Below are 55,434 nucleotides of genomic sequence, written 5' to 3'. Positions count from 1 at the left end.
AGTGAAGGATCGCTCTTTCAAACGGAACAAACAGACAAAAGCTAACAAATTCACGAAGACCAAGCGGCGGGGGCTATAACCGCTTAACCTGACAACATTGGGGGTCTCCCCCCGATCACCCCAAAAAGTTCTTTTTCATAAATAAAAGGCAGCCGCAGCCGCCTCTTTTTCCTTGATCATTCGATTATCGTTACCGCTCAACCGCTACGTTCAGCTTGGACAGCGCACCGGAAGCGGCTTGCTGTTCGGCCTCTTTCTTGGAACGGCCGGCTCCCGTGCCGAGCAGTTCCTCGTCCATATACACCTCTGCGATGAATTCCCGCTCGTGCGCTGGTCCGCGCTCATCTACGATCCGGTATTCCAGAGAGCCCAGGTTATGGTGCTGGGTATGCTCTTGAAGCTGCGTTTTGTAGTCGATGACCAGCAATTTGCCGACATTCGATATTTTGGCAAAAACGTGCTTCTTGAGGAAGTTTTTCACGCTGTCAAGCCCTTGATCCAGGTACAAAGCCCCGATGAAAGACTCGAACACGTCGGCGAGCAGCGCCGGGCGGGATCGGCCGCCGGTCAGCTCCTCCCCTTTGCCCAGCAGGACGAAGGCGCCGAAGTCGAGATTCTCGGCAAACGTGACGAGCGAAGGCTCGCATACGATCGAAGCCCGCAGCTTCGTCAACTCGCCTTCCGAACGTCCCGGATATGTATCGTATAAAAATTCCGAAACAGTCAGTTCCAGAACGGCATCTCCCAAAAACTCCAGGCGCTCGTTATCCTTATGTCCGGCGATCCGGTGCTCGTTGACGTACGAAGAATGCGTGAAAGCCTGCCTCAACAGCTCCGGCCTCCGAAACCTGATGCCGATTCGATTTTGCAGTTCTTTAACATCCCGGTTCATTGCTTTGTTCACCGCCCAGAGAGAATGATATGTGCATTATCTTTCTTCGCAGGAAGGCAATTTATGCTTCAAACCTTTTCAGAATGATCGTCGCATTGTGTCCCCCGAAGCCAAACGAATTCGACATCGCGATGTCCACTTTCGTTGTCCGGGCTACGTTCGGCACATAGTCAAGGTCGCATTCCGGGTCTTGATTGTCGATATTGATCGTCGGCGCAATCGTGTTATTCGCGATCGTCAAGCCGCATATAACGGCTTCTACGCCGCCCGCAGCCCCGAGCAGATGGCCTGTCATCGATTTGGTCGAGCTGACGGCCACTTTGTATGCGTGCTCGCCGAGCGCTTTTTTAATTGCGGTCGTTTCGGATTTGTCGCCTACCGGCGTCGAAGTTCCGTGCGCATTGATGTAGGAGATCGCTTCCGGCGCGATGCCCGCATCTTTGATCGCTTTGGCCATGCAGCGGGCGGCTCCGTCCGGATCCGGATCGGTCATATGGTAAGCGTCCCCGCTCATGCCGTATCCGATCACTTCCGCATAGATGCGCGCTCCGCGCTTTTGCGCGTGCTCCAGCGATTCGATGATAAGAACGCCTGCGCCTTCGCCCATCACGAACCCGTCACGATCCGTATCGAACGGACGGCTCGCCTTTTGCGGCTCCTCGTTGCGTGTCGACATGGCGCGCAGCGCGCAGAAACCGGCTACGCCGATCGGCGTAATGGTCGCTTCGGCGCCGCCGCAGATCATCACGTCCGCGTCGCCGCGCTGAATCATTTTAAAGGAGTCGCCGATCGAGTGCGTGCCCGTTGCACAAGCCGTAACGGCCGTGCTGTTCGGTCCTTTGGCGCCGGTGATCATCGAGATTTGGCCGGAGGCCATATTCGCGATCATCATCGGAATAAAGAACGGGCTGACGCGTTTCGGACCTTTTTCAAGCAAAGTGCGGTGCTGCTCTTCCCAAGTGTTCAAACCGCCGATTCCCGAGCCTACGGAGACTCCCACGCGTTCGGGGTCGGTATCTTCTTTCACGTTCAGGTTAGCGTCTTTAAGCGCGTTGATCGAACCCGCAACGGCAAACTGCACGAAACGGTCCATGCGGCGGGCTTCTTTGCGATCCACATACTGCTCGATATCAAAGTCTTTGACCTCGGCAGCGATGCGGGTAGAGTATTCGCTTACATCGAAATTTTCGATCATGCTCACTCCGGACTTGCCCGACGTCAAATTCGCCCAAAACGTTTCCAAATCTTGACCAAGGGCCGTAACTACGCCCATACCAGTAATAACGACTCTGTTCATTGCACTACCACCTCTATATAAGAAAGCATTGTTTGTTAGTGAAGATGGAGAGAAGTCCCGTCTTGCTAAGAAAACGGGACTTGTAAGATTTTACGTATGAGATTTTATGTAATTCACAACTTCTCCTACAGTAGTAATCTTCTCGGCATCTTCGTCGGAAATTTCCAAATCGAATTCATCTTCTAGTTCCATTACCAATTCTACTACATCGAGAGAATCAGCACCTAAATCTTCTTTGAAAGATGCTTCGAGGGTGACTTCAGCCTCATCTACCCCTAGACGATCGACTACAATTCGTTTCACACGATCCAATACGTCGGACATCCGGTTCACCTCCTCCTTGGTATTATACGAGAAACTTGGACAGATTGCCAGTAGGCAATTTTGCAGTTCCCGTGGGGGCCTGTTTTACATGTACATGCCGCCGTCCACATGCAGGGTTTGGCCCGTCATGTAGGAAGCGTCGTCGGAAGCCAGGAAGCGCACGGCTTTGGCGATTTCTTCCGGCTGCCCCAGACGCGCCAGCGGGATTTGCGCGAGCATGCTCTCGCGCAGCTCGGCGGACAGCTTGTCGGTCATATCGGTCTCGATAAAGCCCGGCGCCACCGCGTTGACGGTAATGCCGCGGGAGGAAAGCTCTCTCGCCGTCGCTTTGGTGAGGCCGATGACTCCCGCTTTGGCCGCCACATAGTTAGCTTGCCCCGGATTGCCGAGCACGCCAACTACGGAAGATATATTGATGATCCGACCGGAACGCTGCTTCATCATCGGGCGCGTCACTGCCTTGATGCAGTTGAAGACGCCTTTGAGATTGGTAGCGATAACCTGATCGAATTCTTCTTCCTTCATTCTCATGATTAAATTGTCTCTCGTTATCCCGGCATTATTCACCAGGATGTCGATTTTGCCAAAAGCCTCCAGCGTTTGCTTGATCAAATCCTCGGCTTCCTGGCTGCCGCTCACATCGGCGCGAAGCTTGACGGCTTTGCGCCCCATCGCTTCGATCAAGGCAACGACTTCCTGCGCCGCCTGCTCGCTGCCGGCATAATTGACGGCCACATCTGCGCCCGATTCGGCCAAATGCAGAGCGATCGCACGGCCGATCCCTCTTGAAGCGCCCGTAACAAGCGCAACTTTACCCGTTAGCATATGTAATGCTGACCTCCTTCGTTCTGACGCATGAACTTGACTTTCCGCTTACACGTGAACTTCCTGCACATATTTCTCCAGCGCTTCCAGGCTGCCGATCGATACGGCTTTCACGCTGCGGTCCACCTTCTTGATCAGTCCGGCGAGCACTGTCCCCGAGCCGAGCTCAATGAACGTATCGACGCCTTGGCCGATCAGATATTGGACCGTATCCTCCCATAGAACCGGGGAGTATACCTGCTCTGCGAGCAGCCCGCGGATTTCATCGGGCTGCACGGCCGGCCGCGCCGTGACGTTGGCCACGACAGGCACGGCCGCTTTGCTCATCGGCACGCGCGCGAGCACCTCGGCGAGGCGCTCGGACGCCGGCTTCATGAGCGAAGAGTGGAAGGGCCCGCTCACCTCAAGCGGTATGACGCGCTTCGCGCCGGCTTCCTTGCCGCGCTCCGCGACCGCGGCGACGCCTTCCCTGCTGCCCGAGACGACGATCTGTCCCGGGCAGTTCACATTGGCGAGCTCCACGACGGAGCCGCCGCCGCTGATGGCCGTGCACAGCTCCGCCAGCGCTTCGCGCTCGGCTCCCAGCACGGCCGCCATTGCGCCCAGGCCGCCGGGGACGGCCTGCTCCATGAACTCGCCGCGGGCCCGCACGGTGCGAACCGCGTCTTCGAACGCGAGCACGCCTGCGGCGACGAGCGCGCTGTATTCGCCGAGACTATGTCCTGCGACATAGTCGGGGTTCACGCCCGCAGCCTTGAACGCTTCCAGACAAGCGATGCTTGTTGTCAGCAGCGCAGGCTGCGTGTGGTACGTGATCTTCAGTTCCTGCTCCGGCCCTTGAAAAATCAGGTCCGATAGCTTGAAGCCAAGCGCTTCGTCCGCCCGGTCAAAATATGTCTTCGCGGCCGCATGGTTCTGATACAAATCGCTGCCCATGCCCACGGCTTGAGAGCCTTGTCCCGGAAAAACAAACGCTATTTTACCCATATAAAAAGGTTCCTCGCTCTCAATCAATATCGGCCCAATGCCAAACCTTCTACCAGACCAGCGCGGATGCGCCCCAGGTCAAACCTCCGCCGAAGCCGACGAGGATCAGGCGGTCTCCTTCTTTTGCTCTGCCCTGCTCCGCGGCTTCCGCGAGCGCCACCGGAATGGAGGCGGCCGACATATTGCCGTATTTGTCCAGGTTGATCATACATTTGTCTTCGCTGAGTTCAAGCTTGCTCAGCGAAGACTGGATGATGCGCATGTTCGCCTGATGCGGCACGAGCAGATCGATGTCGCTCTTGTCCCATCCCGCTTTGCGCAGCGCTTCGTCGGCGGCGTTGCCCATAATCCGCACGGCAAATTTAAACACTTCCGCGCCGGCCATGTAAATGTAATGCAGACGCTCGTCCAGCGACTCCTTGGAAGCCGGGCGCCGCGATCCGCCTCCGGCGATTTTCAGAAGCTCGCCTCCGGAACCGTCGGCTCCCAATTCGAACGATTTGAAGCCTCTTCCCTCCGGCACTTCGCCGATCACGACCGCCCCGGCTCCGTCGCCGAACAAGATGCACGTATTGCGGTCCGTATAATCCGTAATTCTCGACAGGCAGTCCGCTCCGATGATGAGCGCATATTTGTACGCGCCTGTGGCGATGAAATTGGACGCATTCGCCAATCCGTATATAAAGCCCGAACATGCGGCGGACAGATCGAATGCCGCCGCTTTTTTAGCGCGGAGCCGTTCCTGCAGCACGCAGGCGGTCGAAGGAAACGCCATGTCCGGCGTAATCGTCGCCACGATAATTAAATCGAGCTGGTCGGGGGTAATGCCCGCATTGTTCAGGGCGATGAGCGAAGCCTCGTACGCCAGATCGGACGTAGCTTGTGCGGCATCGGCGATTCTTCTCTCGCGGATTCCCGTTCTGGTGACAATCCATTCATCGTTCGTTTCGACCATCGTCTCCAGCTCTTGATTCGTCAATATCCGATCCGGCACATATTTCCCCGCGCCGAGCACTCCAACCGGTATTAAATTCATGTCGTTCCTCTCACTTCCCGTGACTGATTTCCGTTGATATGGCCCCTACCAGATCGTTTTGCAGCGCCACTCTCGCCTGGCGGACCGCATTTTTGATCGCATTGGCGTCGGACGAGCCGTGGCATTTGAGCACCAAGCCCTGGATGCCGAGCAGCGGGCCGGCGCCGTGCTCTTTATAATCGAATTGCTTTCTGAATTTCATAATGCCGGGTTTTAAAATAGCCGCCGCCAGCTTGGAATACCACGTCCGCGTAAATTCCGTCCTCAGCACCGAGAAAAATACCGATGCGGCGCCTTCCAGCGACTTCAGCATAATATTGCCGGCGAAGCCGTCGCAGACCAGCACGTCGCATTCGGCCCTGAGCACGTCGCGCGACTCCACGTTGCCGACAAAATGAATCGGGGCCTGCTCCAGCAGCGGATAAGCCGCTTTCGTCAACTCGTTGCCTTTCATCGCTTCCGTGCCGACATTGAGCAGCCCGACCCGCGGTTTCGCAATGCCATGGACCTTGTTGCGGTAAATGCTGCCCATGATGGCGTATTGGGACAAATGCTCGGCCGTAGCGTCCATATTGGCGCCGAGATCGAGTGCCAGCAGGCCTTTGCCGTTAATGGTCGGAATCATCGGGGCAAGCGCCGGGCGCTCGATTCCGGCAATTCTGCCGATGATGAGCAGCCCTGTCGTCATGAGCGCCCCTGTATTGCCTGCGGATATCATCGCATCCGCTTCTTTTTCCCGGACCATCCGTCCGGCTACGACCATGGAGGAATCCTTTTTCCGCCGCACCGCCTTTACGGGCTCGTCGTCCGCTTCGATGATTTCCTCCGCGTGCCTGATCGTTACGTTGGCCGGCTTCTCTTGCAAAAACGCTTCTATGGCTGCGGTATTGCCGACCAGAATGATTTCTGCGTCACTCCATTCTTTTGCCGCTTCCAGCGCACCTTCCACTACGTCCTTGGGGGCATTGTCGCCGCCCATGGCGTCAATCGCTATCCGCATGCAGCTTGTCCTCCTCTTGAGATGCTTGATTGTTAGGCTGTTCTTTTTTCGAATGAAAGATGACAAAATTGCCCTGAAATACGGCCTCTTCCCCTACGTAGGAAATGACTTCGACCCGGGCCTTCCCTCTGGAAACCGATCTGACATACGCTTTCGCGATACATTTCTCTCCAAGTTTAACCGGACGGAGAAACCGGATGTCCGCCGATGCGGTCAGCGCGATCGGATCGTTGATGACGGCAACCGCAAGCGAGTTGGCTTGGGAAAAAATGTGATGCCCCCTGGCAATTTTCGTTCTGGAAAAAATGTGTTCCTCTTTAATTTCAAATATCGAGATACCGCTTTGATCCAGCTGAATATCGATAACTTCGCCAATGACTTCGTCCAGAGATAGCGAACGCACCTGATCGTACGTCTTTACGGCCATGTGCTTCATCCGTTCCCGCAGTTCGGGAATGCCCAGCTCCAACCGGTCCAATCGGACGGTCTGAATGCTGACCTGAAATTTGCGCATCAGCTCTTCGTCGGTCATAAAAGGGTTCGCTTCGATCTCTTGCAGCAGCTGTTGCTGCCTTTGCCGTTTAGGAAGGCGTTCGATGACGAGCACCACCTTATCATTTGAGAGTTGCATTATAGCTCATCTTATTACCAGATACTAAATTGTAGTATATTAAATTTAAGAACAAAAAGAAAGCAAAAAAAATAGCACCTCACACGAAGATGAAGTACTATATTGGCTTGCTTATGCTTTTACGATCTCTCTTCCTTTGTAAGAACCACAAGTTTTGCAAACGCGGTGCGCCAGCTTGAGCTCTCCGCATTGGTCGCATTTTACCATTCCTGGAACTTCCAATTTAAAGTGAGTACGGCGCTTATCGCGACGAGTTTTGGACGTTCTTCTTTGAGGTACTGCCATATTCCCACCTCCTTAAGAGAATTTCATTCCGCTATTCTTTGTTGAAAAAGTCCGCGAGACCTGCAAGCCTTGGATCTGTTGTGTCCTGCTTGCAGCCGCAATCGTGCAGATTGCGGTTCCCTCCGCACACGGGGCAGAGACCTTTACACGCTTCGTCACAAAGTGGTATGTAAGGTAAACCGACCACTACATTTTCGACCACGTAAGGCTCCAAATCGATTTTATCTTCAGTTACCAGATGAATATCCTCGTTATCGTCGGCGTCTTCATCCAGCTTCTGCGTGAAAACTTCCCGGAAAGGAAGCTCGATTGTTTGCTTGACGTGCGATAAGCATCGTGAACAGCTTAACTCCAAATCCATCGTTAACGTACCGTTAACTTTAGCCGCCCCTCCTTCATGCACTGCATGAAGATCGACATGCACGGGACTGTAGCGAAGGATATCTTGCCGGCCTTGAAAAGCCGCGGCCAGATTCATATCTTCCGTTAAATGAACCGGTTGTCCTTTGAGAGCAAGATCTTTCAAGTAAATCTGCATGATTATCACCCCAAACAAACAAAGATTATTATATCCAGTATATTCGTCATTTGTCAACCAATCGGCGCACAATTTCTTTGCGGGCCGATGTTATTTGGCCGGCAAGTCGTTCAAAAACTTCAAGGCATCGTCCATCGTGGCAATTTCGACTACCTTCATTTTGGAATGAATTTGTTTGGCTCTTTCCACCGCATCGGTATAGTTTTGAATCTTGGTGCCGTCCTTAAAGGTCACGTCTTTCGGCGCGAAAAAATATTCCGCCCCCTGCTTGTCGGCAGCAATAATTTTGTGCTGAATGCCGCCGATCGGCCCCACAGTGCCGTCGGCATCGATCGTCCCCGTCCCGGCGATGCGGTGGCCCTTGGTAATGTCGCCTTGGACAAGCTGGTTATAAATTTCGAGCGAGAACATCAGACCGGCGGAGGGACCGCCGATTTCCCCGGCTTTAATCGTAACCTGCTGCTGTGCGTTGTCCGCTTTTACGGACTGCATATCGGCCGGCACTACGCCGATGCCGGCCCGCTGCTCTTGGCCTGACCCTTCCTGCTTGGGCAGCAGTCCGAGCGCGAGCGTCTGCTTCTGTTCGACCTGGTTTCTTTTAAATGTGATGTCGATTGTCTCGCCGGCTTTTTTTCCCTTCAGCGTGTCCAGTAAATCCTGAGCCGCCTTGATGTCCGTATCGCCTGCTTTCAGCAGCACATCGCCCGCTTTCAGCACTTTTTCACCGGACAAGCCGGGAAGCGTCTGAAGCACCATCACGCCTTCGTGGCTGATATGATAAGGGACGCCCGCTTTCATGTAAGCCGCTTGCATGGCGCTGGCCTGCGAGGTCAGCATGACGTATTCCTGCCGCTGCGTGTATTCCTGCTCGGACTCCCCATTGCGGTAAACGCTCGATTTGGGCTGAATCTCTTCATAACGGTTGAGCAATGCGACCACATAATTCACTACGTTGGCGTCCGCGACCCGCACGGTCGTCAGCATGAGCGTCCCTTTCTCGGGATCCGCGCCCTTTGCGACGGTCACCATCGGTCTGATATTCTCAGCCGTTCCGGGCATAAAAATAAAATACGGCAGCGAAACGAAGAAAAGAAGATAAATAATCACAACACCCACCAGAATGGAAACCAGGTAACGTCTGATTCCCCCGCTTCCCGGGTGACGGTAAGAATTGTTAGACCATGTACGGATGCCGTTTTCTTCCTTGTCGTCCATACTGCTTTCCCTCCGTTTGATGATGTCGTTCAGGCCTTCCGTTGCGGACGGCATTCGCAATGCTTGGTCTAAAGCTGCCGCTTGGCGCGTACACATGTAGCATATTTAAAGGACGAGGTGATTCCATGCAGCGTTTGAACAGACGAACCGGCAGCAGGCTTACCACGGCGCTGCTCGGAGCCTTGGCTGCGGTCGTCGTCATATCGATCATTTTATTCCCGGATCAGGCTTTTCAATCCTCGCTCGCCGGGCTTTCCATTTGGTGGAAGCTGGTATTTCCGGCGCTTATGCCCTTTTTTATTATGACGGAACTGCTGATCGGGTTCGGCGTCATTCAAGGAATCGGCACCTTGCTCACCCCGCTGATGCGGCTGCTCTTTCGCCTTCCCGGAGTGAGCGGCTGGGCGCTGGCATCGGGTCTCATAGTAGGTTTTCCTGCCGGTGCCAAAATTACCGCAGCGCTGCGGGAAAAAAATTTGCTTTCCCGTTCCGAAGCGGAGCGTCTGAACGCCTTGTCCCACCTCTGCAGCCCGCTTTTTCTAATAACGGTCGTCGGCGTCGGCTTCCTTCACAGCGCCAGACTAGGGTTCCTTCTCGCTGTCATCCATTACTTGTCGGCAATCCTTGCAGGGCTGCTGTGGCGAAACCGCGGCGGACACAAGCAGACGCAGGAGAGCCCGCCCCTCTCCGAAGAGCACAAGCAGCCCTCGATGCATAACGGGGCTTCCATCTGGAAACGTTCGGCGCAGAGCATGCGCGAAGCCTATTTGCACGATGGGCGCGCCTTCGGCAAGCTGCTCGGCGATTCGGTCACTTCCTCCGTCCAGGCGCTCATGCTGATCGGCGGGTACATGATGATTTTCTCCGTATTGATCAACGTCATCACCATTACGCACCTAATAGAAGGCGTGCGCTTCGTTATTGGCGCCGCCGCGGCTATCGCCAAGCTCGATACGGATATTGCTCCGCAATGGATCAAAGCCTTGTTTGAAATTCATCTTGGCGCTTACGCCTTCAGCCAGACGCAACCGCTAGCGCTCCCGTGGCAAATGGCCTTGCTCAGCGCGTTTTTGGGCTGGGGAGGATTGTCGGCCCATGCGCAGGCAGCCGGATTTCATCAGAAAACCGACGTGCGCTACTTCCCCTTTTTCCTGGCCCGCTCCTTGCACGGCACACTTGCGTTCGTACTGACGTTTGCGCTGTGGAAGCCGCTTCAGCCGCTGCTGGAACAAGCCGAGCCCAGCTTTCTATGGCTGAATGCAGCCCCGGCCGCCAGCTTTGCAAGCCCTTTCCCTTTCGCAGGCGAACGGATATGGGCGCTGTGGGCAGCGGTGTCCGCGCAGCTGATTGTCCTGCTGGGGGCGATGTTGCTGCTTTCGCTGTCCATCCGCACATGGCAAAACATGAATTCCCGCTGACATACGGCGGGTTTCGTTCATATCGCCGGAAATTTAATCTTCAACGCTTCTTCCACCTCCGGCGGAACCAAATCTCCGACCGGACCGTTGAATCTGGCGATCTCTTTGACGATACTGGAGCTTAAATACGAATATTTCGGCTTGGACGTCATGAAAAACGTTTCGACATCTTCATTTAATTTGTGGTTGGTCGAAGCCATTTGCAGCTCGTATTCAAAATCGGATACCGCTCTGAGCCCTCTGACGATGAGGTTCACATCTTTTTGTTTCATATAATTGATCAAAAGATCGCGGAAGCCGTCCACTTCCACATTCGGCAAATCTCTCGTTACCGTTTTGATAAGGTCCATCCGTTCTTCGATCGGAAACAGCGGATTTTTGGACGTGTTATTCAGCACCGCTACGATCAGTTTGTCGAACACTTTCGCCGCTCTATGTATAATATCAAGATGACCGTAAGTAACGGGATCGAAACTGCCCGGATACACCGCTACCGTAATGCCGTGTTCTTGCCTCTTCATGATGCTCATCTCTCCTTCATTTGTCTACGAGGTCCGGCTGTATATCGTCACAGCCGTATCGCCGTATTCCGCCCGGCGCTGCTGCTCCATGCCGCCTATCGTCTCGGCCAGCACATCCTCCGCATCATGTTCGACCACGATAGCCGCCTGCGATGCCAGCAGCCCCTGATCTTCCATCGCCGTGATCAGTTCGGCAATCGCCTTCATTTTGTAAGGCGGATCGAGAAAAACCAATTCAAACTGCCGTTCTCTTTTCGCCAGCGCCTTCAGCGCGCGGACCGCATCGTTGCGGAATACTTCCGCCTGCTCCTTCAGTCCGGCCGCCTGCAAATTGTGAAGCACCGTATCGACGCTTTTTTTCTCCACATCAATAAAAACCGCTCTGCTCATGCCGCGGCTTAAAGCTTCGATTCCCAAACCTCCCGTACCTGCAAACAGATCGAGCACCTGCCCGCCGTCAAAGTAAGGCCCGATCATGCTGAAGATCGCTTCCTTCACCTTGTCCGTCGTGGGCCTCGTGCTCATACCCGGTACGGCCTTTAGCGCCCTGCCTTTGGCGCTGCCTGAAATGACTCTCATGCTCTCGTAGTTCCCCTTCTTGCCGGTTCATTTATGTTGCTATCGTACCACAACCTTCGGGCGGAAACAAAAAATTTGTCTGCATCATGTATAAATTTTCTTGAAAACGGTCATCCTTGAATTATCGACATCTGAGAATGTCGTAGACAACCGCGGAGAAGACTTACGTTTCCCCATAAGCTCTTCGTCCGGTTTCTCCTCTCCCATGAGGCGGTCATGCAAATGACCGCCGTTTATATTTTTCCGGATACGAAAAAACGCCTCCTCCACTTGCAAGAAGTGGGTTCGGAGGCGTTTTTCGATATCGGCTCGCCGCCGATACCTGGTGTTGAGGAGCTTAAACTGCTACGCTGCCGAAAACCTTACCAACAAAATGCTGTAGTAATAATAACCAACAGGATGAAGAGCACCAAAATTTCTACCGCTCTGTTTCTACGAATTCCATCTCCAACTGCAACTGCCATATTCAAGCACTCCTTTCATGATAAATTCTTGTATTACACTGTTATTCTATGTAAATCGCGTTTTTTTGCTTGGACAAGAGCGTGAATTGTCATATAAAAAAATACCCGCCTTTTGGCGGGAAAAAACATATATTTAAAGGGGGGTCTGAGACTAAATATACGCTCTGAATCTTAAAATAAGCTGAATCTATTTTTAACATTTTATAAATATTCGGCAGTTTCAATAGAAATGCCCGCGTCATTCCTGCGGCAGCCCGGACGCGATTCGAAGCTGATTGGCCAGCCAATGCAGGTAATCTTTTTGCTGCTGGTCGCTCGTTGCATGCCAAGCCGGAGAAATCCAGGTATTAATGACAGTCTGAGCTACGCCGGCATCCAGCGAAGCCGTTTGTTGAATAGCCATGCCTACTTTCCACCCCCCTGCATTTCCGTTGGATTCGTTCAAATCGACTGCAACTCCGTTGACGGTAACGTCATTTTGATATTGATAAATGCTGATTGAATCGAACTTCTGGCTGTAGCTCCATGCATAAGTTTGCATAAGCTTCGCTGTGACTCCGCGATCGCTCATCGCTTTAACGACCGAGTAAGAGCCGTATACCCCCAGTTCATAGCCGGTAATTCGCGCATCTGCCGCCCTCATATACGCCTCGATAGCGTCGAAGTCGGTGGAAGGAGCATCGTAATCGACCGCAAAATAGATCGTTGACCCGGTCGGCTGCTTGGCTTCCTGCGCGTACTGCAAGGCGAGCTTTCCATCCTCGGTGCCTGCCGCCGCTCCTTCGCGGGCCCGATTCCCGTAACGCTCGAAAAAAGAAACGATATAAAGGCCCGCATTCGTAATTTGCTGCGCCTCTTCCGGAGACAGCCGTTTCCATGAACCGGATTCCGCCAAATAACGGCCTGCGAACGTATAGCCCTGGCCGGCAAACATCGGAGCCGTAGTCGAAGTCAAAGGCGTTGCACAATCAAATCCTTTTCCCATCATTTTCACCTCCCCTTCATTCACATTATTCAGCGTTGGACAAACCCGAAGCGGACGGTTGCCCGGCAAGCGCAAAGCCGCCTATTCGCCGAAAACGCCCCATGAAATGGAAAATACCCATTCCCTAACGCTTCTCATTGTGATATTATGGGTCACAGAACATACGTTTGCCAAAATCCGGAGTTCTATCATGAAGGCGTTCGCCTGTTAAGCAGTCAGTCAGAAAAGGAAGGCGATCATTTGCGGGATCATAACATTTTCGAACAATTAAGAAACAAATATGCAGACGAAGACCGGGCTAAACTTCTGATGCTGCAATTGCGGACCATTATGGAGCAAAAGAAGAAAAGAAAATGGTACCATAAATTTACAACCCAAGCAAAAACCAGACCGAAGAGCTGGCACGATGACTAGGAGGCTTTAAATGCGGCCATGCAAAAAAGCCCCGCCACTTGATTCCAGCTATTGCGGCTTTGCGGCGTTTCTCTGCTTGATCGTTCCGACGATCAGCAGAAGCAGAGGCAGACCGAGCATATTGACGGGCAGCACGAACGGAACCCAATAATTGTTCAAATAATTGCCGGTCGCTTCGGAAATATTTTGGGGAAATAACGAAAAGATCATGACAACCGGGGCAATAAACCAAATCATCATCTTCCAATTTTTCACCTGTAAAAATTGTGCCGTTCCGTAGCTGGTTACAAACATATAAATGGACAATTTAATGAATACGCTCGCTATCCAAATGATCACTGCTATCGCGTCCAAATTTTCTATAAATCCAAAAATAGATATTTTTTTGGTCATTTCGAAAAAAGGATACCACATTTTGGATGTGAGATTGACGCCTACCGTCATAATGACCATGATCATCGATAACAGCGTACAGAGCCATGCTACTACCACACCCCAAATGACGTAGGGCGCTCCCTTGTGCGGAGAAAAGAGAAACGTTGAGAGCATAACGAATTCAACCGCATGTCCAAGATAAGATGCAGGCGGCAGCGCCCCCTTGAAGATGGCCATAAGCCCGCTGTCTGCATAAAACGGCCTCAGATTCTTGAAATAAATGTTGGGAATGCTTGTAGCGAGAACCAGCAATACCATGATAATAATCAGGGGACCTAAAATTTCACTGCAGCGTCCGATCCCGTCGATCCCCCCGGAATAGGTCACATACACGGTAAGCAGGATCATAATGATAACAATGATTATTGTCGGCGTTTCATGAAAGAGCAAAATCCGCAGCAGATCGCTGAATTGGCGCAGGACGATGGGAATGATGGTATACCACTGGACAAGATAAATAACGATGACGATCTTGCCGATCCATTTTCCCATAGTCGTTTGACTGAATTGTACGAAGGTCTGATCCGGATGAAGACGCACAAGCTTGGTTGTAATTACTGCAGCCAATAATGCGATGCTTCCGGCGATAAGAACAGACAGCCATGCATCTTGCTTCGCTGCTTGCTGACTGGGCGTAAACGTCATCAATAAAGTCATTCCCAACTCCATGATAGTGATCATCCAGAAAACTTGAAGGCCGGTTATTTTCATCCTTGACAACCCTCTTCTCACGATTCATTATTCTATTTCTTCAGGTTCGCAGGCGCCTGAGTTCTGCCGACGCGCTCAATTGCGACCTGAACCTCGATGTGAACCGGAACCTGCGGATAGATTTCGTTCCAGCGGCTCTTGTTGTTTTTCCAATAAGCGGCATGACGGATATGGATTTCTTCGCCTAAACCGAAAATATCCGATTTCAATTGTTTCTGTACGCGATTGAATGTGCTGACGATTTGTTTTTTCAGATCATCGGATATTTTGCTTTCGATACGTTTTAAATTTTCGGCCTTGCTCAAATCCAGCCTGGTATCGTTCTCCAATACTCTTCCTTTCACCTTAAAAATAGCCGTTACTTCCGGCATGTTGTCTTTAACCTTCGTGCTTATAGCCGTACGGCCCTTCAAGACAATCATGTCGGCTGTTCCCTTAAAATCTTTGTCCGGCGGCTCAACCTGTGCGGTTATATTGACGTTCTTAAGCTCTCCTCTCCACCACTGCAATGCCCTTACTTCTTCTTCCGTCAAAAATCCGGCCAACTGATTATCGCGGTACACGGCCGCTTCGTTAATCACGAATGGAGCATCCGCATTCTTACTGTCACTCAGCCGGATCGCTCCTGTAACCGGTGATCTCCCAAATGAAGACATGGCGTTCAGAAACTCGTCTACTTTCAGGGACAGGCTGATGCGGCTGGATTGCATTTTTCTGATGGCGGTACCGGGGATGGTTTCCAGCAAATATGGAGCCTTCAAAATGTCCTTGGCGGACGTTCCATGCGCGGTCAATAAATAAACGGAATACCGGCTGTCGGGCGAACGCAAAAATATATCCATGATCTGGTCCAGCCTGTGTCTGGCGTATTTTTCACCTATAATCGTAACCGACCTGTGGCCTAAAGAGATTTTCCGGGACAATCGCTGCTGCAGCTTGGCAAGCACATCCGAACCGTCCTTCCCCATCTCCGAGACGACCAGAACAGACTTTTTGTTTTTCCCCCCGCTCCCCATCAAGCCGGTCGGAGCTGAAGGCACGGCAATCTGAAAAGTAAACTCTACTTGCCCGTTCTCGACAAGATCCATGCCGCTGGCTACGACAAGCGCAAGATCATTAAGTTCGGTCCTGTCCCAACAGCCTGTAAATAAAGTGAGACAAAGGAAAAGGACCGCCGCTTGACACCATTTCATTCGAATCATTGTTTCTCCAACTCCTGTTTTGGTCGAACGCGATGCTGGCGCTTGTGCAGAACCCACCAAGGGGCTCTGCCCATAACATCCCATATTCCGGATGGATGGAATGGAGCAACCGGGGTCATATAGGGAACCCCGAAGGAACGCAGATTCACAAGATGAATCAGCAGCGCAATCATGACTGCCATAAAACCGTACAAGCCGAACATGCCAGCAAACAGCATAAGGGGAAAACGTAAAATGCGAATCGCTTGACTCATATTCGTGTTGGGAATCAAAAATGAAGCTATTCCCGTCAAAGACACGATCATGACGATCGGAGTGGACACGATTCCTGCCTGAACGGCAGCTTGTCCAATGACGAGCACGCCCACAATACTAATGGTCTGGCCGACAGGACGAGGAAGGCGTATTCCCGCCTCGCGGATGGCCTCGAAAGTTATTTCCATCAGCAGCGTTTCCATGAACGTCGGAAAAGGGACAGGTTCTCTTGCGGCAGCAAGACTTAAAGCCAGGCTTGTCGGAATCATTTCCTGATGAAAGGTCATAACGGCAATAAAAAGCGATGGCAAGGTCAAGGATAAAAAACCAAAGAGGTACCGCAGCCATCGAACAAATGTAGAAAAAATGAAGCTTGTATAATAATCTTCAGCCGATTGAAATCCATGCCAAAAAGTAACCGGCACGATCAAAGACATCGGAGTTCCGTTAATTAATATCGCCACCTTCCCTTCCAGAAGGGAAGCTGATACCGTATCCGGCCGTTCGGTCATATGCATGACCGGAAAAGGCGAATAGGGCGCATCCCGGATCATTTCTTCCACGTAGCCCGATTCCAGAACGCTGTCCATATCGATTCGCGAGATGCGCTTCTTCACTTCGCAGACAATTTCCGGTGAAGCGATATGTTCCATGTATAAAATAACCAGATCCGTTTGCGTAACTGCTCCTACCGACATATTCTCTATCTTCAGCTGCGGGGTGCGGATTTGCTGGCGAATTAATGCCGTATTCGAATGGATGTTCTCAATAAAGCCGACCCGCGGACCGCGAATGACCGACTCCGTTTCAGGTTCCTTCAGTGCACGATGAAGTTGACCTTCTTTCATATGTATCGTGATGGCCTGCTTGGCGGATTCCAACAACAGAACGGTTTCTCCTCTGGAAATGCGCTGCACCGTCTCACTCTTCGTTGAAACCATTATCGCGCTTGCAACGGGAACCAGTTCGCTCTCCATGATTTCCAGTATCTGAGAGGCTGCGCCGCAATTCAGCGATCGATTTTGCAACAGGGGTTTTAATAACTCCTCGTCCAACCGCACGGTATCAACCAGTCCTTGAAAAAAGACCAACAGGCACGGAGTCGAACCGAATGCTTGGACTCTTCTCATTTTCAGATCCATGCATTGACTAAATGTTTGTTTCAACCATTGTTCGTTGTCGTCCAAATTGTCGAACAGGTCCCCTTCGATCGCATATTCAGTTTTGAACCTCTCTGTCTGTTCTCTCGCTCGCCAAGACAGCAGCCTTTTAAAAAACATGGCTATTCTCACCTTTTCTTTATTCATTAAAATTTCCAACTAGGAATAGACTCATTCAGAAAATGAATCATTATCCATGGTATATAATCCCTCCATTCGCGGAATTCTGAAAACAAAGCAAACGATAAAAAAATGAAGGCAGCCGAAAAAAATGAAAAATGGAGTCATATGGAAAATCGTCGGTTTTTTGTTTATTATCGCTTTATCGGGGCTTGTGCTTTACTACTCCGTCACCAAGGGCTGAACGGCAAAAAGGCAGGCAGGAGATTTACTCCCGGCCTGCCTGCTTGATTTAACTGAAATATGTATCCGCCAGCTTCTCTGCCGTGCGCGTCGCCAGCGCCTGCGTCGTAAGCGTCGGATTAGGGCCTCCGATACCGTTGAAATGTACGCTGTTGTCGGCAATATATAGCCGCTTGACCTGCTGCGCCTCACAGTTGGTATCCGTCACATATCCCATGCGCATCGTACTTTCGATATGGAGAAAAAATCCGGCGGGCAAATCCGATCGAATGATTTTTTTGGCCCCGGCGTGCTGAAGAATCTCTGCTGAATATTTGACCAGTTGATCGCGCCTTTGTATGCTTTTTTTGCCGGGGGTATAGTGAATGACCGGAACCGGCCCGTGCTCGTCTTTCAGAAGCGGATCGACCGTCACCCTGTTGTGGTACAGAGTCTCGTCGTCCGTGAGAATCAGCATGCTCATCGTTCTGCGGTAGTTGTACATCAGCTCCTTCAATTCAGGGCCGACGGCTCTGCCGCGAATATCCCATGGCGCCCCCGGTTCCGGCGGGTTCAGTGAATTGAAGCCACCTTCGCTGAAGCCGTAGGTCATAAAGGCGGACAATCCGGGACTCAGACCGGAAACTTGCGTAGAACCGAGCCCCGGAATATCGACTCTGCCTCCCGAGGTGTTGCCTACGAACGGATCGGCCACCGGAATGCCCAATATGCTGTTCAACACTTTTTCATCGAATATGCCCGAAACCCAATCAAAATAATGGTTGGTTAAACCTCTCCCCACCCATTCGTTGTAGGGCAGCCCGGAGTTCAGCCAAAGGCGCGGCGACTCGATGCAGCCGGCTGCCATCACGACAACTTTCGCCGAAAGCTCGCCGATTTCCCCGGTCCACGTATCGCGAAACTGTACTCCGCTTGCGCACAGACCGTCTTTTGGATCATGCTTCGTCAAAATTTTGATCGTGAAGGCATTAGGCCGGATCGTAACATTTCCGGTCTTGAGCGCAAGCGGGACATAGCTGACCAAAGTGCTTCGTTTGGCGATTTTGTCGACCGTGGGACCCGTCGTGCACCCGTTGACACAATGTCCTCTAAGGCTGCACCCTTCCATTTCGGATAACTGCTCCATCGTATAGCCCGGGTCCATCAGATGCTCGTTCGGGCGAAGAATCGCGTTGGGATGCGGGCGATAGCCCGGGTTTACGACATCAAGAGTCGGAATCAAAGACCATCCTGCCTTTTTAGCCCCGTAGAAAAAGAGTTCCTCTTTCGGAGCCGCCGCCGCAAACTGAACGGGCAATGTAGCTTCAGCTTTTTCGTAATACGGAATGAGCTCCCGGTAGCTGATTGGCCAGACGTTATCGACGGCAATAGGAAAAGCGCGCGGCGACTGCGACCAGTAATGCTGCGTCGTTCCTCCGACGCCGGCAAGCTGCCAAATATCGCCTTTCTGAGGCAAAACCCGGTGCCAGGGCGTACGGCGGCGGTCGGCCGGTCCGAAGCGGAATACGCCTGATATTCCGTCGTTTATGTTGTTTTCATACGAGTTATAAATCTGTTTATACAGCTTCACATCCAGATCGGCGTAACTGGAGCTCGACTCCGCGCCGCGTTCGGCATTGGGGTTCGGCCATTTGCCGTTGCCATACCAGGGCCCCGCTTCCAGAACCAACACCTTCAGTCCTTTTTCTCCAAGCTCCTTGGCCGCGACGGCGCCTCCGCCTCCGGATCCGATTACGATCACATCGGCATCAAGCATTCGGGCTCCCTCCTTCTCCGCGTACGATTGTCAATAAATAACCGCGAAGGGCGCGATAGCCTTTGGATACGCCCGGATACCCGACCTGCCTCCAACTGATCGGAAAATACTCCAGCCTCCGCTGAGTCGGCGTATTCAAACGTGTCGAACCGTAAGCGGACCATTCCGAATAATAACCGAACATCGTCATCCGAACCAAAAAATCCACGATGTATTTGACGAATCCTCCGTCGTCTTTGTACGGGGGCGGCAAGCTTCCCAGATCGACATCGAGCTGCTCCAGCATCGCCAATACCCGAATGCGGTCGCGGGGCGAGAGACCGGCGAAAGATCCGTCCTCCCAGACTGCAAAATGGAGAGGATCTTGCGCTTGGCCGGACGCAATAAACTGGGCTGCTCCGGCATTCAGCAGTTCGGCGGTGGACGAAGCTAAGGGAACTCCGGTTAAATGAGTTCCCAAAAAAAGTGAAAGATTATGGTTCAATTCCCAAACCATATACCCTTGAATATCCAATTCCGCCGCACCTGCCGCCTGTTCCGCTCCAAACATGGGAGTATACGGAACGATCGCTTCAACCAGCGCTTTAAACGTTGAAATCGTGAGTAAATCTGCGTATGAATCATATGCATGAACCGGATTCATTGGAGTCCTCCTCGTCACAACCGGGATTTCCCTGATCATATCCAGTTTATTTTAAGGATTCATACATTATTCGTTATTTTTGTTGTTCCGGAGGCAGCTTACGGATTTGGCTTTGCCGCTTACCCGGACTGCCGTTTCGAATAGTAGCGGACACCCAAATAATGCGCGCCCGTAAACAAGGTCAACAAACCGAAAAACACCAGAAATCCCATGTCCTCCTTGCGAAAAAACAATTGGATCAAAAAAAGCGCCAAAGAAATTTCCGTCCAAAGCAGCGTTCTTTTTTTCAGCATCGTCAGATCGGCCTTCGTGCGGCTCATTTTCCGGAAATTCATCAAGGTCAGAACAGCCAGAACGATGATGCCGACTGCGATGGCCAAAATATAGCTCATATTCCCTGTCATGCCAATCCCCCCATCTTGCTTCTATATGCCGGCTGTTCGAACGTCCATCCGCAGCATAATCCGTAGGAAAGCGCCGCGTTGAACGCATCTCCCGCGCCCGTAGTATCGACAACGTCAACCGCCGGCGCGGGAAGCGTGACCAGCTTGCCGTCCTGCACAAACGAGCAGCCTGCTTTTCCGCGTGTCAGGCATACCCGATGCCCGTGCTTGCGTTCCCAGGCAAGCAGCTGCCCGGCGAGCTCCTCTTCATTAATATGCTCAATGGAGTGCCCGGACAACTGCTCGAACTCCGTTTCGTTAGGCGTCAAAACATCGATCGATTGAAGCAGCGAATCGGAAAGCTCCCGGGCCGGCGCAGGATTCAATTTGACCGGAATCCGCCGGGCACATACCGGATGTACTGTCCGGTAATCGTCTCTCCGATACGCGGCATCCGCTCGGCGCTGACGACCATATCCATATTAAAGCTGCCGACCACAACGATTGTAGGTTGTTTCAAAACGTTTCGCTCCCCCTTGCAAACTCGCATGCCGGCAGCCCATCTGCCCGCATAAACCTACACGCCCGGTCCGAGTGCACAATCTGCCTGGCTGCACACGAAGAAAACCTGCAAAAGTGCAGTTTTTGCTCGATGGATACAGCAAGCCGCGACATATTCCTGCAATTGTACAGGCTTTTCGCCACGATCATGGGCTAAGACTCATTTTCGCGGAAAATTCCTGCACAATCGCAGGCTTTTCCGTCAAACGGGCCGCAGCCTTAGCAAAAACCTGCACTTTCGCAGGCTTTTCTGCTTTCCAAGGCCACTTTGCCCCTACACTTCAACCGATGCAGGGAAGACACTTCGCAAATGCTGCACCGGAAATTAGGGCGCCCCTCCGGCTGCCCTAACAACATTGGATACACTCCTAGTGCCTATTATATCCGAGCTGCCCGGTTTGTGGCTACACGACAAAGCAAAAAGGGATTCTCTTTCCTGCGGAGAATATGTTTTAAGATGAAGTTCAAAAGGAGAAGAACAACATGAACAAGGTCATTTTCAAGCAGCTGGAAGAGGAAGATATTCCGGTTCTAATGGATATTTATAATTATTACGCGATAAATACGACGGTATCTTTCCATACGGAGCCCGTGACATTGGACGAGTTTACGGAATCCGTCGTTTTTGCCAGCGAGCGGTATCGGACTTACGTGATCGTTCAGGATGGCAGCAGGCAGGGCTATGTGCAAGTGACGCAGCATAAGAAAAAACAAGCTTATGATTCCACCGGCGAAGTGACGATTTATTTGCATCACCAATGTGTCGGCAAAGGCGTGGGCAGCGCCGCGCTTCAGTTTATTGAGCAAGTGGCCGCGCAAAACGGCTTCCATTCGCTTGTGGCCACGATTTGCACGGAGAACGCCCGCAGCATCCGCTCATTTGCAAAGCACGGTTACTCGCAGTGCGCGCATTTTAAAGAAGTGGGCTTCAAATGGGGCAAATTCCTCGATATCGTAACTTATCAAAAAATAATCGGCTGAATTCACGAAGCGAGCCGGTTCCAGTTCAAGCCGCCGTTCAAGGAGCGCCACAGCCCGTTCGTGCTCATAATCCAGCAGCGGTCGGTTTGCACAGCCGTCATATACACATTTTTCGGAGCAGGATCGAACGACGCGGGAAAATAGTGCTGTACCCACGTTTGCCCCTCGTCCGTCGTACGCAGCAAAGACCATCCTTGCGTTCCCGAGCCGGATTGGTTGCGTAGAAGCAGCCATCCGGTCTGTGCGTCCGAAAACGTGATAGCCGCCGGCTCCTGATCTCCCCTCAGCTTCCCCGTTTCGATCCAGTTTTCCCCGTCGTTGGTATGGTACAGTACCGTAGCCTTTGCTTTTTTAGTCGCCGCGGCGTACCATCCATTCGTCGGCGATACGAAGGTGAACACCCCGCGCCCGTCTTTGGGCAGCTGCTGAATGCCCGACAACGTCCAGGTCAGCCCCCCGTCCTGCGACCGCAAAAGCTGAAACCCCTTGGCTCCATTAACGGCAATCAATCCGTTCTGCCTGTCAAAAAACCGAAAAAACGGCTTTTCGATCGCGCTGCCAAGCTCCTGCACATTTCCTGCAATCACTTCCCAAGTCTCGCCCCCGTCTGAAGTCAGCAGCAATTCATTAGTTCCCGAACTGCCGGTGCTTGCCAGCACCCAGCCTGTTTTTTTATTCAAAAAAGACATCCCGTAAACGGCCGTTTCCCGATGAAAAGTATATTTGGCCGTCCACGTTTCTCCCCCGTTATCGGTCTGCATAAACACGTAGGCGTCACCGTCGCGCATCATTCCAAAACCATTAAGGCTATCCGCAAATACGATACTGTCCGCAGGTTTCATTTGGGAGCGGAGATCAGACGATGATTGACCTTGTACGGAAAGTGCGGGCCCCGGTGCGGCAAAAGACGGTTCTGCTGAAACTGGCTCTGCCGAAATCGCCTTCGCAGCTGCCGAGCTGGAAGGTTCGTAGACGGAACAACCTGCGCTTACAAGAAAAAGCAGGAAAAAAATGATACTTTTCATGTACAGAACAGCCATGTTTTTCAACCTCCCATTTCGCCAAAGAAGCTGCTTGGCTTGGCTTGGTACTTGTAAAGACGAAGCGTCCGGCGAAATGGTTCACCGCAGGAGCCGGCTCCGGCCCTTGCATATGGCGCATGGGGCATATTGCATGGGATAAGATGCGGCGTCGCAACAAACTCTAAAGGGGATTAATCACTCTGGAGGGATTGCCATGACCAAGCCGCTGCAGTCGACTGCCATTGCTTGCCTGCTGATACTGCTCGCGACAGGCTGCGGAGCGTCGAAAAACAAAACGTATCATGGCGAGAGCTACCCGCACGAAACTTACGGCCTGAACGAAAACAACCTTTTTAACGCCAGCCAGGGAGCGGGCGATTATGCCAAGCCTTCTCCGGCTGCGGCGGGATCGGCAGCGCCAAGCATGTTTCCTGCTGCTTCGCCTCTACCCGCTTCACCGCAAGCGCAGCCGGGTTCATCGGCCGTACCGACTCCGACTCCGATCCCGGCGCCGACGAAAACACCCAAACCGAAAAAGACTTCGCCAAAAACCGAAGCCGCGAAAAAGCCTGCGGTTCCCGTCCACCAAACCGAGTCGAAAGCAAAAAGCATGGCAAGAAGACTTTCTTTGTCCGAACTTATCGTCAAGTATCCGAATACGTTCAAAATTCGCGGTTCCGCTAATGAAAAGAAAGCAGCTCTGACGTTCGATGACGGCCCGGATACCCGGTTTACCCCGCAGGTGCTGGATGCGCTGAAAGAAAAACATGTCAAAGCAACCTTTTTTCTGGTCGGTTCCAAGGCCAAGGCCCACCCTGACATCGTTCGGCGCATCGTCAGAGAAGGGCATATTATCGGCAATCACTCCTACAACCACGCCTATTCGCCCAAGCTGTCCGTAGACGGCTTTCAAAGCCAGATCGAAACGACGGAGCGTGTTTTGCGAAGTCTAACCGGGTATACCCCCAAGCTGATCCGCCCTCCTTATGGCGCCATCAATGAAGAACAGGTCAAGTGGGTTGCCGATCACCAGTACCTAATCGTCAACTGGAACGTCGATTCTTTGGACTGGAAATCTTTAACAACCAATCAGGTGCTTAACAACATTATGCGCCAAATGAAGCCGGGCTCCATCATCCTGCAGCATTCCGGAGGAGCTGACAGCCAAAATTTAAACGGAACCGTCCAGGCGATCGGCCCGATGATCAGCAAGCTCAAAGCGGACGGCTATACCTTTGTGACTGTGCCCGAGCTGCTGCACGTTTCCAAAAGCAAATAAAAAGCCGGGGTGCATCGCTAAAGTGCACACCCGGCTTATTGCTTTAATCCAGCTCGGCCAGTCTCGATTTGATGCTGCGAATTTGCCGCAGCTGTTCGTCAGCAGCCTCGGGACTTCCCGCTTCCTCTCCAATCAGACGCGTTAAAGCCAGTTCCAGCCGCCTCCGTTCATTGTCGCGCTCAAGCAATTCCGGAGAACGTTCGCGTTCGTTCCGCGACTCCATGTATTCGTCGTAAGTGCCGGCGAACGAGACCGGGGGCGACTCCGGGCCAAACCAAAGCAGCTTCGTCGCCAATTTGCGGATCAGGTAGCGGTCGTGCGAAACGAAAACCATAGTGCCTGGAAAATTGAGCAGCGCCTGCTCAATCCGCTCCCGCGTGTCGATATCCAAATAATTCGTCGGTTCGTCAAGCACCAGAAGATTCGCCCCGCTGAAGTACAATTTCAAAAATGCGGCGCGGCATCGCTCCCCCATGCTCAGATCGCCGATTTTTTTGCGGGCGTCTTCGCCGGAAAACAGGAAGCATCCGAGAATAGTCCGGGCTTGCGTCTGGGTCATCGCAGGCAATGCCAGCAGACTGTCCAGCAAAGTGGCCTGATCGTCCAAATTGTCGAGCTCCTGCGAAAAATAGCCGAGAACCGTTCGCGGGTGCTGGTACACGCGGCCAGCCGCAGGCTCAAGCTGCTGCATGAGCAGCTTGAGCAGCGTCGATTTGCCGGCGCCGTTAGGACCGAGCACGGCCAGTCTGTCGCCTCTGTCGACGCTAAGGCTGAGCCCCGCGAACAGCTCGCGTCCGCCATAGCCGAACGCGGCCTGCTCCAGCCGCACGAGCGTGTGCGAAGCAAACTCGCCTGCGCCGAGCTTCAGCTTCAGCTGCGGCGCTTCGCGCGGCTTCTCGACCCGCTCCGCCTCCAGGCGCTCCAGATCCTTCATCTTCGCGTTCATCCGCGCGGCATGCGCGCCGGCCCGCGCCTGGAAATACCCGCGCTGTATCGGCACCTCGGCCACCCGGGCGTTTTTCTCGCCCTGATGAAACCACTGCCGATACGTGCGGATGCTTTCCTCCAGCTGCTCCCGCAGCTGCTGCTGCTTGCGGTAGAGCACCTCCTGCGTGCGGTGCTCCAGCTCTTTTTGGCGGGTGTAGTCGGAATACCCGCCATTGTATCTTTTGCAGCCTGTAGGCGAAAGCTCATACAGGCCGGTTGCCGTGCGATCGATGAAATAGCGATCGTGCGAGACGAAGACGACGGTGCCGGGATAAGCACGAAGCCATGCTTCGAGCCCATCGAGCGACTCCGCGTCGAGATGGTTGGTCGGCTCGTCGAGCAGCAGCAGCTGCGGCTCGCGCACCAGCAGACGCGCCAGCTGCGCGCGCGTCTTTTGCCCGCCGCTCAGCCGGCCGAGCGGCATCGTCCACAGCTCGCGCCCGAGCCCGAGCTGCTGCAGCTTTCGCTCCACTTGGGTTTCCCAGTGGTAGCCGTCCAACTGCGCGTATCGCTCTGCCGCCTCCTGGTACTCGGCGAGCAAACGCTCCATGGCGCCAGCGGGCGCGTCCTTCATTCGCTCTTCGAGCTCATTCAGCTCGCGCTTCGCTGCGAAGTAGGCCGGGCTGCCCGACTCGGCGTAGGCCAGCAGCGGCATCGCCTCGTCAGCCTCGGCAAGCTGCTCCATCCAGCCCCACTCTTCTACGCCCAGCCTGCGTTCGACTTTCCCCCGATCCGGCTGCACGGTCCCGGCCAGTATGCGGAGCAGCGTCGTTTTGCCAAAGCCGTTGCGCCCGTATATCGCAATCCGTTCTCCCGCGTAAATGTCCAGCTCGACGTGTTCAAAAACAGGCTTCCCGGCAAATTCCTTCGTAACATCTTTAGCTTTTATAAGCAAAGTCATCGACTCGCCGCCTCCTTAAATTCAAATACAAAAAAACCGCAGGCAGCCGCCGCGGTCAGAAAGAACGAATGTTTCATTGCATATGAAAAAGAAGCGCAGTCGCCCCTTTAGACATACGAATCCCATTCGCTCTACTGTACTACGCAGAGTCTGCCGTTTTCATCGAACGATCGATTAGCAGAAAATGAATGGGGGATCATTAATTCATCGGTCTAAAGGTACCTCCGAGTTCTACAAGTTGGCTCCATTATATATTCCCGGCAAGCCAAAAAGCAAGGGAACAAATCGTTATAATCATCTTGCCCGATCTCAGTGCTCTACCGGAGCCCCTGCCGCGGCCGGTTTGCAATCCGAGCAATAGCCGAATATTTCAAAACGGTGGCTTTGCACGTCAAAATTGTCCGGCAAATCCGTCAAATGCTTCATCGGGCAAAATTCGAAAGTGACCGTCTTCTCGCAGCTGACACAAATCATATGATGGTGGTGGTGCGAAAGGCAGCTTGCTTTAAATTTGAGCCCGTCGGCCAAATGAAATTGTTCCAAAACGCCCATTTCGCTTAACAGACGCAAATTCCGATACACCGTATCGAAGCTGACGCCCGGATATTTTTGCTTCATATATTCATAAACATCTTTAGGAGACAAATAACTCCCCGATTCCGCAAACAACGTTGCCAAACTTTTGCGCTGCTCCGTTATTCTCCAGCCATGCTGAGACATAGCTTGCAGCATCTGATCCATGGTATGCGCATGTGTGCCCACTTGCATTGCTCCTCTATCAATGGAATATTAACTTCTATAGTGCCGCAAATGCCCCATTGGAGTCAAGCGAGAAACCGATTTTGCCTTCGCTGCTTCCCCCTTTTGCCGTGAAAAATCCGGTTTTTACTCCCGAGAACGGGTCATCCTTGTCTCTCCCCATTCCCGCTTTTGCAATGCTGATGCTGTCCGCATTTCTTCGCAAATACAACCGGGAAATGATGGAGTACGTAGACACCCTTATTTCGTGGTAAACCGTCCGTTTGAACGATCGGTGAGCCGCATAAAGACGCTCAGGTTCGTTACAACACAGCCACGAAGAAATAAGGACGAATAACGCTAAACCGGTTCGTTAGCGCCGGGAAACCTACGGACCATAAAGCAGACTAACCGATCGTCCTGTATGAACGTTTATTTGCGGAGCAATCTCCTCGTTACTTTTCGTAAGTATTATTATCTCAAGTGTCTCCATACGTAAATATAACATTTGAAATAAAATTTCAACAAACCGTACCGATTGCCCAGGTGCCGGGGCAGCCGGAATGAACTTTATTCATGCATAAGGAGAGAAACTAATGGGTCTGCTCTGAACAAAACGCTTTTTGTGCCGGGAGCTACCGGACAGCAGGGCGGCGCGGCAGCGGCGCATCTGCTTGCAAACGGCTGGCTAGTGCATTTTTTTACCCGCAACAAGCAAATCCGGGCTCCAAGGCCCGGATTTTGATTTTGTTTACGAAAACCCCCGTTTCGACTAGGGTTCAGGCTTATAGCTAGGAGTAGACAACCCTGAACTCGAATGATAGAGGGGAGCCGGCCTGCCAACCGCTACCACTTGCGAATCGTGGAAATCTGTTCGAAAATTCATACAGAAATTGTGCTGATTTCGTAAAATCGAAAAATAAATGTGAAAAATCGAACAGAATCGATGCCTACAGCGGTAAAGATGACTTTTGTATGCGAAAAATCATACAGAATGCGCAAAAGGGACTGTAATAGGCCGTCTCATGGCAACCAGCTGACAGCATCCACCCGACGCAGCCGATTGGATATCTAGCACGCCAGCCTGCATGTGCCGAACATCCCCATCCTGTCTGTCGCTAGGCGGACGACGAACCCAAATGATTCGCGAACCTGTTTACAGGTGAGTCGGTGAAAAAGGGCGGTAAAGAGGCCCCTTTTCAGGGGCTTACCCGTGGTAACGAGGCAGCACGCGGTTGGCAGACTTTCAGTGCGCCTTAGCGGCGCTTGCATGTAACATGCCCTTATAGGGCTGATGGATGCCACCGGCTAAGCCGGTGATTTTGATCGCGCTATTTATGTTTTTCAAACCTCGCCGGCCCGTTCAAGTTCCAGCAGTGCCGATCTTACCGCTTCTTTGGAGAAATTTTCGCCGATGAATACGGCTACGTCAGGCACTTCGCCCTTCGGCGTTATTTTGACGAAATCCATTTCCCGATAGGCAAATTGAAACATGAACCGGCTCGCCGTATCCGAGAAGCTGAGAATTCCTTTGGCGCGGTACACTTCCGCCGGCAGCTTGCTGACGAACTGCTCAAAAGCGCCGCTATCTACCGCATGCTCGAAAAAATGCGTGTACGCCATCACATGATCATGCGAATGGTGATGATGATGGTGATGGTGATGATGGCTGCCGCTATGGCCGGATTCGCCGGCGTTCATCTGCGGCTCCGGTGCCGGCTTTTCAGCACTGTCCGCTTCCATAGCTTCGAGCAGCCCCATATCGATGTGGCTGAATACCGTGTACACTTTTGCCGCATACGGGTTCCACTCGTTCACCAGCGCTTCCGCCTCCTGCAGCTCTTGCGGCGGCAAAAGGTCAGTTTTATTCAACAGCAGCATATTCGCGCACCGTATTTGCTCCTGCATGAGGCGGAACGTTTTGCCTCTGCTGGTACGGCTTAGCTGCAGCAGCTGCGGCGCGTCGACGACGGTGATGACGGCTTTCAGCTCCACCGGGAGGACCATGGACGCATCCGTAACCTCGTCCAATATTTCCATCGGATTGGCGATGCCCGTAGACTCGATGAAAATCAAGTCAGGCTTCTCCCCGGCGATGAGATCCTGAAGCGAAACGGCCAGATCGCCGCGGCTCGAGCAGCAAATACAGCCCCCTAGCAGCTCGGCCATCGGAACTTCGGCATCCATGAACTGGCCGTCCAAATTTACCTCGCCGATCTCGTTCATAACGACTGCGGGCTTGCGGCCCGATTCTTGAAAATAATGAATGGCTTGCTTCAATAATGTCGTCTTGCCGCTTCCCAGAAATCCCGACAAAACGAATACGCTGGCTCTTTTCCTTGTCATGTCAGCCGCTTCCCCCTCGGTGCATTTATGCTTGCAGCCCGTCCGGGCTCGTCTCAATAGCAAATTTATTCAGCAAAATCGGCCATTTGCCGACGAGCTGAATCAAAAATGGCAGCAGTTTCACCCACAGCAGGCTCTGCTCCCTGTTCAAAGGCTTAAGCGGCAGTTCCAGGCGGTCGTACAAAATCCGGGCTGCTTCTTCCACAAGCGAGAGCGCATGATCGGCAGGCAGTGTGCCGCTGACTTGTTCGAATTGCGGAAGGTACAGCGCGCTTACCGGTTCCGATAAATGATGGGCGGCAAAATGTTCGGATGCCATAATTTCCCCGATCCCTGCACCGATTAATCGGGCTGTTTCGGGCTCAAACGCATGAGGAATGCAATAAATTTCCAGCGCTAAAGCCGCTATATAAATTTCTTTGATCAACTCGTCTTCATTTGCTTCCGAGAGACTCGGCTCCGTCAAATAGGCGGCTATGGCCGGTCTGATGTGTTCCCAGCCGTTTTCAATGCTTTTCATAGTCAACTGCATCATGGCCGCAGCAGCCTCAACAGGCGTGATTAGTTTTTTGTCCGTTTCCTGCATGTCGTCTAGTCCTCTTTTCCTTCTTCCGGATGAAAATGGATCGTCAATTCAATGATCTCGGAGCGGCTGCCCAGCCGAACCGGCGGTCCCCATGTGCCGAATCCCGAAGATACGACGGCGTGAAGATCGCCTTTGCGCAAAAATCCCCAGTCGAGCTCGAACAAACGTCCCGTAATCCAATGATTCGGGGCTATTTGGCCCCTGTGCGTGTGGCCGGACAGCATGACGTCCGCCCCCGCGTCCGCCGCTCTATCCAGATGATACGGCTGGTGATCCATCACAATAATCGGCTCGCTCCGGTCAACGCCTTCGAACAGAGTATCGAGGGTTTTTCTTCCTTCCGGCGTATGTTCGGCGGCTTTATCTTTTCGGCCGATGACGAACAGGCGATCCGCAATGTGCACCGTCTCATCCAAAAGCACGCGAATGCCGATCTTTTCCATTTGCTCCACAAAAGCCGGAATGTGGCCGCCGATGTATTCATGATTGCCGAGCACCGCATAGACGCCCAATGGGGCCCGCAGGTGACGCATGACGCTTCCCATATCTTTGCGAATAAAAGGCTGTATGTCATCGTCGATCACATCGCCCGGCAAAAGAATCAAATCCGGCTGCAACTCGCCAACTTTGTCTACAAGCCGCTGCAGATGGCGTCTTCCGACGATCGTGCCCAGATGAATGTCCGATGCGACAGCGATGCGGAGCTGTTTCCAGTCCCCTGCTTGTTTCGAAATGACCGCTTCGTATTTGCGGACGATCGGACTTCGCGCGTTGTAGGAGCCCCACGCAAGCAAAATGGCGAAAATAAGCGCAACCAGGCTTCCGAGAAGTTTGACAATTGCATCCGGCGGAACCGAAGCTAGATAGAGCAGCCAAGCGGCCAAATCCGCGACAGGCAGCAAAATGACTCCAAACTGCATGAACGCGAACCAGTATGAACCGGTGATTTTCAACGCGTTCTTAAGCCGCTCGGGAAGCACCCGTCTGCCAACCGCGGAGATCAAATAAGATAACGCGATGATCCAAAAGCAGATCCAGTATACTACCGGGTAGTGCAGAGGACCCAATAAATGAGACAAAAAGATGTGCCCGTGCCATCCGATATAACCGTTGACAACAATAACTAACATCAATACAAGGGCAATGATTGCTGCGACGCGTGGTTTCATATAGCCGCTCTCCCGTTTTCTCCGAAGTTGCTCGTTTAATTTGTGTACTTATCCTTTCTGTACTTTTCGCCGGGCGCTCTACACAGTTCGTCGGACAGACTTCTAGAACAGCAGGTTCACTTCCTCAATGCAGGACGCATCGTCATTGCGCACATTGCCGACCCGTGTCGAAACCGGATATGCCGTCATCTCGTCCGCCGGATACGGCTTCAGCAATGGCCGCAGCACTTCCGGCTGCGTGATGCGGCGGTCCAGCCATACCGCCTCTTCTTCCGGCCGCAGAATGACAGGCATGCGATCGTGTATGTCTGCAACGAGTTCATTTGGCGTCGTAGTAACGATGGTACAGGTTGAAATGCGCTTTCCTTCCGGCGACATCCACGTGTCGTACAGCCCGGCGAAGCTAAACAGCTCCCTGCTTTTGAACAAAATGCGCATCGGCTGCTTGTTTTTGCCCGTCCCCTTCCACTCATAAAAAGAGTCTGCGGGAATGATGCAGCGCTTGCGCTGGAACGGAGTTCTGAAAGCAGGCTTGTCCGCAAGCGTCTCCGCCCGGGCGTTAAGCGTCTGGTACGCGATTTTATCGTCTTTGGCCCATTCCGGAATGAGCCCCCAGCGCAATTCGCCGAGCCTGTTCTTTTCTCCGTCATTGACGATAGCCATCACCGACTGCCCCGGCGCCACATTGTATTTGGGCAAATGATAGGAAAAAACAGGCGCATCAATATGATAGCGGAGAATAAGCTCCTCCAGCGTTATGGTGATCGTATAGCGTCCGCACATCCGGCATCCCTCCTCAGCATCCGCTTCCTCCATTATGAGAAAAACAACGGGCTGCGTCAATTCGCTCGCAAAGCTTCGGCAGGCAAAAAGACTGAAAAGCACGAAAGACGCCCCCGCGGGCTTATCCCCAAAGCGGCGCAAGCACAACATAGCCGAACATGAAAAAGCCGCCTGTCGGCAGCTGTTCTCCCATCGCTCGGCTGCAAGCCATTTATTTCTGCATGGCAATAATGATGACACAGATCGCGTTCAAAGCAATCAGCAGCGGCATGCCGATGACAAACGAGCGATGCTTCGTTTTGTGGCGCCATACGCGCATGCCGAGCCATCCGCCAATCGCCCCTCCGAGGGCGGCAAAAGCAAACAGCCGCTTTTCGGGAACCCGGCGCCCGCCTTTTTTCGCTTGGCCCTTGTCATAGCCCATTTCGATAAAAGCAATAACGTTCATAGCAATCAAAAAAACGATGAAATAGGTCAATGTCCATACCCCTTCAACCTCAAAATAGCAGCCACGCATACTACCATCTTAAGATCGAATGCAGGTATGGTCAAATGTTTCTTGTCTTACCGCTCCATCGTTTGAATGCCTTGAAACAAAGTCGCCATATACAAACTGTCGCTGCTGCAGTCGATGTCCGTCACCGGGTAACCGAGTCTAACCGAAAGAAGCGTAATCCGGTTTCTGATGTAACCGATGCGGAACAAGCCGCGATCCGAACATACATAAACTTCCGGGCCTTTGGTCACGATCGAAAACAGAAACAGGTTGGCGAAGCGGATTTGCTCGAACTTCCCCTGCTTGTTCCCGTGCAAAAGCGCCCCGTCCTCGGTAACGCCTAAAATGTGCCCTTGATAAAGACCAAGACCAGTCACGGCCTGACCAACGGAAAATTCCGCCCAGGAACCGACCAAACGATCGTAAATGGCGAGACCAAAGTCGACGGCCAAAACGACAAATTCGGGAAAAAATTGAAAGTCGTACACCATCGCATGGGAATAAGCCATCTTATGCCAGGAGGCCGACTGCTTGCTCCACAAACCGTAAGGTGTGGCCGCCCATGCTCTGCCGCCAATCTCTTTGTACTGGTAGCATCCGACAGCCAGCTCCGAATCCTGCCACAGCCCGTTGCCGTGTTCGTATTCAAAAAGCCCTTTATTCGTGCAAGCGAAAAGACGGGCGTCCTGAACGATGAGGCGGTTCACATGCGCCCCTTCCGGCAAACCGGCGCGAAGTCCTTCCCACTCGCCTTCTTTGCGCTTCATAAACACGCCCTTGCCCATCGGTGCGGCGACAAGCACATCGTCGCTAACTATTTTTATCGATGAAAAATGGAAAAGAAAATCGTGCGGCTCTTCATTATGTGAACGCTCGACCACCCAATCAACTCCTTTTATTTCAAAAGCAGACGGCGCTTTCCTTGTCATGTATCCAAAAAATTGAACCAAGCATATAATCATTTTAAATGATAATGATTCTCACTGTCAAATGAAAAAAGAGATAACCTCCCGGCTACCTCAAAATTACCTCAAAACTTGTACCTCAACGCTCGGATCCGGGCAGACATCCTCAAAGAGCTCGCTTGCTGGAGCCGGCGCATCATTAGCCGCTTCACCGACAGCGGCAGCGCGCAAAAAAACTGCAAAAGCACATCCTTTTGCCCACAGCCAGCCCTTGGCTCGACAAATTCCTGCAAATGTGCAGGTTTTTCCGCTAAAACTCAAGGTACGCGCCTCCGCGGCCGGAAATTCCTGCACTTTTGCAGGCTTTTCGCCAAAATAACCCATTTCGAAGGAAAAACCTGCACTTTCGCAGTTTTTTTCCCTGCCACGGTGCTCTCTGCCCATTTTGTTCAATTCCGCGACCTCACGAGGAGAGATGCACACCCAGAAAAAGCGGCTGTCCCTCAAATTAGGGCCTCACTGTTTTAGCCCTGGCCGCCCAGCCCCGCGCCGGAATTTCGCTACCTCAGGCCGTCATCCCCGCCGCCGGTTCAAAATCAATCCAGCACCTCGCTGTCAAACACCTGCTCGCGCTGCAAATACGCCCGCAGCGGCATGTGCGCCGCCCCTGTCCAAAAGGACGAGTCGCCAACGAGCTCCGCCGCGTCGTCGCGGGCCTGCTCCATGATCTCGAAGTCGACCATCATGTCGGCGATGCGAAAATCCGGCAGCCCGCTCTGCTTCGTGCCGAAAAAATCGCCCGGCCCGCGCAGCTCAAGGTCGCGCCGGGCAATCTCGAAGCCGTCGGACGTGTCCGTCATCGCCTTCATGCGCTCCTTGCCGACCTCCGTCTTCGGATCGGCGATGAGCACGCAGTAGGACTGGTGCTCGCCGCGGCCGACCCGCCCGCGCAGCTGGTGCAGCTGCGACAGGCCGAAGCGGTCGGCGTCGTAGACGACCATCAGCGTAGCGTTCGGCACGTCTACGCCAACCTCGATCACCGTGGTCGACACGAGCGTCTTCACGGTGCCTTCTTTAAATTCCTGCATGACCGCTTCCTTCTCCTGCGCGCTCATCCGGCCGTGCAGCAGGCCGATCCGCATCCGCGGAAAATGCTGCTGCAGTTGGATGTGGACGTCGATGGCGTTCTGCACGTCAAGCTTGTCCGACTCTTCGATGAGCGGACAAATGACGTACGCCTGCCGGCCTGCCGCGACCTCGCGGTCGATAAAGCCGAGCACACGCTCCAACATGGCGTGCTGTACCGCGTACGTCTTGATCGGCTTGCGGCCCTTCGGCAGCTCGCGCAGCGTTGAGACGTCCATATCGCCGAACGCCGTGATGGCGAGAGTGCGCGGAATCGGCGTCGCCGTCATCGTCAGCACGTCGGGGTTCATGCCCTTGCGCCGCAAAATGCTGCGCTGGTTCACCCCGAAGCGGTGCTGCTCGTCCGTTACGACGAGCCCCAGTTGGCGGAAGTAGACGTCCTCCTGGATGAGGGCATGCGTGCCTACGAGCACGTCGATCATGCCCATCTGCAGCGAGGCCAGCAAGTCGCGCCGCTGGCGGTCGGTCGAGCTCCCGGTCAGCAGCGCGACCTGCAGCCCGTAGGGCTCGAATAGCTTGTCGAGCGAGCGCTTGTGCTGCTCAGCAAGAATTTCCGTCGGCACCATCAGCGCACCCTGGTAGCCGGCCCCTGCCGTCGCGTACAGCGCGATCGCCGCGACGACGGTTTTGCCCGCGCCTACGTCGCCCTGCAGCAGGCGGTTCATGCAGTACGGCTCCTGCATATCGTGCAGGATCTCGCCCACAACCTTCTTCTGCGACTCCGTCAGCTGGAAGGGCAGAGCGCGCACGAAGGCGCGCACGGCAGGCAGGCCGACCTGCTGCCGGACCCCGTCCGCACGGCTGCGCGTGACCGCGCGGTAAGCCTGGAGCTTGAGCTGGAACAGGAACAGCTCCTCGTACACCATGCGCCGCCGCGCCTGCTTCCCTTCCTCCACGCCTCCCGGCGTGTGGATGACGGACAGCGCCTTGCCGCGCGACATAAACCCGTACCTGCCGATCAGCGACTGCGGCAGCATCTCCCCCACCATGGCGCTGTACTGCGTCAGCGCCTGCTGGACCGTTTTGCGCATCCATTTCTGCGTAATGGAGCCTGCAATCGAGTAGACCGGCTGAACGGTGCCGGTCTTGGAACCCGCTTGTCCGGGAAATTCCGAATCGGACACGCTCATCTGCCTGCGCTTGCCGTCCCACTTGCCGGTCAGGACAATGTCCTGCTGCGGCCGCAGGCGGTCCTTCAGGAAATGGCGGTTGAACCAAACCGCCGTCAGCATGAATTGGTCGACCATCACCTTGCACGACAGCCGCGACTTTCCGCCGTACCGCTGCAGCACCGGCTCGCCGATAATGGTGCCCTGCACCGTTATGCGGTCCCCGTCTTTCACACTGGATAGCTCGCGAACCGTATAATCCTCGTACCGGTACGGCACATATTCGAGCAAATCCATAACCGTAAAAATGCCCATGGAGTTCAGCTCAACCGCTTTTTGAGCGCCGACTCCATGGACTTCGCGGATTGATATCACATTCAAATCCATTTGCTACACCGTGCTGACAAAAGCAGCGATCGTCCCCGGACCGGCATGTGCGCCAATGGTAGGTCCGAGCGTAATAAATTCGCCCCCGGCGACCCTGAAGCGCTCCGTAATGGCTTCGTTCAGCTGCTCCGCCCCTTCCCTGTTGTTGGCATGCGCGATATACAGCCGGCGGATGCCACGCCCTGCCAAATCCGCATCCAGCAGCTCCAGAATGCGGGCTATCGCTTTTTTGTGGCCGCGGACTTTATCTACGGCCGCAACCTCTCCTTCCGCATCGATCGAAAGAATCGGCTTGATGTTAAGCAGAGAACCGAACAAAGCCGAAGCTTTGCCGATTCTCCCGCCCTTATGCAAAAATTCCAGCGAATCCACCAAAAAATAAATATAAAAGTTCTCTCTCATCGTGCGGATCAACTGTAAAATTTGCTCCACGCTTTGGCCGGCTTGCGCCGCCTCCGCGGCAGCGATGACAAGCGCCCCGGTTCCGTAGGAAGCCGATCGGGAATCGACAACGTGCACCTTGAATCCGGTTTCCTCCTCCAGCATCGCGCTTGCGATCATAGCCGACTGGTACGTGCCGCTTAGCGCGGACGACAGATTTATGGAGATGACCTCCGTGTCCGGTTCTCCGCTCAACTTTCGGTAAACGGACAAAAACTGTTCCGTAGACGGCTGCGACGTTTTGGGAAAATATTCGGACGTTCTCAATTTGTCGTAAAACTGTTCTGTATAAAGCGTCACCGTGTCCAAATACTCCTGGTCGCCGAAATTAATTTTGATCGGAACGAACTCGATGTTCAGCGCCTCCCGGACCGCCACGGGAATGTCCGCCGAGCTGTCCGTAACGATACGAATGTTGGTCAACAGAGTTCACCCCTTTTACACGAATCTATTCTACCGAGAAAATGTAAGCGTATAGCGGTTGCCCTCCCGGATGAAGCTCGATCTCCATTTCCGGATATTTCTCGCGGATGAAAGCTTCCAGTTCTTCGGTGTTCTCGGACGTCGCATCTTCCCCGGATAAAATCGTAACAATTTCGCTGCCTTCCCCGACCATTTCCTGCAGCAGCTTTTTGCAGGCGTCCATCAGGCTCGGCTGCGAGCTGACGATGCGTCCGTCCTCAATGCCGATAAAATCACCTTGTTTGATCTCGATGCCGTCCATATTTGTATCGCGAACGGCGTAAGTGACTTGTCCCGACTTGATCCTTTTCAAAGCTTCCGTCATAGCTTCGGTATTGGCCGCCGCGTCCGCTTTGTCCTGGAAGGCGAGAATGGCCGCCAGCCCTTGCGGAATCGATTTCGTCGGAATGACGACAACCGTCTTGCGCTCGACCCACTCAGCCGCCTGCTGCGCCGCCAAAATGATATTGGAATTGTTCGGCAGCACAAAAATAGTGCCGGCATCAATCCGGTTTACCGCATTGACGATATCCTCCGTGCTCGGGTTCATCGTCTGACCGCCGGACAGCACGACGTCCACGCCTACGCTGGAGAAAATCTCGGTTATTCCGCCGCCAAGAGCGACGGCTACGAAACCGTAAGGCTTGCTTGGCGCTGCCGGTTCCGCTTCGCCGGGCAAACCGCTTGCGGAAGCCTCGCCGTTTTGTTCAAACCCTTCAATAATATGAGTATGCTGTTCGCGCATATTTTCTATTTTGATACGGCTTAAGGAGCCGTATTTCATCGCCTGATTCATGACTTCCCCTGGGTATTCCGCATGAATATGCACTTTCACCAGCTCATCGTCAGCCACCACAAGCAGCGAATCTCCAAACCGGCCGAGCTGCTCGCGAAACCGGGTTTCATCGAACACGAGCCCCTTGACTTTGCCCGGAGCAATCGTCAGCATGAATTCGGTGCAATAACCGAACTCGATGTCTTCGGTCGCCAGGCGGGCTTGCGCGGGAAGATGCGCATGCGCTTCTTTGGCCAAATTCAGAGAAGTCAGGGCCGAAACGGCGAGCATCGGTGAATCCAACGAAGCGTATTCATAGCTGGGCACGGCAAAATCTCCTCCGAGCGATGCCACAAAGCCTTCGTAGATGCATACAAGGCCTTGTCCGCCCGCATCCACGACCCCAACTTCTTTCAATACGGGCAGCTGCTCCGGCGTCTTGGCCAAAGCTTCCTTCGCCTTCTGCAGCACATCCTGCATCAGGCTGAGCATGTCGCCGCCCCGTCTGTGCTGGATAGCCTGCTTGGCGGCTTCCTTGGATACCGTCAAAATGGTCCCTTCCACAGGCTTGACAACAGCTTTATAAGCGGTCTCCACGCCCTGCTGCAGCGCAGCCGCAAATTGCTCGGGATTTACCGTCTCCATGTCATGGACATGTTTGGCAAAGCCGCGGAACAACTGGGACAAAATGACGCCGGAGTTTCCCCTGGCCCCCATCATCAATCCTTTGGACAACGCATCGGCCGCTTTACCAATATGGGAAGATGGCTTCTTCTTCAGCTCCTCGCTACCGGCGGCGATCGTCATATTCATGTTGGTGCCTGTATCTCCGTCGGGAACGGGGAACACGTTCAATCCGTTAACCTTATCGATATTTTGACGCAGGTTATCCGCTCCCGCTAAGATCATGGCAGTGAAGTCATTTCCATTTATTGAGATAAAGCGCTTACTCAAAGCGATTCTCCTTCCCGGTTATGGGGGTTTATTTGGCCACTCGGACGCCTTGCACAAAAATATTCACATCGTCAACGTCCAGACCGACGACATCGTTCAGCACGTATTTCACTTTCGTTTGGACGTTGCCGGCCACTACGGATATTTTGGTGCCGTAGCTGACAATGATATAAAGGTCGATCTCAAGCCGTCCGTTTTCCCGGCGCACTTCGACGCCGCGGCTCAAATTATCGCGGCCCAGCAGTTCGGCAATGCCGTCTTTCAGCTGCTTTCTCGTCGCCATGCCGACAAGTCCGTAGCAATCCAGAGCCGCGGAGCCTGCCAGTATGGATATAACTTCGTCCGTAACCGTTACTTTTCCGAATTCGGTAGAGAGTTCAATAGACATTTGTAAACAACTCCTTCAGGTTTTCGCTTTAGAAAACCGGGTTCGTCGGCATTCCTTATGTATGAGATTATGGGCTAATCTTCATTGTACTATAACAAAGACAATAAATAAACGTCAAAAATAAAGGTAATTCGTTGACTAGGTTTGATGGGCTATGCTATTATATTTAAGTGTGTTTTCGCTGGCTATAAGATGTAAGTTAAAAAGCCAAGTCTAAATTTGAGGAAAGCTGTCATGTCAAGCTTAGGCTTGCCACCCAGGCTGCTTTGTATACTGCCGAAGGAGGTGTCAAACATGTCCCGCAAATGCTTTATTACAGGTAAAGGACCAGGCACTGGAAATCATGTGTCCCACGCTAACAATAAAAACAAGCGTACTTGGGGCGTTAACGTTCAAAAGGTTCGCATCCTCGTTAACGGTAAACCTAAACGTGTCTACGTAAGCGCTCGTGCGCTTAAGTCCGGAAAAGTGACTCGCGTTTAAATAGCGGCATGATAGACAAAAAGCACCTTACAGGTGCTTTTTTTGCTTTTTCTGGGTTAAGTATGTCCGCGCTTAGTTTTTGCTGAACGTATTAAGTAAAGCCTTCACGAAACCACCCAAAAATTTCGGTAGCTTGATTGTGTAGAACTTCATACTCTACCCCTCCTTCACAGGTTGCATGACTGCTCCTCGCATCGTCACAACAGTATACGCCCGGACCTTAAAAACGTGCCTTGTTTTATAGGTACCCAAGTAAATTAAAATTATTGCTCCCGTAAGATTCGCCTCCAGAAAGCAAAAAAAGCTACAAGAGCGTTTCACTCTTGTAACTATATGTATGCGGATTTTATCCGGTTATGCCGTTCATGTGGGTATAAAGTACAAATGCAAAGCTAAATATGAAGTAGAGAATGACCGACAGCACAATAAACCAGATTCGAAGTCCCTTTTGCTCAAAGCGGCGGAAAAAGCGGATGCCCGCATAAAGCGCTCCGAGCGAGAATATGAATTTGGACATGTCGTGTATGTTCGTATATAGCGTAAGCAATACCCCGCACAGTATACTGTAGATGAACAGCCAGAAGATTTTCATCGTCTCCCGCTTCCTTTCTACCCGCGAATTCTCCGTATCGCATCCGCGCGGTTTGGCTGGCCGAATACGGCGTTGCCGGCTACTAGCACATCCGCGCCCGCTTCGACCACTTGCCGCGCAGTCGCTTCGTTGATGCCCCCGTCTACTTCGATATGCAGCCCGTGAAGCCCTTTTGCATGCGCTTGTTCCCGCAAAGCGCGGATTTTGCCGAGCATGCCCGGAATAAACGCTTGCCCGCCGAAGCCCGGGTTCACCGTCATAATAAGAACGAGATCAAGCTGCTCGTCCAATACGTGTTCGATCATGGAAATCGGCGTCGCCGGATTCAACACGACACCCGCCCGAACGCCGCTCTCTTTAATGAGATGCAGCGTCCGGTGCAAATGCGTGCAAGCCTCCACATGAACGGAGATCAAATCGCTGCCCGCTTTCACAAAATCGGGAATATAGCGGTCCGGCTCTTCAATCATCAAATGCACATCGAGCGGAAGCTTCGTCATTGGACGAATCGAATCGACCACAAGCGGCCCGATCGTAATGTTCGGCACAAAATGCCCGTCCATCACGTCTACATGAATCCAGTCTGCTCCGCCGAGTTCGGCCTCTTTAATCTCTTCCCCAAGCTTGGCAAAATTTGCCGATAAAATCGAAGGCGCTACATACACCATCAGGTTAATACCTCCTCTTGCGATCTTTCATTTCAGCCAAAAACAATAAATAGTGGTCGTAACGCGATGCCGCAATCGTCCCCTCGGCGACAGCCTCCCGCACTTTGCAGTTCGGCTCGTGAAGATGCAGGCAGCCGCGGAACTTGCAGCCTTCCGCATGCGCTGCAAACTCCTTGAAGCAGCCGCCGAGCTGCTCGGCTTCCAGCTCCATGAAGTCAAGCTGGCTGAACCCGGGTGTATCCGCCACGTACCCGCCCGCATCCAGCGGAAGCAGCTCGACGTGGCGGGTCGTATGCTTACCCCGGCCCAGCCGCTGGCTGATCGCGTTCGTCTCCAGTTCGGCGCCGCTGATCAGCTCATTGAGCAAAGAAGATTTGCCGACGCCCGACTGTCCGGCAAACACGCTGATCCGGTTTTGCAAATGGCGCTGAACGTCTTCCACGCCTTCATGTCGCCTGGAGCTTGTCGTCACGATCGGATAGCCGATTTGCTCGTAGAGCTCGCGCATCCGCGCAAACTCCGCCACCGTCAGCGTCCCTTCCCCTTCCGAACCGCTTGCTTCCAGCAGGTCGTATTTCGTAAAGCACAGAAGCACATCCAGCCCGGTGCTCTCGATATGAACGAGAAACTTGTCGAGCAGCTGCAGATTGAGCACAGGCTCCGTGACGGCGAATACAAGCACGACCAGATCGACGTTTGCAATCGGCGGTCTGATCAGCTCCGACGAGCGGGGAAGCACTTCGGTTACCGTGCCTTCCCCGTTCTCCGTCAGCTCGTATTTCACCTGATCCCCGACGAGCGGGGAAATGTTTTTTTTCTTGAACACGCCTCTTGCACGGCAGGTTACGCAATCCGCCTCGCGGATGTTCGCCCCTTCGGGCAGGACGTAGTAATAACCGCTTAATGCCTTAACGATGGATCCTTGTGGCATTAATTCGCGCCTCCAGTTCCGGGTTTGGCCGAAGCGCCGCCCGGCTGCCCTTGGCCGGTATTCCCGCTGCCGCTGGCCGGAACAGCGGGACCGGTGCTTTGCTGTTTCGGCGATGCGCTGGGAGCTGCCGGGGCCGACGGGCTGGGCGTAGCGTTCTTGCCATTTTTTTGATCCAAATAATCCTGATACGTCCGGGTAATCGAATTCACCAGATTGTCGCCTTCTTTGATCAAAATAACGGCTTTCTTTTCGGGCGATACGATGACTTTGACATCGATATTTTGCGGTTTGCTCACTTTTTCCGTCATGTATTCGAAGTTGTCGTACTGCGCGTCGCTCACGACGATCTTGAACACCGTATCCTTGCCTTCCTCCGTAGGTTTGACCGGGATGCTGACGTTGAGCTGGCCGGCGTCTTCGGGCAGTCCGTCGCTGACGACGAGGTTGATCTCGGCGCCCGCCGCTACATCCACATTTTTATCGTAAGGAAACTGCCTGGTAACTTTGCCCTTCGGATATTTGTAGCTTTTCTCACGGGTAACGCCGTTTGCCGCCAGTTTCAAATTAAGCTTGGCGATCTGATCCTTGGCGTCCTTCTCCGTCATGCCGACGAGATCGGGCATTTTGAACGTTTCCTTCGCTCTGGTGACCGTAAGCGTAATCGCTGCTTTGTCGAGCTCGAACTCCTCGCCGGGCGCCGGGGTTTGCTGCTGAATCATGTCCGGCTTATCGTCGATGGCTCCCGGCTTGACCGTGATTTGATCGTCTCTAATGCCGAGCGACTGGAGCTTGAGCTTGGCGTCCGTCAAAGACTGGCCGACGTAATTGTCCATCTTTATTTTGGCGATGCCCTCGCTCACGTACAGCGTGACTTTGGTTCCGACGTTCAGCTTCAGGCCGGACGGGTCCTGGCGCAGGACGAGGTCTTTGTCTTCCTTGCTTTTTTCGTAGATGACCGTTGAGCCAAGCTTCACCGCTGTCAATTCGGCCTGCGCCTGAACAAGCGGCTTATGCACGACATTCGGCACTTCCACGGTTTCGACCGTGAACATGCCTTTTACATACCCGACCAAATACCACATCGCGCCCAGCACGATAAGCAGGATGACGATCCAGACCACCGGCTTGACCCAGCCCTTTTTCTTCACCGGAGCGGATTCCTCCCGCCAGCCGGGCTTGTCAAACTCTTCGTCCTTGAACTCGCCGATCTGGTTCGGGCGAATAGCCGGCATGACCAGCGTACGCTCCTCGTCCATCCCGTCGGCATCCCAAAAAGTAACCTTGGCCTCGTTGCGGCGGTCCAAATTCAGGCACGAATCGAGATCTTCCATCATCTGCTTTGCGGATTGATAGCGCTCCTCGGGCTTTTTGCGCATCGCTTTTAAAATAATGTTCTCCACGCTTTGCGGGATGAGCGGATTCACCTTGCGCGGTTCCTCCACATCCTCCTGCAAATGCTTGAGCGCGACGCTGATCGGGCTTTCCCCGAGAAAAGGCAGCCTGGCCGTCAGCATCTGGTACATGACGATGCCGAGCGAGTACAAATCCGATTTTTCTCCCGTATTCGTTCCTTTAGCGTGCTCCGGCGAAAAATAGTGTACCGATCCAACGACCGAGCCCGTCTGCGTGATCGTCGAAGACGTCGCAGCCCGGGCGATGCCGAAATCAGTCACTTTGATCCGGCCGTTTCTGCCGATCAAAATATTATGAGGCTTAATATCGCGGTGAATGATCTCATTGTGGTGGGCATGATCCAGCGCATCGGCGATTTGNCCGAAATCAGTCACTTTGATCCGGCCGTTTCTGCCGATCAAAATATTATGAGGCTTAATATCGCGGTGAATGATCTCATTGTGGTGGGCATGATCCAGCGCATCGGCGATTTGGCTGGCGTAATGAACAGCCTCCTCCACCTGCAGGGGCGCTTTTTCCTTGATCAAGTCGTTCAAGGTCGTGCCCTCGATATATTCCATGACGATATAATGAATTTCGCCTTCCTGCCCGACATCGTAAATACTGACGACATTGGGATGAGAAAGGGAAGCGGCCGCTTGGGCCTCTCTGCGAAAGCGCCGTATGAACTCCTCGTCGTGAACGTACTGCTGGCGCAGCACTTTAACGGCCACTTTGCGATTCAGCAACAGATCCTGCCCTTTATATACCAAAGCCATGCCGCCGCCGCCGATTCTCTCCAAAATTTCATAGCGGCCTCCAAGCTTTTTACCGATCAATTCTCATCCCCCCTTTTCTTCCTCGGAAATTTGTTCGTGAGCGATCAGAACGACCGTCACATTGTCGTCCCCGCCCGCATCCAGCGCGCTTTGGATCAACTCGTCGGCGGCTTCTTCGAGATCGGAGTGGGTCCTGACCGTTTGTTTGATCGCTTCGGCTTCCACCAATCCGCTCAGTCCGTCGGAACAAATGAGAATAATATCCCCCGGTTTCCAGGAAAACTCGTACAGGTCGACGTCTACTCCCGGCTCCGTACCGAGCGCGCGCGTTACGACATTGCGTCTCGGATGATGAACCGCTTCCTCCAGCGTAATTTGTCCGTGCTTGACCAGTTCATTGACGAGCGAATGATCTTCCGTCAGTTGGGTAATCGAGTCGTGATCGATTTTGTAAGCCCGGCTGTCGCCGATATGACCGATTAGCAGCAGCTCCTGGGACGCGATCACGGTGACGACCGTCGTGCCCATGCCGTTGTAGTTTTCTTTTTGCGAGGCAAATTCGAATATCGTCTCATTCGCCGTTTCAATCGCTTGACGGAGCGCCTGCTTGCACTCGTCGACCGGCATTCCCCAATGAATCGTCTGCAGCTTCGCCTGAACGATTTCGATGGCCATTTGGCTGGCAACGTCGCCGGCCTGATGCCCTCCCATGCCGTCGGCAACGATCGCCAGAGACAACCCGTTCAGCCCGTCCTGTATGGCGGCGCGGTCCTCGTTCACGATGCGGACCTTGCCGATATCCGTACGGCTTACCATCTTCATCCCGATCTCACCTCATTACTTGCGCTCCATATGTTTGGCCCGAAGCTGCCCACAGGCCGCAGCGATGTCGCTGCCCTGCTCGCGGCGTATGGTCGCATTGATTTTGCTCTTCTCGAGAATACGCTGGAACGTGAAAATATCGTCCCGGGGAGTCCGTTTGAAATCCCGCTCCGCAACGAAGTTGACGGGAATCAGATTCACATGGCTGAGCGGCATTTCTTTCAGCACGGCGGCCAGTTCCTCGGCATGCTCCGGCTGGTCGTTCACCTCGCCCATCAGCGCATATTCAAACGTGATTCTGCGGCCCGTTTTGGCAATGTAATATTTGCAAGCTTCAATTAAGTCGGCGAACGGAAATCTCCGGTTCACCGGCATCAGCTTGGAACGCAGCTTGTCGTTGGGGGCATGAATCGAAATCGCCAGATTCACCTGCAGGTTCTCATCGGCGAATTTGTAAATGTTCGGCACGATGCCGCTCGTCGAGACGGTAATGTGCCGCTGCCCGATGTTCAGCCCATTCGGATGAATCATGTTGCGTAAAAAATTCATCGTCGCCTCATAGTTCTCAAACGGTTCGCCGATTCCCATAATGACGATCGAACTGATGCGCTCCTCTGTTGCGTCCAGCATTTTTTGCGCCTTGACGACCTGCGCCACAATCTCGCCCGGTTTCAAATCCCGCTTCAAACCGCCCAGCGTCGAGGCGCAAAACGTACAGCCTACGCGGCATCCAACCTGCGTCGTGACGCAAATGCTGTTGCCGTAGTTATGCTTCATGACGACCGTCTCGATCGCGTTTTTATCCTCCAGCTCGAACAGGAACTTGACCGTACCGTCCTGCGACTCATATTTGGCGATTTCCGTCAGTGTGACGAACTCGAACTGATCTTTCAGCTTATCGCGGAGCGCCTTCGGCAAATTCGTCATTTCATCGAAGCTGAGCACGCGTTTCACATAGAGCCAGTCAAAAATTTGCCCGGCACGGAACGAGGATTCGCCGTGTTCTTTTACCCAGCTTTGCCACTCATCCCAATTTAAATCATACACAAATGGTTTCATTGTCCTCACAACCTGCTATTTAATTGAATATCCTATCTATTTTAACACAAACATGCTGCGAACACACATCCCCATGCCGATGCGGGGCTATCCGCGCTTGTGCAGCCGTGCGATAAAAAATCCGTCGGAATGATACTGCTGCGGATAAATTTGCGCCATTCCCGCCGCCAGCGCGGAAGGCTCCAATGCCGCAAAAGCGCGCTCCGGAAAAGGCGCCGCCGTGAAATCGCCGTGCTCCACCAAAAACCGGGCAATCCTGTCTTCGTTTTCCGACTTTTCAATCGTGCATGTGCTGTATACCAAAATGCCTCCAGGCTTCAGCAAACGATGGACTTTGTTCAAAATCGCGCCCTGCAGCGCGCAGATGTCGGCGATTTCGGACTCCTGCTTGGCCCACTTCAGGTCGGGCTTGCGGCGGATGACGCCAAAGCCGGAGCAAGGAGCGTCGAGCAAAATGCGGTCGAACGACTCGGCCGGAAAATGGTCCGCCAGCTCCAGAGCGTCCATCACCAGCGTCTTGATGGACGACAGTCCGAGCCGCTGCGCCTGATCCTCGATCAGCTTGCGCTTATGCTCGTGCAAATCGCACGCCCAGATCTCGCCCCGGTCGCGCATGATTTCCGCGATGTGCGCGGTCTTGCCCCCGGGCGCTGCGCAGCAGTCCAGCACGCGCATGCCCGGCTGCGGATCCAAAGCTTCGGCGACGAGCATCGAGCTCTCGTCCTGGATCGAGAAGTCCCCCCTCGCGAAGCGGGGGTCCAAAGCCATGTTGCCCGCCGCGTGCACGAGAATGCCGGCTGGGGCGAGCGGCGACGCTTCCGCGCGGATGCCGCTCTCCTGCAGCTGGCGCAGCAGTTGCTCGCGTCCGGCATGCATCGCGTTCGCGCGGATGCTGACGTGCGGCGGCTCATTGTTCGCCGCACAGACCGCTTCCGTCAGCTCGGGGCCGAGCTGACGGATCCATCTGCGCACGAGCCATTCCGGATGGGAATGCTCGAGCGCTATGCGCTTCACGTCGCCGAGCCCCGCCGGCAGCGCAAGCTGCTCTTTGCTGCGGAGGACGCTCCGCAGCACGCCGTTGACCATCCCCGAGATGCCTGAATGGCCCCGGCGCTTCGCGATATTGACCGCTTCGCTGACGGCCGCGTGATCGGGAATGCGGTCCAAATACCGCAGCTGATAGAAACTGAGCCGCAGTAAGCATCTTACCCACGGCTCCAGCTTCCCGAGCCCTTTGCTGACAAAGCGCTCCAGGAAAAAATCGATTGTATTTTGCCGTCCGATCGTCCCGTACACAAGCTCTGTCGCCAGCGCCGCGTCCGCACGCTCCAAATGATGCTTCTGCAGCGTCTGATTGAGCAGAAGGTTGCTGTAGGACCGATCTTCTTCGACTCTCGTCAGCACGTCCAGCGCCGCATCGCGGGCGGAATGCCGAACAGCGCTGCTTGAGGCAGCGCTTTGGTTCCGGTGCTTTGAAGTTGACCCTTTGGATGAAACCCGTCCGGAAGAGCCCGACTGCTTGCCGGCAGCCGGCCCGTCCTGCGGGCGGTTATGTTTATCTGTAGACAAATTGGTTACCTCTTTTTGTATATGATACAGTTCCGATGTGAACCGGACTGCGCCGTGTCCGGGTGGATCAACCGCCAAAGACGGTGCCGTCCGCGAGTTTGACGCCCCGGATGAACTGCGCGACATCCATCGATTTTTTCCCCGACGGCTGAATTTCCGTCAGCCATAACGTGCCGCTGCCGGTCATCACTTCAAGACCGAGCTCGCTGCTTTGCAGCACAGTGCCCGGCCGTGGCTCAGCGCCGCCGACTAACACGGAGCTGCGGCTTGCCGGTACCGGGCCGGTCCCATTCGGATTGGCGCAAGCCCATACTTTCAAGACTTCCCCGTTCCACAGCGTATAAGCACCCGGGAACGGATTCAGCCCGCGAACCTGGTTGAAAATGTCCGCTGCGGAGCGCGACCAGTCGATCAGCTCGTCCTCCCTGCGGATGTTCGGCGAGTAAACGGCGTCCGCCTCGTTTTGCGGAACCGCTTCGATGCGACCTGCCAGCAAATCCGGCAGCGTGCGCTTCAGCAGCTCGGCTCCGGCCGCACTCAGCTTCTCGAACATCGTTCCCGTCGTGTCGGTATCCTCGATCGGCACCTCCACTTTGCTGATCATATCGCCCGTGTCGAGACCTTCGGCCATATACATGATCGTGACGCCGGTCACCCGCTCGCCCCGCAGGATCGCATGATGAATCGGCGCTCCGCCACGGTATTTGGGCAGCAGCGAAGCATGGATGTTGATGCACCCGTGCTTCGGCAGCTGCAAAACGGATTTCGGCAAAATTTGCCCGTATGCCGCCGTCACGATCAAGTCCGGCGCCAATTGGCGCAGCGCCTCCACCGAATCGGCCTGGCGCAGCTTTTCAGGTTGAAGCACCGGAATGCCGCGCTTTTCCGCCTCCACCTTCACGGGCGGCGGTGTCAGCACGCGCTTGCGCCCTTTCGGACGGTCAGGCTGCGTCACGACCGCCGTCACGCCGTAGCCTTCGTCCAGCAGCGCTTGCAGGGACGGCACGGCAAAGTCGGGCGTACCCATGAAAATGATGTTCACTTGGAATCTTCCTCTTCTTCGCTCGTATACGTTTTGATCGCGAGATCGGTAAACAGCACGCCGTTCAAATGGTCGATTTCATGCATAATGCAGCGCGCCAGCAGCTCGGTGCCTTCCACGACGATTTCGTTGCCGTTGCGATCCTGGCCCTTCGCCTTAACGTTCAAAGGCCGGCTTACATCGCCGCGCAGGCCGGGTATGCTGAGGCAGCCTTCGGGACCGGTTTGCTCGCCGCTCGAATCGATGACCTCGGGATTGACCATCTCGATCAATCCGCCGTGCTCTTCGCCGCAGTCCATTACGATAACGCGTTTCAAAATGCCGATTTGCGGCGCAGCCAGGCCGACGCCTTCCGCTTCGTACATCGTATCGGCCATATCGTCGAGCAATTTATGCAGATTGGAATTGAATTTCGTAACGGTAACGGCTTTCTCCCGCAGTACCGGATCCGGATCTTTTACAATAATTTTAATAGCCATTAAGTCCACCCACCTCTGAAGTCTTCGATCTCATTACATCAAATATTGCGGATCCACGTCGACGCTGATCTGCAGCTTTTCCTTCGCGGACCGCTCCTCAAACCAGGCGACCGCCCGGCCTACCAGCTCGGAAGCCTGAGCGTCCCCCCGATATTTTACCACGCATTGGAACCGATATCTATCCTTGATTCGGGAAATAGGCGAGGCGACAGGCCCTAACACGTCCATGGCAAAAGGTTCCCCGTCCGCTGCCGCCGCTGCCGTAAACAAATCCGCGGGCTGCACGGAGTGCTCCGCTACAAGCTCTTTCAGGCGCGTGACAAAAGCTTCGGCCGACTTCACCAGCAGCGGCAGCTCCTCATGGGAAAACGTGACCAGAATAAGCCGTTGGAACGGCGGATAGCCCAAATTCGCGCGGATGTCCAGCTCATGGCCGGCAAATCCGGCAAAATCGTGCCTGCTCGCGCACTGCACGCTGTAATGCTCCGGTGTATACGTTTGGACAAACACTTCGCCCAGCTTTTCGTGCCTTCCGGCCCGTCCGGCCACCTGCGTCAGCAGTTGAAACGTCCGTTCCGCCGAGCGGAAATCAGGCAAATTCAGCACCGTATCCGCCGCAATGACGCCGACCAGCGTCACGTCGGGAAAATCAAGCCCTTTCGCCACCATCTGCGTGCCGAGCAGCACATCGGCCTGCTTCTCGCCGAACATGGTCAGCCACTTTTCGTGCGAACCTTTTTCCGTCGTCGTGTCCACGTCCATCCGGATCACCCGGATGCCGGGAAACAGCTTTCCGAGCTCCTCTTCGACGCGCTGCGTGCCTGTGCCGAAATGCCGGATGTGCTCCGAATTGCAGCTCGGACACTGCGAAACTTCCCGCTCCGCATAGCCGCAGTAATGACAGCGCAGCATGCGGGAGCTTTGATGATACGTTAGCGATATATCGCAGTGCGGGCACGTCGAGACGAAACCGCAGGTGCGGCACATCACAAACGTTGCGTACCCCCGGCGGTTCAACAGCAAAACCGTCTGTTCTTTCTTGTGTAACCGTTCTTCTATCGCTTTATACAACGATTTGCTGAACATGGAGCGATTTCCGCCCTTCAGTTCCTCGCGCATGTCGACGATATGCACTTTGGGCATCGGCCTGCCCGCGACTCGTTCCTGCATCAGAAGCAGCTTGTAAGCAGACTTCTCCTCGGCCTCGCGGGAGCCTCTCGTTCTTTGAACGCTTTCCAGCGACGGCGTAGCCGAACCGAGGACGACGGCCGCCTGATGCTGCAGCGCTCTCTGCACGGCAATTTCCCGGGCATGATACCGCGGGCTCTCTTCCTGCTTGTACGAAGATTCGTGTTCCTCATCTATAATAATAAGTCCGATACGGGTAAAAGGAGCGAAAATCGCCGAGCGCGCCCCGATCACCACTTTGACCTGCTTGCGCGTAATTTTGCGCCATTCGTCGTAGCGCTCTCCATCCGACAAGCGGCTGTGCAGAACGGCCACCAGATCGCCGAACCGGCCCTTGAAACGCTCTACCATTTGCGGGGTCAGCGAAATCTCGGGAACGAGCACGATCGCTTCGCGGCCCTGATCGAGGCATTCCTGAATGGACTGCAAATAAACTTCCGTCTTTCCGCTGCCGGTGACGCCTTGCAGCAGGAACACTTCATGCCTGCTGTCCGCGACGCTGCTCCGGATTTCGGCAAAAACGCGGCTCTGCTCCGCGGTCAGCGGGAGCGGCTTCGTCCGCGCAAAATGGCGGCCCGCATACGGGTCCCGCAGCACTTCCACTTCCCGAAGCTCAAAAAGCCCTTTGTCGGCCAAGCTTTTTACCGTTCCGGCGCCGACCTGCAGCGTCTCCATCAGCACCGCAAGCCGAACCGGATCCGGGTGATCGATCAAAAAGCGCAGCACTTCTTTTTGCTTGCCCGCCCTTGCCGGCAGCCCGGTTAAAGCGGCTTCCATACCGGATACGTCAGCCGGAGGAAAAACCGTCAGCGCTTTTTTCGCGGACATGCGGTCTTTGACGATTTGTACCTCCGACAGCACGCCGGCGGCCAGCAGCTGCTTGACAAGCAAACCGTCGTTCGGAAAACGCTCCATCAGCGATTCCATCGCAACGGTTTCCTTGGATTTGACAAAATGAACGATTTCCTGCAAATCCGGCAAGTCCAGCAGCATCTGCTCCGCCGCTTTCTCCCCGAGCCGAATTCCGCGTTCATATTTCGCTTTTAAAGCGCCGGGCAGCATCGCCTGCAGCGCCGTAATCTCGTGGCACAAGTACGTGCGGCTGATCCATCTGCCAAGTCCGACAAGCTCTTCCGTCAACGGCGGGACGACATCCAGCACGGTCTGAATCGGCTTCAGCCGCTTCGCTTCCAGCTTGGTTTCCTCCTGCATCTCGACGACGAATCCTTGCAGCACCCGCGGTCCGAACGGCACGCCGACCCGGCTTCCTACTTCCACCCATTTGCGCAATGGTTCCGGCACTTCATAGTCGAATGTCCGGTTCGTCTGCTTGGCCGGAACATCAACGATGACTTTTGCGTACATCCAAACTCCCCTTTACGGCCTCGGGCTGTCAGGCGCTTGCGGCAGACGGGCCGCCGCAAGCTCCAGCAGCCTGCGCGCAACCTCAGCCTTGCTAAGCAGCGGCAGTGCCTCGACGAGCCCGTTCCGATCAAATATACGCACCACATTGGTATCGGAGCCAAATCCCGCCCCGTCCTGCGAAACGTCGTTGCCGACGATCAGGTCGCAGTTTTTGCGGATCAGCTTGTCCATCGCATGCTCGTCCAGACGCTCTGTTTCCGCAGCAAAGCCGACCACGACCTGACCTCGCTTAAGCTCGCCGATCTCCTGCAAAATGTCGGGATTTTTGACCATTTCCAACGTGAACGTATCCGCTTTTTTCTTGATCTTCTGCGCGGCAACCTCGGCCGGACGGTAATCGGCGACGGCCGCCGCCTTAATCACGAGCTCCTGCCGGTCCAAACGCGACATCACCGCTTCCCTCATATCGAGCGCGGATTGAGTCCGGATCGCCGTCACGCCTTGCGGCTCCGGCAGTGCGGTCGGACCTGTGACAAGCGTCACAACCGCTCCCATACGCGCCGCTTCCTCGGCGATGGCGTACCCCATTTTGCCTGACGAATCATTCGTAATGTAGCGCACAGGATCGATGCGTTCCACCGTGCCTCCTGCGGTGACCAGCACATGCTTTCCTTGCAGCAGGCCTCTGCCGGCAAAATGCCGTTCAACCGCGGCGACAATTTCCTCCGGCTCCGCGAGCCGCCCTTTGCCGACGTAGCCGCAGGCCAGCTGCCCTTCTCCCGGCTCGATGAAGCGTACGCCGCGGCGGCGCAGCGTATCCATATTGTGCTGTACCGCAGCATTGGCGTACATGTGCACATTCATCGCCGGCGCCACCCAGATCGGGGCCACGGTCGCCAGCAGCGTCGTACTCAGCATATCGTCCCCGAGGCCAAGCGCCAGCTTGCCGATCATGTTCGCCGTAGCGGGGGCGATCAGAAACAGGTCCGCGCTGTCCGCCAAATCGATGTGCGAAACGACGGACGCGTCCTTCTCGTCAAACGTATCGGCAAATACATGATGCCGCGACAGCGTCTGGAACGTAAGCGGCGCTACGAAACGGGTTGCGGATTCCGTCATAATGACGCGCACTTTGGCGCCCGCCTGCGTCAGTTTGCTCGTTAAAGCAGCGGCTTTGTAAGCGGCTATCCCCCCGCATACCCCCAGCACGATTGTTTTACCCTGCAGCACGCTCATGGAGCATCCTCCTTCGGTGAGAAAAAAATAACAACCGCGAGGGTTGTCAGATGAAGCATTATTTCACGATTTCTTTGGTCTGGATTTTCTCGTAAGAGATGTAATCCCCGTACAGTTCTTCCAAAGCAAGCCCGACATTTTTGTGAGATTTTTGCGATCTCAAATCGGTTTTTGCGCCGTCGCGCAGCAATCTGGCTCTTTTGGCCGCTGCCACAACAAGCGAATATTTGCTGTCCACTTTATCAAGAAGCTTATCGATTGAAGGATATAACATATGCTAATTCACCTCGCCGATCCATTGAATGATTTTCGGAAACATCCGGTCCTTTTTGCAATGTTCCGCCAAAAGAATCGATTGAATCTTGGAGCATGCCGTTTCCACGCGGTCGTTGACGATGGCATAGTCATAATGCTCCATCAAACGAATTTCATCCACGGCGACGGACATCCGGCTGCGAATGACTTCATCGGTCTCCGTGCCGCGCGTGACGATGCGGTTTTGCAGCTCATCCAGCGACGGCGGCAGCAAGAAAATAAACACGCCCTCGGGAAACTTCTGCTTGACCTGCAGCGCGCCCTGGACTTCAATCTCCAGAATGACGTCCTGGCCCGAACGCAGCGTATCCTCCACGAAACGTCTTGGAGTTCCGTAAAAGTTGCCTACGTATTCGGCCCATTCCAGCACTTCGTCTGTATCTATAAGCTGCTGGAATTGTTCCCTCGTCTTGAAAAAATAATTCACGCCCTCGACCTCTCCCTGACGGGGAGCCCGGGTCGTTGCGGAAACCGAATATACAATTTCCGGCGACAGCTTGCGCAGCGAAGCGCAAACCGTCCCTTTGCCGACGCCGGAAGGGCCGGACAACACGATCAAAATACCTCTCTCGCGTTCGAGCGTATTCGTATTACTCGTCATGATCATCGTCCTTGTTGGAAAGTCGATGCGCTACCGTTTCAGGTTGTACCGCCGACAAGATGACATGGTCGCTGTCGGTGATAATAACGGCACGGGTTCTTCGGCCATATGTGGCGTCAATCAGCATGTGGCGGTCGCGCGCCTCCTGAATGATCCTCTTGATCGGCGCCGATTCGGGGCTGACGATCGAGATGATACGGTTCGCTGATACGATATTCCCGAACCCGATATTGATTAATTTGATAGCCATTCAACTTCCTCCTCGCGAAGCGCATGAACGCTTCACTCGATATTCTGTGCTTGTTCCCGCATTTTTTCCAATTCGGCTTTCATCTCGATCACCCGGGCCGTCAGCTCGGAATGATTCGCCTTGGAACCGATCGTATTCACTTCGCGATTCATTTCCTGAATCAAAAAGTCGAGCTTGCGGCCTACCGGCTCCTCGGAACCCAGCAGTCCGTCAACCTGGACGAAATGACTTTGCAGCCTCGTCAGTTCTTCATCCACATTGGAACGGTCGGCAAACATGGCGATTTCCGTCGCCAGACGCTGCTCGTCAACGTGCGGAAGATCCTGCATCAGCGATTGAATCCGGCCGCTCAGCCGGGCCGCGTAATCCTGCACGACCCGCGGAGTGAACGCCTGAAGCTCCGAGTGAAGCTTCCGCAGCTCGGACAGCCGCTCGCCAATGTCCCGCGCCAGCATCGCGCCTTCCTGCCGGCGCATGTCGGACAGCCGGGCTGCCGCTTCCTGCAAGCAGGCGCACAGCTCCTGTTCGAACGATTCGTCGGGCTCGGCGCGTTCCTCCTTCATCTGCACGAGATCGGGAAGCCGCAGCAAATCTTGCAGCGAAACCTGATCCGTGTAGCCGAAGCGCTGCTTCAATTGTTCGGCAGCCTGCAAATAAGCGTCCGCCAAAGCGAAATCCACAGTCACATGTTTCGTAAAAACAGTTTCTTTCTCTGCAGTTACAAAGACGTCAACCCGTCCCCGTTTGATCGTTTGCAGCACGGTTTTCTTAAGCGAATCTTCAAAGCAGGCCCATTCTTTGGGCATCCGGATCGCTACTTCGCAGTACCGGTGGTTGACCGACTTGATATCGATAAACACCTTGTAGCCGGCAAAAGAGCGGTTCGCTTGTCCGAACCCGGTCATGCTGCAAATCATCCTGATCACATCCATTACCCTATTTTAATTCATTTTGAAAGTGGGTACAAGTGGAAATCACGGCGATTCGACTTTTCCCAAACATAGTTCGTCAGCTGGACGCTCATTTCGTAAAGGAGGAAAGGCGTCATGAGATAAATGCCGTTAAAATGCTGCATGGCCGCGTCAAGCAGTTCCTTGGCGATTTCGACGCCCATCGTTCTCCCTGCTTCGCCCTCCAGTCCGGACATCCGCGCACGCACGGATTCGGAAAGCTGGATGCCGGGCACTTCATTATGCAAATACTCCGCATTGCGCCCGCTCGCCAGCGGCATCACGCCGATGAAGATCGGAACCTGCAAATGCTTCGTAGCGTCATAAATTTGCTCAATCAGCTTGGCGTCGTAGACGGGCTGCGTCATAATGTAGTCCGCCCCCGCCTCTATTTTACGCTCCAGCCGTTTGACCGCCTTGTCCAAATGCTTCACATTCGGATTGAATGCCGCGCCGATCACGAAATTCGCCTTTTTCTTCAGCGGCTTGCCGGAGAAGGCGATGCCTTCGTTGAGCTGCTTGATCATGCGGATGATCTCAAACGAAGTGAGATCGTACACCGAGCTGGACCCGGGCAGATCGCCGAATTTGGCGGGATCGCCGGTCACGGCCAGCACATGGTCGATGCCGAGCGCGTGCAGGCCCATGAGATGGGACTGCGTCCCGATCATGTTGCGGTCGCGGCACGCGATATGGATGAGCGGACGCGCGCCCAGCTTGTCCTGCACGAGATAGCCGAGCGCGAGGTTGCTCATGCGCGTCACGGCCAGCGAATTGTCGGCCATCGTAATGGCATCGACGTGAGCGTCCTGCAGGGCCTTCGAGCCCTGCAGGAATTTATCGATGTCGAGATCCCGCGGGGGATCCAGCTCGACGATGACGGTTTTGCGCTGCCTGACGTTGTCCAGCAGCGTCGGCTTTGCCGCCGGCGGCGCAGCGGCCGGCTCTTGAACGCGCACGGCCGGAGCGTGCGCGTGG

The 55,434-nt window shown here is 54.1% G+C and carries 59 protein-coding genes and 2 pseudogenes; 6 read left to right on the top strand and 55 right to left on the bottom strand.

The genetic code is table 11. The annotated features are described in order from the left end of the window. Positions 1–190: 190 nt before the first annotated feature. The 11 genes from rnc to AC0LWT_RS35965 form a co-directional block, all read right to left on the bottom strand. Positions 191–892: a ribonuclease III gene (rnc, locus tag AC0LWT_RS36015; protein ID WP_474686634.1), complete on the bottom strand. Its 702-nt coding sequence runs from the start codon at positions 890–892 to the stop codon at positions 191–193. 61 nt (positions 893–953) lie between these two features. After that, a complete protein-coding gene (fabF, locus tag AC0LWT_RS36010) occupies positions 954–2,189 on the bottom strand; it encodes a beta-ketoacyl-ACP synthase II (protein WP_474686633.1) in 1,236 nt (411 codons plus the stop codon). Positions 2,190–2,279: 90 nt separating this feature from the next. Then, positions 2,280–2,513, bottom strand: coding sequence for an acyl carrier protein (acpP, locus tag AC0LWT_RS36005; RefSeq protein WP_235121879.1), 234 nt, complete (start codon positions 2,511–2,513; stop codon positions 2,280–2,282). An 84-nt stretch (positions 2,514–2,597) separates the two neighbouring features. Then, positions 2,598–3,338: a 3-oxoacyl-[acyl-carrier-protein] reductase gene (gene fabG, locus AC0LWT_RS36000; protein WP_474686632.1), complete on the bottom strand. Its 741-nt coding sequence runs from the start codon at positions 3,336–3,338 to the stop codon at positions 2,598–2,600. Positions 3,339–3,386: 48 nt separating this feature from the next. Then, positions 3,387–4,325, bottom strand: a complete 939-nt coding sequence (gene fabD, locus AC0LWT_RS35995; RefSeq protein WP_474686631.1) for an ACP S-malonyltransferase — start codon at positions 4,323–4,325, stop codon at positions 3,387–3,389. A gap of 49 nt (positions 4,326–4,374) precedes the next feature. Beyond that, a complete protein-coding gene (locus AC0LWT_RS35990) occupies positions 4,375–5,361 on the bottom strand; it encodes a beta-ketoacyl-ACP synthase III (RefSeq protein WP_474686630.1) in 987 nt (328 codons plus the stop codon). Positions 5,362–5,371: 10 nt separating this feature from the next. Next, a complete protein-coding gene (gene plsX, locus AC0LWT_RS35985) occupies positions 5,372–6,361 on the bottom strand; it encodes a phosphate acyltransferase PlsX (protein WP_474686629.1) in 990 nt (329 codons plus the stop codon). Beyond that, the gene (gene fapR, locus AC0LWT_RS35980) at positions 6,345–6,992 is read right to left on the bottom strand and encodes a transcription factor FapR (protein WP_474686628.1); all 648 of its coding nucleotides are present in this window, start codon (positions 6,990–6,992) and stop codon (positions 6,345–6,347) included. The genes plsX and fapR overlap by 17 nt, the downstream gene beginning before the upstream one ends. Before the next feature lie 111 nt (positions 6,993–7,103). Then, positions 7,104–7,277, bottom strand: a complete 174-nt coding sequence (gene rpmF, locus AC0LWT_RS35975) for a 50S ribosomal protein L32 (protein WP_235121874.1) — start codon at positions 7,275–7,277, stop codon at positions 7,104–7,106. 31 nt (positions 7,278–7,308) lie between these two features. After that, on the bottom strand, positions 7,309–7,815 hold the full coding sequence (locus AC0LWT_RS35970) for a YceD family protein (protein ID WP_474686627.1): 507 nt from the start codon (positions 7,813–7,815) through the stop codon (positions 7,309–7,311). A 90-nt stretch (positions 7,816–7,905) separates the two neighbouring features. Then, positions 7,906–9,030 (bottom strand): SepM family pheromone-processing serine protease, encoded by a 1,125-nt coding sequence (locus tag AC0LWT_RS35965; RefSeq protein ID WP_474686626.1) that lies wholly within the window; start codon positions 9,028–9,030, stop codon positions 7,906–7,908. 125 nt (positions 9,031–9,155) lie between these two features. Here AC0LWT_RS35965 and AC0LWT_RS35960 point away from each other — a divergent pair, with 125 nt between their 5' ends. Next, entirely contained in the window at positions 9,156–10,448 is a 1,293-nt protein-coding gene (locus AC0LWT_RS35960) for a nucleoside recognition domain-containing protein (protein ID WP_474686625.1), read from the top strand. Between the two features lie 17 nt (positions 10,449–10,465). On the opposite strand, the gene coaD is transcribed toward AC0LWT_RS35960, so the two are convergent. Both coaD and rsmD read right to left on the bottom strand, forming a co-directional pair. After that, positions 10,466–10,969 (bottom strand): pantetheine-phosphate adenylyltransferase, encoded by a 504-nt coding sequence (gene coaD / locus AC0LWT_RS35955; protein ID WP_474686624.1) that lies wholly within the window; start codon positions 10,967–10,969, stop codon positions 10,466–10,468. A gap of 24 nt (positions 10,970–10,993) precedes the next feature. Next, a complete protein-coding gene (gene rsmD / locus AC0LWT_RS35950) occupies positions 10,994–11,548 on the bottom strand; it encodes a 16S rRNA (guanine(966)-N(2))-methyltransferase RsmD (protein WP_474686623.1) in 555 nt (184 codons plus the stop codon). Between the two features lie 222 nt (positions 11,549–11,770). Here rsmD and AC0LWT_RS35945 point away from each other — a divergent pair, with 222 nt between their 5' ends. Next, positions 11,771–12,097 carry a hypothetical protein gene (locus tag AC0LWT_RS35945; RefSeq protein ID WP_474686622.1) on the top strand — a complete coding sequence of 109 codons (327 nt, stop codon included), beginning with the start codon at positions 11,771–11,773 and terminating at the stop codon, positions 12,095–12,097. Positions 12,098–12,250: 153 nt separating this feature from the next. Here the strand turns inward: AC0LWT_RS35945 and AC0LWT_RS35940 are convergent, their stop codons facing one another. Beyond that, positions 12,251–13,000, bottom strand: coding sequence for a DUF1906 domain-containing protein (locus AC0LWT_RS35940; RefSeq protein ID WP_474686621.1), 750 nt, complete (start codon positions 12,998–13,000; stop codon positions 12,251–12,253). A 237-nt stretch (positions 13,001–13,237) separates the two neighbouring features. Here AC0LWT_RS35940 and AC0LWT_RS35935 point away from each other — a divergent pair, with 237 nt between their 5' ends. Then, the gene (locus AC0LWT_RS35935; protein ID WP_474686620.1) at positions 13,238–13,411 is read left to right on the top strand and encodes a hypothetical protein; all 174 of its coding nucleotides are present in this window, start codon (positions 13,238–13,240) and stop codon (positions 13,409–13,411) included. A gap of 48 nt (positions 13,412–13,459) precedes the next feature. Here AC0LWT_RS35935 and AC0LWT_RS35930 read toward each other — a convergent pair whose 3' ends face one another. From AC0LWT_RS35930 to AC0LWT_RS35895, 8 genes are all read right to left on the bottom strand, one after another. Next, on the bottom strand, positions 13,460–14,557 hold the full coding sequence (locus AC0LWT_RS35930) for a GerAB/ArcD/ProY family transporter (protein WP_474686619.1): 1,098 nt from the start codon (positions 14,555–14,557) through the stop codon (positions 13,460–13,462). Between the two features lie 32 nt (positions 14,558–14,589). Continuing rightward, positions 14,590–15,759, bottom strand: a complete 1,170-nt coding sequence (locus tag AC0LWT_RS35925; protein WP_474686618.1) for a Ger(x)C family spore germination protein — start codon at positions 15,757–15,759, stop codon at positions 14,590–14,592. After that, positions 15,756–17,294 carry a spore germination protein gene (locus AC0LWT_RS35920; protein WP_474686617.1) on the bottom strand — a complete coding sequence of 513 codons (1,539 nt, stop codon included), beginning with the start codon at positions 17,292–17,294 and terminating at the stop codon, positions 15,756–15,758. Before AC0LWT_RS35920 ends, AC0LWT_RS35925 begins: the two co-directional genes overlap by 4 nt. 292 nt (positions 17,295–17,586) lie before the next feature. After that, entirely contained in the window at positions 17,587–19,293 is a 1,707-nt protein-coding gene (locus AC0LWT_RS35915; RefSeq protein WP_474686616.1) for a GMC family oxidoreductase N-terminal domain-containing protein, read from the bottom strand. Next, positions 19,286–19,936: a gluconate 2-dehydrogenase subunit 3 family protein gene (locus AC0LWT_RS35910; RefSeq protein ID WP_474686615.1), complete on the bottom strand. Its 651-nt coding sequence runs from the start codon at positions 19,934–19,936 to the stop codon at positions 19,286–19,288. Before AC0LWT_RS35910 ends, AC0LWT_RS35915 begins: the two co-directional genes overlap by 8 nt. A 119-nt stretch (positions 19,937–20,055) precedes the next feature. Next, on the bottom strand, positions 20,056–20,340 hold the full coding sequence (locus tag AC0LWT_RS35905; RefSeq protein WP_474686614.1) for a hypothetical protein: 285 nt from the start codon (positions 20,338–20,340) through the stop codon (positions 20,056–20,058). Beyond that, on the bottom strand, positions 20,337–20,705 hold the full coding sequence (locus AC0LWT_RS35900) for a PfkB family carbohydrate kinase (protein ID WP_474686613.1): 369 nt from the start codon (positions 20,703–20,705) through the stop codon (positions 20,337–20,339). Before AC0LWT_RS35900 ends, AC0LWT_RS35905 begins: the two co-directional genes overlap by 4 nt. Further along, positions 20,702–20,839: a hypothetical protein gene (locus tag AC0LWT_RS35895; RefSeq protein WP_474686612.1), complete on the bottom strand. Its 138-nt coding sequence runs from the start codon at positions 20,837–20,839 to the stop codon at positions 20,702–20,704. Before AC0LWT_RS35895 ends, AC0LWT_RS35900 begins: the two co-directional genes overlap by 4 nt. 524 nt (positions 20,840–21,363) lie before the next feature. Between AC0LWT_RS35895 and AC0LWT_RS35890 the strand changes: the two genes are divergently transcribed. Then, positions 21,364–21,861 (top strand): GNAT family N-acetyltransferase, encoded by a 498-nt coding sequence (locus tag AC0LWT_RS35890; RefSeq protein ID WP_474686611.1) that lies wholly within the window; start codon positions 21,364–21,366, stop codon positions 21,859–21,861. Between the two features lie 2 nt (positions 21,862–21,863). Here AC0LWT_RS35890 and AC0LWT_RS35885 read toward each other — a convergent pair whose 3' ends face one another. Beyond that, entirely contained in the window at positions 21,864–22,901 is a 1,038-nt protein-coding gene (locus tag AC0LWT_RS35885) for a WD40/YVTN/BNR-like repeat-containing protein (protein WP_474686610.1), read from the bottom strand. Positions 22,902–23,097: 196 nt separating this feature from the next. On the opposite strand from AC0LWT_RS35885, the gene AC0LWT_RS35880 reads away from it, so the two are divergent. Then, entirely contained in the window at positions 23,098–24,162 is a 1,065-nt protein-coding gene (locus AC0LWT_RS35880) for a polysaccharide deacetylase family protein (protein WP_474686609.1), read from the top strand. Between the two features lie 43 nt (positions 24,163–24,205). Here the strand turns inward: AC0LWT_RS35880 and abc-f are convergent, their stop codons facing one another. The 14 genes from abc-f to AC0LWT_RS35810 form a co-directional block, all read right to left on the bottom strand. Next, entirely contained in the window at positions 24,206–26,050 is a 1,845-nt protein-coding gene (gene abc-f / locus AC0LWT_RS35875) for a ribosomal protection-like ABC-F family protein (RefSeq protein ID WP_474686608.1), read from the bottom strand. Positions 26,051–26,359: 309 nt separating this feature from the next. Then, positions 26,360–26,818 carry a Fur family transcriptional regulator gene (locus AC0LWT_RS35870; protein ID WP_474686607.1) on the bottom strand — a complete coding sequence of 153 codons (459 nt, stop codon included), beginning with the start codon at positions 26,816–26,818 and terminating at the stop codon, positions 26,360–26,362. Positions 26,819–26,846: 28 nt separating this feature from the next. Continuing rightward, positions 26,847–27,047 (bottom strand): hypothetical protein, encoded by a 201-nt coding sequence (locus AC0LWT_RS35865; protein ID WP_474686606.1) that lies wholly within the window; start codon positions 27,045–27,047, stop codon positions 26,847–26,849. Between the two features lie 1,085 nt (positions 27,048–28,132). Beyond that, the gene (locus AC0LWT_RS35860; RefSeq protein WP_474686605.1) at positions 28,133–29,134 is read right to left on the bottom strand and encodes a CobW family GTP-binding protein; all 1,002 of its coding nucleotides are present in this window, start codon (positions 29,132–29,134) and stop codon (positions 28,133–28,135) included. A gap of 25 nt (positions 29,135–29,159) precedes the next feature. Continuing rightward, the gene (locus AC0LWT_RS35855; RefSeq protein ID WP_474686604.1) at positions 29,160–29,720 is read right to left on the bottom strand and encodes a hypothetical protein; all 561 of its coding nucleotides are present in this window, start codon (positions 29,718–29,720) and stop codon (positions 29,160–29,162) included. Between the two features lie 5 nt (positions 29,721–29,725). Beyond that, on the bottom strand, positions 29,726–30,889 hold the full coding sequence (locus AC0LWT_RS35850; protein WP_474686603.1) for a metallophosphoesterase: 1,164 nt from the start codon (positions 30,887–30,889) through the stop codon (positions 29,726–29,728). 102 nt (positions 30,890–30,991) lie between these two features. Next, positions 30,992–31,672: an SOS response-associated peptidase gene (locus AC0LWT_RS35845; protein ID WP_474686602.1), complete on the bottom strand. Its 681-nt coding sequence runs from the start codon at positions 31,670–31,672 to the stop codon at positions 30,992–30,994. Between the two features lie 211 nt (positions 31,673–31,883). Further along, on the bottom strand, positions 31,884–32,150 hold the full coding sequence (locus AC0LWT_RS35840; RefSeq protein WP_474686601.1) for a DUF1294 domain-containing protein: 267 nt from the start codon (positions 32,148–32,150) through the stop codon (positions 31,884–31,886). Positions 32,151–32,236: 86 nt separating this feature from the next. Beyond that, positions 32,237–33,049 (bottom strand): hypothetical protein, encoded by an 813-nt coding sequence (locus AC0LWT_RS35835; RefSeq protein ID WP_474686600.1) that lies wholly within the window; start codon positions 33,047–33,049, stop codon positions 32,237–32,239. Positions 33,050–33,193: 144 nt separating this feature from the next. Next, complete coding sequence (locus tag AC0LWT_RS35830) at positions 33,194–33,526, bottom strand: hypothetical protein (protein ID WP_474686599.1); 333 nt, start codon at positions 33,524–33,526, stop codon at positions 33,194–33,196. 143 nt (positions 33,527–33,669) lie between these two features. Continuing rightward, positions 33,670–35,715 carry an ATP-dependent DNA helicase RecG gene (gene recG / locus AC0LWT_RS35825; RefSeq protein WP_474686598.1) on the bottom strand — a complete coding sequence of 682 codons (2,046 nt, stop codon included), beginning with the start codon at positions 35,713–35,715 and terminating at the stop codon, positions 33,670–33,672. 3 nt (positions 35,716–35,718) lie between these two features. Next, complete coding sequence (locus AC0LWT_RS35820) at positions 35,719–36,579, bottom strand: DegV family protein (RefSeq protein WP_474686597.1); 861 nt, start codon at positions 36,577–36,579, stop codon at positions 35,719–35,721. A gap of 25 nt (positions 36,580–36,604) precedes the next feature. Then, complete coding sequence (locus AC0LWT_RS35815; RefSeq protein WP_474686596.1) at positions 36,605–38,347, bottom strand: DAK2 domain-containing protein; 1,743 nt, start codon at positions 38,345–38,347, stop codon at positions 36,605–36,607. Positions 38,348–38,375: 28 nt separating this feature from the next. Beyond that, positions 38,376–38,735 (bottom strand): Asp23/Gls24 family envelope stress response protein, encoded by a 360-nt coding sequence (locus AC0LWT_RS35810; RefSeq protein ID WP_474686595.1) that lies wholly within the window; start codon positions 38,733–38,735, stop codon positions 38,376–38,378. A gap of 294 nt (positions 38,736–39,029) precedes the next feature. On the opposite strand from AC0LWT_RS35810, the gene rpmB reads away from it, so the two are divergent. Then, positions 39,030–39,218, top strand: coding sequence for a 50S ribosomal protein L28 (gene rpmB / locus AC0LWT_RS35805; RefSeq protein WP_474686594.1), 189 nt, complete (start codon positions 39,030–39,032; stop codon positions 39,216–39,218). 72 nt (positions 39,219–39,290) lie between these two features. On the opposite strand, the gene spoVM is transcribed toward rpmB, so the two are convergent. The 18 genes and pseudogenes from spoVM to AC0LWT_RS35715 all read right to left on the bottom strand — a co-directional run. After that, positions 39,291–39,371, bottom strand: a complete 81-nt coding sequence (gene spoVM / locus AC0LWT_RS35800) for a stage V sporulation protein SpoVM (RefSeq protein WP_474686636.1) — start codon at positions 39,369–39,371, stop codon at positions 39,291–39,293. A 193-nt stretch (positions 39,372–39,564) separates the two neighbouring features. After that, positions 39,565–39,810 carry a hypothetical protein gene (locus AC0LWT_RS35795; RefSeq protein ID WP_474686593.1) on the bottom strand — a complete coding sequence of 82 codons (246 nt, stop codon included), beginning with the start codon at positions 39,808–39,810 and terminating at the stop codon, positions 39,565–39,567. A 17-nt stretch (positions 39,811–39,827) separates the two neighbouring features. Further along, entirely contained in the window at positions 39,828–40,478 is a 651-nt protein-coding gene (rpe, locus tag AC0LWT_RS35790; RefSeq protein WP_474686592.1) for a ribulose-phosphate 3-epimerase, read from the bottom strand. Positions 40,479–40,482: 4 nt separating this feature from the next. After that, complete coding sequence (rsgA, locus tag AC0LWT_RS35785; protein ID WP_474686591.1) at positions 40,483–41,409, bottom strand: ribosome small subunit-dependent GTPase A; 927 nt, start codon at positions 41,407–41,409, stop codon at positions 40,483–40,485. Next, positions 41,409–42,023 (bottom strand): annotated as a pseudogene (locus AC0LWT_RS35780) (PASTA domain-containing protein); the annotation flags it as partial. The gene rsgA and the pseudogene AC0LWT_RS35780, both read right to left, overlap by 1 nt. 45 nt (positions 42,024–42,068) lie before the next feature. Further along, positions 42,069–43,640: pseudogene (locus AC0LWT_RS35775) on the bottom strand (protein kinase domain-containing protein); the annotation flags it as partial. A 3-nt stretch (positions 43,641–43,643) separates the two neighbouring features. Further along, positions 43,644–44,402 carry a Stp1/IreP family PP2C-type Ser/Thr phosphatase gene (locus AC0LWT_RS35770; protein WP_474686590.1) on the bottom strand — a complete coding sequence of 253 codons (759 nt, stop codon included), beginning with the start codon at positions 44,400–44,402 and terminating at the stop codon, positions 43,644–43,646. A 15-nt stretch (positions 44,403–44,417) separates the two neighbouring features. Next, complete coding sequence (rlmN, locus tag AC0LWT_RS35765; protein ID WP_474686589.1) at positions 44,418–45,461, bottom strand: dual-specificity RNA methyltransferase RlmN; 1,044 nt, start codon at positions 45,459–45,461, stop codon at positions 44,418–44,420. Between the two features lie 87 nt (positions 45,462–45,548). After that, entirely contained in the window at positions 45,549–47,156 is a 1,608-nt protein-coding gene (gene rsmB / locus AC0LWT_RS35760) for a 16S rRNA (cytosine(967)-C(5))-methyltransferase RsmB (protein WP_474686588.1), read from the bottom strand. Continuing rightward, positions 47,098–48,072, bottom strand: coding sequence for a methionyl-tRNA formyltransferase (fmt, locus tag AC0LWT_RS35755; protein WP_474686587.1), 975 nt, complete (start codon positions 48,070–48,072; stop codon positions 47,098–47,100). Before fmt ends, rsmB begins: the two co-directional genes overlap by 59 nt. Continuing rightward, on the bottom strand, positions 48,069–48,551 hold the full coding sequence (gene def / locus AC0LWT_RS35750; protein ID WP_474686586.1) for a peptide deformylase: 483 nt from the start codon (positions 48,549–48,551) through the stop codon (positions 48,069–48,071). The genes fmt and def overlap by 4 nt, the downstream gene beginning before the upstream one ends. Positions 48,552–48,584: 33 nt before the next feature. Then, positions 48,585–51,104, bottom strand: a complete 2,520-nt coding sequence (gene priA / locus AC0LWT_RS35745; RefSeq protein WP_474686585.1) for a primosomal protein N' — start codon at positions 51,102–51,104, stop codon at positions 48,585–48,587. A 12-nt stretch (positions 51,105–51,116) separates the two neighbouring features. Then, complete coding sequence (gene coaBC / locus AC0LWT_RS35740; protein ID WP_474686635.1) at positions 51,117–52,334, bottom strand: bifunctional phosphopantothenoylcysteine decarboxylase/phosphopantothenate--cysteine ligase CoaBC; 1,218 nt, start codon at positions 52,332–52,334, stop codon at positions 51,117–51,119. A 64-nt stretch (positions 52,335–52,398) separates the two neighbouring features. After that, positions 52,399–52,614: a DNA-directed RNA polymerase subunit omega gene (gene rpoZ / locus AC0LWT_RS35735; RefSeq protein WP_474686584.1), complete on the bottom strand. Its 216-nt coding sequence runs from the start codon at positions 52,612–52,614 to the stop codon at positions 52,399–52,401. A gap of 3 nt (positions 52,615–52,617) precedes the next feature. Next, positions 52,618–53,256, bottom strand: coding sequence for a guanylate kinase (gene gmk, locus AC0LWT_RS35730; protein WP_474686583.1), 639 nt, complete (start codon positions 53,254–53,256; stop codon positions 52,618–52,620). Further along, positions 53,246–53,506: an extracellular matrix/biofilm regulator RemA gene (gene remA / locus AC0LWT_RS35725; protein WP_009672664.1), complete on the bottom strand. Its 261-nt coding sequence runs from the start codon at positions 53,504–53,506 to the stop codon at positions 53,246–53,248. Before remA ends, gmk begins: the two co-directional genes overlap by 11 nt. A 32-nt stretch (positions 53,507–53,538) precedes the next feature. Continuing rightward, positions 53,539–54,423, bottom strand: a complete 885-nt coding sequence (locus AC0LWT_RS35720; RefSeq protein ID WP_474686582.1) for a YicC/YloC family endoribonuclease — start codon at positions 54,421–54,423, stop codon at positions 53,539–53,541. A 29-nt stretch (positions 54,424–54,452) separates the two neighbouring features. After that, positions 54,453–55,434: bifunctional homocysteine S-methyltransferase/methylenetetrahydrofolate reductase (locus AC0LWT_RS35715; RefSeq protein ID WP_474686581.1), on the bottom strand; the 982-nt coding region annotated here is incomplete at its 5' end.

It is taken from the genome of Paenibacillus sp. sgz302164, from assembly GCF_056120505.1.
This window is presented reverse-complemented; position numbering and strand designations above follow the sequence as displayed.

Coding starts and splice junctions, on each gene's coding strand:
- AC0LWT_RS35880 (WP_474686609.1), top strand. CDS start 23,098: ATGACCAAGCCGCTGCAGTCGACTGCCATTGCTTGCCTGCTGATACTG.
- AC0LWT_RS35720 (WP_474686582.1), bottom strand. CDS start 54,423: ATGATTTGCAGCATGACCGGGTTCGGACAAGCGAACCGCTCTTTTGCC.
- recG (WP_474686598.1), bottom strand. CDS start 35,715: ATGGATTTGAATGTGATATCAATCCGCGAAGTCCATGGAGTCGGCGCT.
- fapR (WP_474686628.1), bottom strand. CDS start 6,992: ATGCAACTCTCAAATGATAAGGTGGTGCTCGTCATCGAACGCCTTCCT.
- rsmB (WP_474686588.1), bottom strand. CDS start 47,156: ATGTCGCGCAGTTCATCCGGGGCGTCAAACTCGCGGACGGCACCGTCT.
- spoVM (WP_474686636.1), bottom strand. CDS start 39,371: ATGAAGTTCTACACAATCAAGCTACCGAAATTTTTGGGTGGTTTCGTG.
- abc-f (WP_474686608.1), bottom strand. CDS start 26,050: ATGACTTTGCTTATAAAAGCTAAAGATGTTACGAAGGAATTTGCCGGG.
- AC0LWT_RS35860 (WP_474686605.1), bottom strand. CDS start 29,134: ATGACAAGGAAAAGAGCCAGCGTATTCGTTTTGTCGGGATTTCTGGGA.
- AC0LWT_RS35845 (WP_474686602.1), bottom strand. CDS start 31,672: ATGTGCGGACGCTATACGATCACCATAACGCTGGAGGAGCTTATTCTC.
- rlmN (WP_474686589.1), bottom strand. CDS start 45,461: ATGAAACCATTTGTGTATGATTTAAATTGGGATGAGTGGCAAAGCTGG.
- AC0LWT_RS35910 (WP_474686615.1), bottom strand. CDS start 19,936: ATGAATCCGGTTCATGCATATGATTCATACGCAGATTTACTCACGATT.
- AC0LWT_RS35920 (WP_474686617.1), bottom strand. CDS start 17,294: ATGTTTTTTAAAAGGCTGCTGTCTTGGCGAGCGAGAGAACAGACAGAG.
- AC0LWT_RS35925 (WP_474686618.1), bottom strand. CDS start 15,759: ATGATTCGAATGAAATGGTGTCAAGCGGCGGTCCTTTTCCTTTGTCTC.
- rnc (WP_474686634.1), bottom strand. CDS start 892: ATGAACCGGGATGTTAAAGAACTGCAAAATCGAATCGGCATCAGGTTT.
- AC0LWT_RS35850 (WP_474686603.1), bottom strand. CDS start 30,889: ATGAAACCACGCGTCGCAGCAATCATTGCCCTTGTATTGATGTTAGTT.
- rpoZ (WP_474686584.1), bottom strand. CDS start 52,614: ATGTTATATCCTTCAATCGATAAGCTTCTTGATAAAGTGGACAGCAAA.
- AC0LWT_RS35990 (WP_474686630.1), bottom strand. CDS start 5,361: ATGAATTTAATACCGGTTGGAGTGCTCGGCGCGGGGAAATATGTGCCG.
- coaD (WP_474686624.1), bottom strand. CDS start 10,969: ATGAAGAGGCAAGAACACGGCATTACGGTAGCGGTGTATCCGGGCAGT.
- AC0LWT_RS35855 (WP_474686604.1), bottom strand. CDS start 29,720: ATGCAGGAAACGGACAAAAAACTAATCACGCCTGTTGAGGCTGCTGCG.
- priA (WP_474686585.1), bottom strand. CDS start 51,104: ATGTACGCAAAAGTCATCGTTGATGTTCCGGCCAAGCAGACGAACCGG.
- AC0LWT_RS35945 (WP_474686622.1), top strand. CDS start 11,771: ATGACCGCCGTTTATATTTTTCCGGATACGAAAAAACGCCTCCTCCAC.
- AC0LWT_RS35890 (WP_474686611.1), top strand. CDS start 21,364: ATGAACAAGGTCATTTTCAAGCAGCTGGAAGAGGAAGATATTCCGGTT.
- AC0LWT_RS35940 (WP_474686621.1), bottom strand. CDS start 13,000: ATGATGGGAAAAGGATTTGATTGTGCAACGCCTTTGACTTCGACTACG.
- rsgA (WP_474686591.1), bottom strand. CDS start 41,409: ATGCCACAAGGATCCATCGTTAAGGCATTAAGCGGTTATTACTACGTC.
- rpmF (WP_235121874.1), bottom strand. CDS start 7,277: ATGGCAGTACCTCAAAGAAGAACGTCCAAAACTCGTCGCGATAAGCGC.
- AC0LWT_RS35960 (WP_474686625.1), top strand. CDS start 9,156: ATGCAGCGTTTGAACAGACGAACCGGCAGCAGGCTTACCACGGCGCTG.
- gmk (WP_474686583.1), bottom strand. CDS start 53,256: ATGACGAGTAATACGAATACGCTCGAACGCGAGAGAGGTATTTTGATC.
- def (WP_474686586.1), bottom strand. CDS start 48,551: ATGGCTATTAAAATTATTGTAAAAGATCCGGATCCGGTACTGCGGGAG.
- AC0LWT_RS35795 (WP_474686593.1), bottom strand. CDS start 39,810: ATGAAAATCTTCTGGCTGTTCATCTACAGTATACTGTGCGGGGTATTG.
- AC0LWT_RS35930 (WP_474686619.1), bottom strand. CDS start 14,557: ATGAAAATAACCGGCCTTCAAGTTTTCTGGATGATCACTATCATGGAG.
- fabD (WP_474686631.1), bottom strand. CDS start 4,325: ATGGGTAAAATAGCGTTTGTTTTTCCGGGACAAGGCTCTCAAGCCGTG.
- AC0LWT_RS35870 (WP_474686607.1), bottom strand. CDS start 26,818: ATGCAAGTGGGCACACATGCGCATACCATGGATCAGATGCTGCAAGCT.
- AC0LWT_RS35970 (WP_474686627.1), bottom strand. CDS start 7,815: ATGCAGATTTACTTGAAAGATCTTGCTCTCAAAGGACAACCGGTTCAT.
- AC0LWT_RS35810 (WP_474686595.1), bottom strand. CDS start 38,735: ATGTCTATTGAACTCTCTACCGAATTCGGAAAAGTAACGGTTACGGAC.
- acpP (WP_235121879.1), bottom strand. CDS start 2,513: ATGTCCGACGTATTGGATCGTGTGAAACGAATTGTAGTCGATCGTCTA.
- AC0LWT_RS35965 (WP_474686626.1), bottom strand. CDS start 9,030: ATGGACGACAAGGAAGAAAACGGCATCCGTACATGGTCTAACAATTCT.
- rsmD (WP_474686623.1), bottom strand. CDS start 11,548: ATGAGAGTCATTTCAGGCAGCGCCAAAGGCAGGGCGCTAAAGGCCGTA.
- plsX (WP_474686629.1), bottom strand. CDS start 6,361: ATGCGGATAGCGATTGACGCCATGGGCGGCGACAATGCCCCCAAGGAC.
- remA (WP_009672664.1), bottom strand. CDS start 53,506: ATGGCTATCAAATTAATCAATATCGGGTTCGGGAATATCGTATCAGCG.
- AC0LWT_RS35905 (WP_474686614.1), bottom strand. CDS start 20,340: ATGACAGGGAATATGAGCTATATTTTGGCCATCGCAGTCGGCATCATC.
- fabG (WP_474686632.1), bottom strand. CDS start 3,338: ATGCTAACGGGTAAAGTTGCGCTTGTTACGGGCGCTTCAAGAGGGATC.
- fabF (WP_474686633.1), bottom strand. CDS start 2,189: ATGAACAGAGTCGTTATTACTGGTATGGGCGTAGTTACGGCCCTTGGT.
- AC0LWT_RS35915 (WP_474686616.1), bottom strand. CDS start 19,293: ATGCTTGATGCCGATGTGATCGTAATCGGATCCGGAGGCGGAGGCGCC.
- rpmB (WP_474686594.1), top strand. CDS start 39,030: ATGTCCCGCAAATGCTTTATTACAGGTAAAGGACCAGGCACTGGAAAT.
- rpe (WP_474686592.1), bottom strand. CDS start 40,478: ATGGTGTATGTAGCGCCTTCGATTTTATCGGCAAATTTTGCCAAGCTT.
- AC0LWT_RS35885 (WP_474686610.1), bottom strand. CDS start 22,901: ATGGCTGTTCTGTACATGAAAAGTATCATTTTTTTCCTGCTTTTTCTT.
- AC0LWT_RS35770 (WP_474686590.1), bottom strand. CDS start 44,402: ATGAAGATGGTAAGCCGTACGGATATCGGCAAGGTCCGCATCGTGAAC.